The 41229-nt window shown below is 39.5% G+C and carries 36 protein-coding genes, 1 pseudogene, 1 riboswitch and 1 other annotated feature; of the genes and pseudogenes, 8 read left to right on the top strand and 29 right to left on the bottom strand.

What is annotated here, in order from left to right; translation table 11 throughout:
• Positions 1-171: 171 nt before the first annotated feature.
• From accA to dnaE, 5 genes are all read right to left on the bottom strand, one after another.
• On the bottom strand, positions 172-1161 hold the full coding sequence (gene accA, locus MLE14_RS17070; RefSeq protein ID WP_243299624.1) for an acetyl-CoA carboxylase carboxyl transferase subunit alpha: 990 nt from the start codon (positions 1159-1161) through the stop codon (positions 172-174).
• The gene (accD, locus tag MLE14_RS17065; RefSeq protein ID WP_243299623.1) at positions 1146-2024 is read right to left on the bottom strand and encodes an acetyl-CoA carboxylase, carboxyltransferase subunit beta; all 879 of its coding nucleotides are present in this window, start codon (positions 2022-2024) and stop codon (positions 1146-1148) included. Before accD ends, accA begins: the two co-directional genes overlap by 16 nt.
• A gap of 117 nt (positions 2025-2141) precedes the next feature.
• On the bottom strand, positions 2142-2756 hold the full coding sequence (locus MLE14_RS17060; protein ID WP_243299622.1) for a FadR/GntR family transcriptional regulator: 615 nt from the start codon (positions 2754-2756) through the stop codon (positions 2142-2144).
• On the bottom strand, positions 2753-3991 hold the full coding sequence (locus MLE14_RS17055) for an NAD(P)-dependent malic enzyme (RefSeq protein ID WP_243299621.1): 1239 nt from the start codon (positions 3989-3991) through the stop codon (positions 2753-2755). Before MLE14_RS17055 ends, MLE14_RS17060 begins: the two co-directional genes overlap by 4 nt.
• A gap of 115 nt (positions 3992-4106) precedes the next feature.
• Entirely contained in the window at positions 4107-7460 is a 3354-nt protein-coding gene (gene dnaE, locus MLE14_RS17050; RefSeq protein ID WP_243299620.1) for a DNA polymerase III subunit alpha, read from the bottom strand.
• 113 nt (positions 7461-7573) lie between these two features.
• On the opposite strand from dnaE, the gene MLE14_RS17045 reads away from it, so the two are divergent.
• Positions 7574-7912: a YtrH family sporulation protein gene (locus MLE14_RS17045; protein ID WP_243299619.1), complete on the top strand. Its 339-nt coding sequence runs from the start codon at positions 7574-7576 to the stop codon at positions 7910-7912.
• Positions 7909-8409, top strand: coding sequence for a sporulation membrane protein YtrI (gene ytrI, locus MLE14_RS17040; RefSeq protein WP_243299618.1), 501 nt, complete (start codon positions 7909-7911; stop codon positions 8407-8409). Before MLE14_RS17045 ends, ytrI begins: the two co-directional genes overlap by 4 nt.
• A 50-nt stretch (positions 8410-8459) precedes the next feature.
• Here ytrI and MLE14_RS17035 read toward each other — a convergent pair whose 3' ends face one another.
• On the bottom strand, positions 8460-9431 hold the full coding sequence (locus MLE14_RS17035; protein WP_243299617.1) for a DHH family phosphoesterase: 972 nt from the start codon (positions 9429-9431) through the stop codon (positions 8460-8462).
• 131 nt (positions 9432-9562) lie between these two features.
• On the opposite strand from MLE14_RS17035, the gene MLE14_RS17030 reads away from it, so the two are divergent.
• Positions 9563-9868 carry a YtpI family protein gene (locus MLE14_RS17030; protein WP_243299616.1) on the top strand — a complete coding sequence of 102 codons (306 nt, stop codon included), beginning with the start codon at positions 9563-9565 and terminating at the stop codon, positions 9866-9868.
• A gap of 153 nt (positions 9869-10021) precedes the next feature.
• Here the strand turns inward: MLE14_RS17030 and MLE14_RS17025 are convergent, their stop codons facing one another.
• The 3 genes from MLE14_RS17025 to MLE14_RS17015 form a co-directional block, all read right to left on the bottom strand.
• Positions 10022-11326 (bottom strand): CBS domain-containing protein, encoded by a 1305-nt coding sequence (locus MLE14_RS17025; RefSeq protein ID WP_243299625.1) that lies wholly within the window; start codon positions 11324-11326, stop codon positions 10022-10024.
• A 129-nt stretch (positions 11327-11455) separates the two neighbouring features.
• Complete coding sequence (locus tag MLE14_RS17020) at positions 11456-11707, bottom strand: hypothetical protein (protein ID WP_243299615.1); 252 nt, start codon at positions 11705-11707, stop codon at positions 11456-11458.
• A gap of 59 nt (positions 11708-11766) precedes the next feature.
• Entirely contained in the window at positions 11767-12447 is a 681-nt protein-coding gene (locus MLE14_RS17015; protein ID WP_243299614.1) for a metal-dependent hydrolase, read from the bottom strand.
• 156 nt (positions 12448-12603) lie between these two features.
• Here MLE14_RS17015 and MLE14_RS17010 point away from each other — a divergent pair, with 156 nt between their 5' ends.
• A complete protein-coding gene (locus MLE14_RS17010) occupies positions 12604-13698 on the top strand; it encodes a M24 family metallopeptidase (RefSeq protein WP_243299613.1) in 1095 nt (364 codons plus the stop codon).
• 96 nt (positions 13699-13794) lie between these two features.
• On the opposite strand, the gene tenA is transcribed toward MLE14_RS17010, so the two are convergent.
• From tenA to ezrA, 17 genes and pseudogenes are all read right to left on the bottom strand, one after another.
• The gene (tenA, locus tag MLE14_RS17005) at positions 13795-14481 is read right to left on the bottom strand and encodes a thiaminase II (protein ID WP_243299612.1); all 687 of its coding nucleotides are present in this window, start codon (positions 14479-14481) and stop codon (positions 13795-13797) included.
• Between the two features lie 28 nt (positions 14482-14509).
• Positions 14510-15019, bottom strand: coding sequence for an energy coupling factor transporter S component ThiW (gene thiW, locus MLE14_RS17000; protein WP_243299611.1), 510 nt, complete (start codon positions 15017-15019; stop codon positions 14510-14512).
• A gap of 115 nt (positions 15020-15134) precedes the next feature.
• A riboswitch (TPP riboswitch) is annotated at positions 15135-15251 on the bottom strand.
• Positions 15252-15426: 175 nt separating this feature from the next.
• Positions 15427-16539 (bottom strand): alanine dehydrogenase, encoded by a 1113-nt coding sequence (gene ald, locus MLE14_RS16995; protein ID WP_243299610.1) that lies wholly within the window; start codon positions 16537-16539, stop codon positions 15427-15429.
• Between the two features lie 161 nt (positions 16540-16700).
• Complete coding sequence (locus MLE14_RS16990; RefSeq protein WP_243299609.1) at positions 16701-16868, bottom strand: hypothetical protein; 168 nt, start codon at positions 16866-16868, stop codon at positions 16701-16703.
• A gap of 100 nt (positions 16869-16968) precedes the next feature.
• A complete protein-coding gene (locus MLE14_RS16985; RefSeq protein ID WP_243299608.1) occupies positions 16969-17823 on the bottom strand; it encodes an EcsC family protein in 855 nt (284 codons plus the stop codon).
• Between the two features lie 107 nt (positions 17824-17930).
• Positions 17931-19121: an acetate kinase gene (locus MLE14_RS16980; RefSeq protein WP_243299607.1), complete on the bottom strand. Its 1191-nt coding sequence runs from the start codon at positions 19119-19121 to the stop codon at positions 17931-17933.
• A gap of 128 nt (positions 19122-19249) precedes the next feature.
• Positions 19250-20242, bottom strand: a complete 993-nt coding sequence (locus tag MLE14_RS16975; protein WP_243299606.1) for a class I SAM-dependent methyltransferase — start codon at positions 20240-20242, stop codon at positions 19250-19252.
• Positions 20243-20429: 187 nt separating this feature from the next.
• Positions 20430-20930, bottom strand: coding sequence for a thiol peroxidase (gene tpx, locus MLE14_RS16970; protein WP_243299605.1), 501 nt, complete (start codon positions 20928-20930; stop codon positions 20430-20432).
• Positions 20931-21136: 206 nt separating this feature from the next.
• Positions 21137-21586 (bottom strand): GerW family sporulation protein, encoded by a 450-nt coding sequence (gene ytfJ, locus MLE14_RS16965; protein WP_243299604.1) that lies wholly within the window; start codon positions 21584-21586, stop codon positions 21137-21139.
• A gap of 12 nt (positions 21587-21598) precedes the next feature.
• On the bottom strand, positions 21599-22333 hold the full coding sequence (locus MLE14_RS16960) for a DUF2953 domain-containing protein (RefSeq protein ID WP_243299603.1): 735 nt from the start codon (positions 22331-22333) through the stop codon (positions 21599-21601).
• A 61-nt stretch (positions 22334-22394) separates the two neighbouring features.
• Entirely contained in the window at positions 22395-23324 is a 930-nt protein-coding gene (gene rarD / locus MLE14_RS16955; protein WP_243299602.1) for an EamA family transporter RarD, read from the bottom strand.
• A 61-nt stretch (positions 23325-23385) separates the two neighbouring features.
• Entirely contained in the window at positions 23386-25002 is a 1617-nt protein-coding gene (locus MLE14_RS16950; RefSeq protein WP_243299601.1) for an amidohydrolase, read from the bottom strand.
• Positions 25003-25158: 156 nt separating this feature from the next.
• Positions 25159-26760: pseudogene (mbcS, locus tag MLE14_RS16945) on the bottom strand (acyl-CoA synthetase MbcS).
• 190 nt (positions 26761-26950) lie between these two features.
• Positions 26951-27154, bottom strand: a complete 204-nt coding sequence (locus tag MLE14_RS16940) for an alpha/beta-type small acid-soluble spore protein (RefSeq protein WP_097158979.1) — start codon at positions 27152-27154, stop codon at positions 26951-26953.
• 81 nt (positions 27155-27235) lie between these two features.
• Complete coding sequence (gene thiI / locus MLE14_RS16935) at positions 27236-28444, bottom strand: tRNA uracil 4-sulfurtransferase ThiI (protein ID WP_243299600.1); 1209 nt, start codon at positions 28442-28444, stop codon at positions 27236-27238.
• 1 nt (position 28445) lies between these two features.
• Entirely contained in the window at positions 28446-29582 is a 1137-nt protein-coding gene (locus MLE14_RS16930; protein ID WP_243299599.1) for a cysteine desulfurase family protein, read from the bottom strand.
• A 276-nt stretch (positions 29583-29858) separates the two neighbouring features.
• Entirely contained in the window at positions 29859-31550 is a 1692-nt protein-coding gene (gene ezrA, locus MLE14_RS16925; RefSeq protein ID WP_243299598.1) for a septation ring formation regulator EzrA, read from the bottom strand.
• Between the two features lie 170 nt (positions 31551-31720).
• On the opposite strand from ezrA, the gene hisJ reads away from it, so the two are divergent.
• Positions 31721-32521 carry a histidinol-phosphatase HisJ gene (hisJ, locus tag MLE14_RS16920; protein WP_243299597.1) on the top strand — a complete coding sequence of 267 codons (801 nt, stop codon included), beginning with the start codon at positions 31721-31723 and terminating at the stop codon, positions 32519-32521.
• Positions 32522-32544: 23 nt separating this feature from the next.
• Here the strand turns inward: hisJ and refZ are convergent, their stop codons facing one another.
• Positions 32545-33180, bottom strand: coding sequence for a forespore capture DNA-binding protein RefZ (gene refZ, locus MLE14_RS16915; RefSeq protein WP_243299596.1), 636 nt, complete (start codon positions 33178-33180; stop codon positions 32545-32547).
• A 225-nt stretch (positions 33181-33405) separates the two neighbouring features.
• Here refZ and MLE14_RS16910 point away from each other — a divergent pair, with 225 nt between their 5' ends.
• Entirely contained in the window at positions 33406-33888 is a 483-nt protein-coding gene (locus MLE14_RS16910; RefSeq protein WP_243299595.1) for a GAF domain-containing protein, read from the top strand.
• Positions 33889-33934: 46 nt separating this feature from the next.
• On the opposite strand, the gene MLE14_RS22625 is transcribed toward MLE14_RS16910, so the two are convergent.
• Positions 33935-35353, bottom strand: a complete 1419-nt coding sequence (locus tag MLE14_RS22625) for a GGDEF domain-containing protein (protein WP_243299594.1) — start codon at positions 35351-35353, stop codon at positions 33935-33937.
• A 386-nt stretch (positions 35354-35739) separates the two neighbouring features.
• Here MLE14_RS22625 and rpsD point away from each other — a divergent pair, with 386 nt between their 5' ends.
• Positions 35740-36342, top strand: a complete 603-nt coding sequence (rpsD, locus tag MLE14_RS16900) for a 30S ribosomal protein S4 (RefSeq protein ID WP_243299593.1) — start codon at positions 35740-35742, stop codon at positions 36340-36342.
• Positions 36343-36567: 225 nt separating this feature from the next.
• Here the strand turns inward: rpsD and tyrS are convergent, their stop codons facing one another.
• On the bottom strand, positions 36568-37830 hold the full coding sequence (gene tyrS, locus MLE14_RS16895) for a tyrosine--tRNA ligase (RefSeq protein ID WP_243299592.1): 1263 nt from the start codon (positions 37828-37830) through the stop codon (positions 36568-36570).
• Between the two features lie 43 nt (positions 37831-37873).
• Positions 37874-38086 (bottom strand) — a binding site (T-box leader).
• 122 nt (positions 38087-38208) lie between these two features.
• Here tyrS and MLE14_RS16890 point away from each other — a divergent pair.
• Entirely contained in the window at positions 38209-41070 is a 2862-nt protein-coding gene (locus tag MLE14_RS16890) for a transglycosylase domain-containing protein (protein ID WP_243299591.1), read from the top strand.
• The last annotated feature ends 159 nt before the right edge of the window (positions 41071-41229 follow it).

Here is a 41229-nt window from a genome sequence, read left to right as displayed (position 1 = left end):
GATTTTGCCTCCGGCTTCCTTCAGATTCCACCTCACGATGGACACCCTTGCCTTTAGCTAACAGTTCCTACTGCCAAGCCTGTAGTGGACTTTCACCACCAAGTTATAGCCCATGCCGGGCGCACCAAAAAGAGAGGTCTGGTTGCCCAGACCCTAATTGTAAATAAATGTTTATGCTTTGACAGGGGTTTCCTTTAGGATAGGATTTACCGAATGAAATGCACCCATTTTTTTATATTTTCCGTAACGCTGAGCGACTAACTCCTCAGGCGAATATTTATATAATTCACGAATAGATTCCATTAGCACCTTATCAATTTCTTCTGCCTGTTTCTTAATATCGTGATGGGCACCACCGCGAACTTCTGGAATAATTTGATCAATAATGTCTAATTCCTTTACATCAGGTGCGGTAATTTTCATAGATTCAGCAGCTTTTTTGGCAAGCCCCGCATCTTTCCAAAGGATGGATGCGGCTCCTTCAGGAGAAATAACAGAATACCATGAATTCTCCAGCATATGGATATGATTTCCTACACCTATAGCCAAAGCACCGCCGCTTGCACCTTCTCCAATTACAATACAAATAATAGGTGTCTTAAGACCCGCCATCTCGAATAAATTTCTGGCTATTGCTTCACTTTGGCCACGTTCCTCAGCTGCCTTTCCCGGATAAGCGCCTTTTGTGTCAATGAAACTGATGACCGGGCGATTGAATTTTTCAGCCTGCTTCATCAAGCGCAACGCTTTTCGATATCCTTCCGGATGAGGCATACCAAAATTACGGCGAATATTTTCTTTTGTATCTCTGCCTCTTTGTTCGCCAATAATCGTAACAGGCAGACCATGAAACGTTGCAATTCCGCCTACAATCGCTTCATCATCACCGTAGAGCCTGTCTCCATGACACTCAAAAAAATCTTGAAATAATAAAGAGATATAATCCAAAGCCGTCGGACGTTCTGGATGTCTTGCAATTTGCACACGATCCCAGGGACTTAAACGGCTGTATATATCCTCTTCAAGCTTGAGTAATCGGTTTTCAAGCTTGGTAATTTCATCTGACAAGTCCACATCCGATTTTTCTGTAAAAGACTTGAGCTCTTTAATTTTATTTTTCAGTTCTTTAATCGGACGCTCAAATTCTAGTTCTCCAACCATTCAAGCTCCCTCCTTCCGCAATGTATATCTAGAACTTGGGTAAGCTTTTCTTTCATTTCGTGTCTCGGAATAACAGCATCCAACTGCCCGTGTTTTAAGAGAAACTCTGCAGTTTGAAAGTCTTCAGGAAGCTCTTCACGGATTGTTTGTTCTATAATCCTTCGGCCAGCAAAACCAATTAATGCACCCGGTTCTGCAAAATTATAGTCTCCCAATGAAGCAAAGCTAGCCGAAACACCGCCCGTAGTGGGATGAGTCATAACCGAAATAAAGAGCCCTCCATCTTCACTAAATGCTTTTAATGCTGCACTTGTTTTTGCCATTTGCATTAAACTTAAAATTCCTTCTTGCATCCTCGCTCCGCCAGAAGCAGTAAAAATGATAAAAGGAATCTTTTCAGCTCTTGCTCTTTCAATGGCACGGGTGATCTTTTCACCCACTACCGAGCCCATGCTTCCCATACGGAAACGAGAATCCATAATAGCTAAGGAAATAGGATAGCTGGATATAGTTCCTGTTCCTGTTAATACCGCTTCATTAAGGTTGGTCTTGTCTTGATCCTTCTCCAATTTTTCGATATAGCCAGGAAACCCAAGAGGATTTTCTGAGACTAAATCCCGATCATACTCAGTAAAACTATTTTCATCAAGCAGACTCTCAACCCTTTCGAATGCATTCATCGGAAAGTGATAGCCACATTGAATACAGACCTTTTCATTCTTATCAAGTTCTTTTGTAAACATAATTTTTTTACAAGAGGGGCATTTCGTCATAATACCCTCAGGAACGTCATGCTTAGCCGCTTCCGAGGGGATTGTTGCATATTTCCTCTTTTTTTGTTTTGTAAAAATATCTTTTAGCAAGGTGTAACCTCCTTGTTTTAAAGACGACAATACCTTCTCATAATTAGAGCTCGTCCAAATCTCTTATACTTGACTGTACTAAATTAGCTCCAAAAATGTTGGCTTATTTTGTCACCTTTATTTCGACAAATTACGCAATTGATCAAAAGCAGTTAAAGCGGCTTCCTGATCCGATTGGATTATTGCTTGAACGAAGGAATGTATTTGATTTTGATCGATATCATCCTGATGAAAAGATGAAACGTATTCTGATAATATCTTCCATATCTTTTTTAACAGACGATTATCAGTGCCTTCTACAATTTTTACCATAATTTCATTGAAACTTACATTTTCACTTTCTAGCATATGGGAAAGCAGATGTTCCCGCCCTTTCAAAAAGAGAAGCTCAATACAGCTCTTTTCAATCAAAATTTTAGATTCTAATGCATCTTTCCGGACCTTTTGCCCTTGTAAGATAAAAGTTCCTAAGAGCTCTACCAGCCGGTGTTCATGGAAATCTTTAATAAACGTTCCTTCACCCCTGCGAGTTTCGATTAACCCTAATAGTTCTAATGCGCGCAGGGCTTCTCTTACGCTGGAGCGCCCATATCCCAATCGTTCAGAAAGCTCCCGTTCTGAAGGAATGCGGTCTCCAGAGCCAAGGCCATCGTTCGCAATCATATCCCGGAGGCGTTCAACAATTTCAATATATACCTTTGTAGCTGCTTGATTCGTCACAGGCTCGCTCACTCACTTTTCCCAATTAACGAAAGCTGCTCTGTACGAATACGAACTTCTTCCGGGTCCACCTTAATTCGGGCAACTCCTGTTTCCATAGCAGCTTTTGCAACTGCCTGGGCAACTGCTGGTGCGACTCTTTTATCAAATGGAGCAGGAATAACATAATCAGCATTTAGTTCATCTTCGGCAATCAAGTCTGCAATCGCGTGAACAGCAGCAATCTTCATCTCTTCATTAATATGAGTTGCTCTAACATCAAGAGCACCTCTAAAGATTCCAGGGAATGCCAGAACATTGTTCACCTGGTTAGGAAAATCAGAGCGGCCTGTTCCAATAACAGTAGCCCCCGCCAGCTTTGCTTCTTCTGGCATTATCTCTGGGACCGGATTAGCCATTGCAAAAATAATGGGATTTTCATTCATCGTCTCAACCATTTCTCTCGTTAAGGCACCTGCAACAGACACTCCGATAAAAACATCTGCCCCTTTTATTGCATCTTTCAAGGTTCCTTCTTCTCTATTTCGATTCGTGAATTTTGCTACCTCAGCTTTAATGTCATTCATACCAAATGAACGGTTTTCATATATGGCACCTTTTGAATCACACATAATAATATCCCGGACACCAAAATGATAAAGGAGTTTTATGATTGCAATTCCGGCGGCACCTGCTCCATTAGCCACTACTTTAATTTCTGACATTTTTTTATTTACCAGCTTAAGCGCATTGACTAAACCTGCTGCTGTGACAATAGCTGTCCCATGCTGGTCATCATGGAAAATCGGAATATTCGTTTCCTTTTTTAATCTTTCCTCAATTTCAAAACAATTTGGAGCTGCAATATCTTCTAGATTCACTCCTCCAAAGGTAGGTTCCAATAATTTCACAGTCTCGACAATCTTATCTACATCTGTGGTATTCAGACAGATTGGAAAAGCATCAACACCTGCAAAGCTTTTAAACAAAACAGCCTTACCTTCCATAACAGGCAGTGCAGCCTCTGGACCAATATTGCCCAACCCCAATACAGCTGTCCCGTCGGAAACAACAGCAACCATATTTCCTTTCATGGTGTAATCGTAAACCGTTTCAGGCTTGTCATAAATAACTTTACATGGCTCTGCAACACCAGGGGAATAAGCAAGACTTAGATCCTTGGCATTTCGGACGGGAACTTTTGACTTTGATTCTAACTTTCCTTTATGAATACGATGCATATGTAAAGCTTCTTCTCTTAATGTCAACGGTTTTCCACTCCTTCGAATTTAGAAGCTGCCTGTCAAAAAAGATAGCATTAAGACAGTGGTCTGACCACGTGATATTTAAAACAATAAACGATTCTAAACATCTTGTAAAGATTCAACTTTTTAGAATCACCTGTTCTTGTCCAACTAAATCCTTGATTTCCTGCAGGGCTTTTGAATTTGGTGATATCCAATAATCCCGTTTTAAACGAATCGTTTTTTTAGGATTTGAATAGATCAAAATGACAGGTACACTTCCTTTATGCTTTAGTAAAATTGTTTTCAATTCCCATAATTGCTCTTTATCTAATACATGAATAAAGAGGGTGGGAAGCCTGTTTTGAATGGTTTCCCATTCTTCTTTCTTATATAATTCATTCAATATCAATTGCTTCTTTCCTGCTCTTTGGTCAACATTTCCAATGGCTAATAAGATATTCCCTTCTTTCACATGTCCCGAATACTTTTTATAGGTATTCGGAAATAAGACGGCATCCATTTCTCCAGATTCATCACTTACTGTTAAAAATGCCATAACTTCGCCTTTTTTTGTCCGAATGACACGTACACCTGCGATAAATACACCTATTCTCACCTGATGTTCTCCATTTTTCAGTGTGCTTAAAGGCTTAATTCCTAATTTAGTAAGCTCTGCCTGATATGGCGTAACAGGATGGTGTGAAAGAAATAAACCCAGTACTCGTTTTTCATTTTCTAAAATGGCTTCTGCCGGCATTTCTTCCATCACTTGATAATTCGGTTTCAATAATTCTGCCTCTTCATAAAATAAATCCATTTCATCCTCATTTGGTTTTACAAGAGTTACATACTCGTTAGCAGAATCAATCGATGCCAAAAGAGTTGCCCTTGTTTGCTTAAATTCATCGAATGCGCCCGCATAAATCAGACTCTCAACTGTCTTGCGGTTAACTGCCTTTGGTGATACGTATAAGAGGAAGTCGAAGAAATCTTGAATATTTTTTCTTTTTCGGACCTGAAAAATTTCACGTACGGCGGCAACCCCGACACCTTTTATTGCCGAAAGCGGAAATCGCAGACCTTCTTTTTCAACCAGGTAGGTATATCCGCTTTTGTGAAGAGATGGCGGATAAACAGAAAAACCCATCTCTTTTAACTCCGTTACATATTGCTTTGTCTTATCCTCATTTCCGATCACAGAGGTTAATAAAGCAGCCATGAAAGCTAACGGATAATGTGTTTTCAGATAACTAAGCTGATAAGCAATTAAACTATAGGCAACCGCATGGCTTTTATTAAATCCATAATTGGCAAACCGAACAATGAAATCATACACTTGATTAGCTGTTTGTGTATCATATCCCTTTTGCGTTGCACCTTTTACAAAATGTTCCCTTTCCTGATCAAGTACTTCTTTCTTTTTCTTGCCGACCGCCCGTCTTAATAAATCGGCTTCCCCCAGTGAAAAACCTGCCATTTTGGAAGCAACCTGCATGATTTGTTCTTGATAAACTAGGACACCATAGGTTGGCTGCAAAATTTCTGCTACATCCCTATGCCAATATTCAATCGGCTCTTTGCCATGCTTTCGCGCTATAAATGTAGGGATGTTTTCCATTGGCCCTGGCCGGTACAAAGCATTTACAGCAACGATATCTTCAAAACTAGTAGGCTTTAAGCGCTGAAGAACACTTCTCATCCCATCGCTCTCTAACTGGAATATGCCTGACGTTTTCCCGTCGGCCAAGAGCTGAAAGGTCTTCTGATCATTTGGAGGAATTTCCTTTAAACTCAATTCTTTCCCCGTCGATTGCTTAATAGAGTCTAAGATCATTTCTAAAATTGTTAAGTTTCTAAGCCCCAGAAAATCCATTTTTAAAAGACCTAATTCTTCTAAAATCTCCATTGGGTACTGAGTGAGATAGGCTTCTTCAACGCTTCCCTGCAAGGGCACTAAATCTGTAAGAGGGAATTCAGACATCACGACACCTGCAGCATGAGTCGATGTATGTCTTGGCAATCCTTCAATTTTCCTTGCAGTTTGAAACAGCCTTTTATGCTGGGGACTTGCTTCGATCCATTGCCGCAAAGGCTCTGATTGCTCGTAAGCCTCCCGTAAAGAAGATGAATTAGAAATCCACCTCGACAATTGTTCCAGCTCACTGCCGGATAATCCAAAAATTCTCGCTACATCCCGTAATGCAGCCTTAGCAGCAAAGGTACCGAATGTAATAATTTGAGCAACATGTGTTTTTCCATATTTTTTTACGACATAATCAATGACCTGATCGCGTTTATGGTCAGGAAAATCAATATCAATATCAGGCATCGAAACCCTTTCAGGATTAAGAAACCGCTCAAACAATAAACCATGTTCAATCGGGTCAACATCAGTAATGAAAAGGACGTAAGATACAAGTGACCCGGCTGCCGATCCTCTTCCCGGACCTGTTAGAATCTTCTGTTCATGAGCATAACGCATAAAATCCCATACAATTAAAAAATAGTCGCTAAAACCCATCTCTTGAATAATTTTCAATTCATACTGCAAGCGTTCGAGGTATCGCTGGTTCTTATCGATTCCTCTTTTTTCCAGTCCTTCAAGACACAATTCACGCAGAAATGCTTCCGATGTCCGCCCTTCTGGAACAGGATACTTCGGCAACCGGGTTTCTGGTTCTTTGAATTCAATCTGGCATAGAGAAGCAATTCGAACCGAACTTTCCAGGAGCATTGGATAGGCATCGAACAGTTCAACCATTTCTTCCTTAGACTTTAATTCGCGCCCCTCTATCCAGGAAAGATCCTGTCCTTGTTCAGATAACTTAACTCCATCTCTAATCGCAGATAAACAGCGGTATACAAATGCATCCTCACGGTTTCCATAATGCACAGGCTGAAGGCCCACACATTCGATTTGGTTTGCCAGACATTCCTCTACGGCATCTGCATGGATTAGCAAATCATCACTTTTGATGCCAACATAAAACGAAGACGGCTCGAAACACCTCATGATTGCTGTTATGGCTTCATAATCAACGTTCTTGCGCATTTCATCACTAGTCTTTATTGGGAGGTCAGCCAAAATTCCGATGAGCTCCTGATTATATGCTCTTAACCATTTCAGCGGTAAACGTTTTGAGGCTTTAGTTTGAATCGCAGATGAAATTTTGACTAAAGATTGATAGCCTGTAAAATTTTTCGCCAATAAAACAACGGTTCTCGTTTCCTGCTGTTCTTGCTCAATATCGGCTGTAAGCCCAATGATTGGTTTGATACCTTGTTTTAAACATTCTTTATAAAAAGGAAAAACTCCATACATCACATCATGATCAGTTAATGCAATGGCTGAAAAGCCTTTCGCTTTAGCTTCTGACACTAAGCTCTCAATCGACAGCGAACTTTGCAGCAAGCTATAAGCACTTTTTACATAGAGATGGACATAAGACATGAGTTCCACTCCTCTTGTTTTACCCCTACTTTTTTCCATTATATCCTTCCTCTCGGACAATTGAAAACATACCAATTCATAATTAGAGGGCTTGCCCCATAAGATGTAGAGAATAGGAATTCACTCATTTCTTTTCAGACAGGAGTGGTTAAATGCTGCAGGAAACTTTCTTTTTTTCTTTATTTAAAGCATTTTTTATTGCCTTTGGGGTCATTGTTGGAGGTTCAATTTTGGGTGGATTTGCAGCATTTATCACAAATAAACCAATGCTTACTGAAACCTATGAACTCTCGGCCAATTTGCGGATTTGGGCGATTATTGCTGCAATCGGAGGAACATTTGATACCGTATATAGTCTAGAAAAAGGATTGATGGACGGGGATACAAAAGTACTATTCAAACAGTTTCTTTTCATTCTTTCTGCCCTTTGGGGTGCACAAGTCGGCTTTTCATTAATTACCTGGCTTACCCAAGGGGAAATGAAAGGATGAGAATCCCCCCATTTTATCGGATTCCTTCGTGGCAGCGGTTTCTCGGCGGAATGGCGTTAGGCGGGGTCATCAGCTGGATGATATTTCTTTATATGTTCGGAACGATCCAAGAAAAGCAAGCATCCATCATTGAAGAGCAAACAAGCAAAATTGAAAATCTAAATAATAGTTTAAAATACTGGCAGGAGGAATACCAAAAAGTAAACGAAGAACTAGGAAAGGAATTAACGGTGGAAGAGATTCAGATAAAGCTGATCCGCAACAGAAAACTTGATCTTTCTCTCCTTCAGGAACAGAAAATCATAAGCTTACTTGAAGAAGACTTAAACGTGTTAAAGGCCAAAAAACTGGGGACTATATACGACAGTAAAGACCTTTTAAAAAAGGCAATCGAAACCAAGGTATTTCAAGTCGATAATAAAAAATACAAGCTTCATTTAGATGAATTATTTTTATATACCACTCTTTATATCGAAGTAACCATTGATCTGGCCTAAGCGGCAAAGTGTCTGTCTCTCAACATGTGCGGGATCAGACCCCATCGTTTTTAATCGGTGATTTGCTCGGTTTTTGCATGGTCTTTACAGGCGTCAAGCAAATCTTGAAGGACCTGATCAGCAGCCTCCCAGCTATATATTGACGCACCAGCTGCTAATGGATGACCGCCGCCGCCGTATTTTTTGGCAATACTATTGATGACTGGACCCTTTGACCGGAAGCGGACTCTAATTTGATCCTCTTCCTCAATAAAAAATACCCAGGCGACAATTCCGGCAATGTTCCCTAACGAACTAACGAGACTGGAAGCTTCAGCTGGAGTTAAGTTATATTTGTCCAGTGTCTCTTTTGTGATTTGGATGGATGCCGTTCCATAATCCAGCAACTCAAATTCCTGCAAGATAAAACCTTGCAGCTTGACAACATTTAATGGAGTTTCATAGAGCTGATTATAAAGATGAGTTCTGGAAAATTCGTAATGAATCAGCTCGCTTGCAAAGGCAAAAGTCTTTTCTGTTGTACTTGGATAGAGAAATCTTCCTGTATCGCCAACAATCCCTGCATAAAGTAATCTGGCTGCTTCATCTGTCATTTTTAAGCCTTGCTCTTTAGCCGTCAAGTAAAATTCATATATCATCTCACTGACAGAACTGGCCGTTGTATCAACCCACATGATATCTCCGTATGGATCCTCATTTGGATGGTGATCAATTTTGATAAGCAAGTCACCAGTTGAATACCGCTGGTCACTTACTCTTTCGGTATTGGCAGTATCGCATACGATTACGAGTGCATGCTGATAAACATCATCATCAATAACGTCCATTCTCCGCAGAAAATGAAGAGTAGGCTCATCATCCCCTACCGTGTATACTTTTTTTTCCGGGAAGCTAGCTTTTATAATCTCGGCTAATCCACCCTGTGATCCATATGCATCCGGGTCAGGACGCACATGGCGATGTATAATAATAGTTTCGTACTTTTTGATGGCTTCTAAAATTTTGTCAATTTTGTCAATCACGGGTACAACCCCCTTTTCATTTTCACAGCTTGTTCACATTATTTACCGATAAAAATTCGCAATTCGTTGCATTCTCATTTCTGACACATGTAAAATAAAAAGTGCAGTTAAGGTTAGGAGGTTAAAGCAAAATGCCTGTATTGGTCATTTTAATTATTTTTTCATTAGCCTTTTATGTTTATTTTAAGGTGAAACAAGTTCGGAGCCAACGTCCGATTGAGAAAAAATGGATATCTGGTAAAAGCAGTATTTGTCTTGGTGCATTTGTTCTTCTTTTTGGGATCAATCAGGTATTCCTCTATCCAAAAGAGACCGTTACCTATGTGATTGCCGCTATCTTTTTAATCGTTGGTTTGTTATCGGTAATCGGTGGTTATAAAATGTATAAATACTACTTGCCGCTAGTAATAAAAGAATCAGAACAACTTCAAAAGTGAAAATGTCTCCTTATAAGAAGCTTCAGAAACAGAAGCTTCTTTTTTAATGGCTGTTTTCGCATACTTTGTTGTGTTTATTGGAGGAAAACATGTCCGTTCCATTTCGCTCCAGACAGCAACAATCTTTCGTGAACACCCTTTTAAATTCTAAAATTAACGGTCAATAAGCTGACACATGAGGAGGGCCTTACCAACTAAAACTCCTTCATTAAAAACTTCAATATCCACTTTTCCAAACTTTCTTCCTGACTCCAAAACCTTTGGAATAATCGTTAACACACTATCTAGCTGGATTGGCTTTAAAAAATAGAGAGTCATGTTTTCGACAACAAGATCCCCTTTTTTGTTATTTTTTAAAACCCTGTTAGCACTCTCTGTTACTATTGATGTAAATACACCATACGACACAGTACCAAGTGAGTTGGTCATTTGCGGTGTAACTTCAAATTGGTAGACTTCCTGGTCTTTCACCACATGAAACCGGCTTCCAATTAAATCTTCAATGGTTTCTCCAACCTGCGGCTGCCTTTGCGTAACCTGAAGGGCTTTTAAAACATCCTGTCTGCTAATGATCCCGACAAGCTTATGGTAATCATCGACGACAGGGAGCATTTCAATACCTTCCCAAATCATTGTATGCGCAACAGAAGCAACACTGGTTTTTAAATTCGCAGTCATCGGGTGCCTGGTCATAATCTTTTCAATGAAGATTGTTGGATCCTTTCCGATGACATCCTTTGCTGTTACAACCCCAACCACTTTTCTTTGGTCGTCTACCACGGGGAATCGGCTGTGAAGGGATGTTTGATTATTGGCATGCCATTCCGACACCCGGTCTTCTACATGCAGATAATACGTTTCATCTAACGGTGTTAAGATATCTTCTACCGTTAGAATCTCCTTTTTGATTAATTGATCATAGATTGCACGATTAATCATGGATGCAACCGTAAAGGTGTCATAACTGGTTGAAATAACCGGAAGTTCTAATTGATCCGCTAATTTTTTAACACTGTCTTCCGTGTCAAACCCGCCTGTTACGAGAACAGCAGCACCTGCTTTTAAAGCCAATTCGTGAGCTTTTACCCTATTTCCGACAATCAGCAAGTTACCGGCTCCTGTATAGCGCATCATCGCTTCAAGTTTCATTGCCCCTATAACAAACTTCGTCAAGGTTTTATGTAATCCTGCTTTTCCGCCTAGAACTTGTCCATCGACAATATTGACCACTTCCGCAAAGGTCAGTCTTTCAATATTCTCTTTTTTCTTTTTTTCAATCCGGATTGTCCCGACCCGCTCAATCGTACTGACAATTCCCTGATTTTCCGCATCCTTGATTGCCCGATAGGCTGTACCTTCACTTACCTTTAAATCTTTTGCAATTTTCCGGACTGAGATTTTCTCCCCCACCGGAAGATCTGTAATATATTGTAAAATTTGCTCATGCTTTGTTAACAACCGCTTCACCCACTATATTTTCCTTTTGCTTATTATAAAATTTACCAGTAGTTCATTCAATTTGTAAACAGAGGGACGGTTCTTCTGTTTCACTGTATAAAAAAAGAAACTCCCCTGGTATGAGGAGTTTTAAGAATACGACCGGAGTGATTTCTTTTTGTTCATTCTGACTGGACGCTGAATCACTTTTCTAGGCTGTGATTCCTGTTTTGGCGTATAAAGCAGCCCGATTAAGCTGCCGGATAAAACCAACAGAGCAAATGCCACCCAACTAATGGCAAAGACCCCTTCCGGCCCGCTTGCATACACATCAAGCCTCGGGATTGCATAATACATCATCACTCCACATATTAAAAGCTGCAGTATGTAGCGGTTCTTCATTTTCCCTCTCCTCCTTCAGTCTTCTATAATTCTATGCGGACAAGGAGTGGGGTAGAAGCTTATAATTCTATAGAATCTCCAGGATTCATGACCAAGCCATTTTTGTCTTTTAACAATTCTACAAACTCATGCGGATCTTGTTTAATAGGCGGGAATGTATTGTAATGAATTGGAACCACCTGTTTAGCCTGCAACAACTCTGCCGCATAAGCCGCATCTTCAGGTCCCATTGTAAAGTTATCTCCAATAGGCAAGAATGCCAAATCAATTGGATGACGCTCTCCGATTAACTTCATATCTGAAAAGAGTCCGGTATCCCCTGCATGATAGATTGTTCTCCCTTCAATCGTTAAAAGAATTCCTGTCGGCATGCCTAAATATATAATCTGCTGATCTTCTGTAATAATGGCAGACCCATGAAAAGCCTGAGTCAGTTTAACTGTTCCAAATTCAAAATCACACTTCCCGCCGATATGCATTGCGTGAGTGTTAAGTCCTTGCCAGCTTAAATAATTGGCAATTTCATTGTTTGCGATGACAAGCGCATTTTTCTTTTTTGCCAGTTCCACAGTATCGCCAATATGATCTCCATGACCATGTGTAAGTAGTATGAAGTCAGGTGCTTCTTCTTCAACTTTTAAATCCGTCAGGCTATTCCCGTTAATAAATGGGTCGATTAAAATCACTTTTTCATTCACACTAACTTTAACGACTGAGTGTCCATGATACGAAACTTTCATGATTTTTTTCTCCCTTCATTGATTTCTCCTTAATTTCTTTCACCAAAGGACCCTAGTATTCCTGCTATTCTCCACTTTTTCCTATACTGCTCTTAAATAATAGCAGATTTACTTAACTTAAAACTACTGATAATCTTTATAGCAGGAGGGAATCAGATGAATAAAAAAAATGAAGCCTTACAAGCTTGGATGAATGAGTCAAACGTAGATGTATCCATTGTAACCTCAAAGTTTAATGTGTTTTACCTGTCGGGCTTTTATAGTGATCCTCATGAACGTTTACTAGCCTATGTTAGCTTGAAAAACCAGCAGCCAATCCTTATATGCCCTGCTATGGAGGTTCATGATGCGAAAAAAGCTGCACCCCACGCTGAAGTCATCGGTTATTTGGATACGGACGATTCAATGGAATTGTTAAGCAATGAAATTAAAAAAAGAACAAGTCAGGTTGCATGTGTGGCACTGGAAAAGGAACATCTTCATGTACTGAGGTATGAGAGTCTTCTAAAGGCATTTCCTGAGACAAAATGGGTTTCTCTTGAAGACAAATTACAAATGCTTCGCATGGTAAAAGATGAGGACGAAATTCAAAAAATCCAAAAAGCCTGTGAACTCGCAGATTTTGCAGTTGACGTCGGTGTAAAATCACTGCGTGAGGGAATCACAGAAATGGAAGTGATTGCCCAAATTGAATATGAGGTAAAGAAAAAAGGCGTTCGTCAAATGTCCTTTACTACAATGGTGTTAACTGGGGCAAATGCTGCTTCTCCTCACGGCACACCTGGAGCAACCAAGGTTCAAAAAGGCGACTTGGTCTTGTTTGACTTGGGCGTTATTTATGAAGGCTACTGCTCTGATATTACAAGAACCGTTGCCTTTGGTGACATCAGTGACGAACAGGCTAAAATTTATGAAACAGTTAAAAATGCAGAAATGAAAGCAATCCAAGCTGCAAAAATTGGAAAAACCTGTGCTGATCTTGATGCAATTGCCCGCAATTACATAAAAGAAGCTGGCTATGGAGACTATTTTACGCATCGGCTTGGTCATGGATTAGGATTAAGTGTTCATGAATACCCATCCTTAACTGGACAAAATCAATTGCCATTAGTAAAAGGAATGTGCTTCACGATTGAACCTGGCATTTACGTGCCAAATGTCGCAGGTGTTCGAATTGAAGATGATATTATCGTGACCGAACACGAACCACTGGTCCTGACTAAATATCCAAAGGAACTGCTAATTGTGTAAAATTTGAAGACAAATGAAGAAATCGGCGAATTCGCGATTTCTTCATTTTGTCTGCTCAGTCTTCGATCGTTATTTCTATATCCAGTAGCTTCCGTCCTATTTCAATACCTGCTTTCCAGCTGGCCATTCCTCACAAGTGTATGCCATTTCCCAGAAACCAAGCTCCAGTTGGCAGCTTTTTCGAAATGCATCTCTCATTCGATCTTTTACTTCTGGTGATGCGGCTTCTGCAAGCTCATCTAATCGGTTCCGCATATTCATTGTCACTGACTCGACCCTTGGATTTGCATAAAAAGAGATCCAAGGATAAAATGGATGGTCCTCTTGAGGTTCATATTGTTTCATAAGTTCCAACCCAATTTCCCAATACGTCCAAGGACATGGAAGGAGCGCAGCCAAAATCTCTCCGAGTCCGCCTGAATAGGCATGATACATCATATGCTTCACATAATGATCAGCCGTCGGAGGAAGCGGAAAGCCCTGCAACGTTTCGTACTCCACTCCAATTTGCTGACAGAAGTTATGATGCGGGTGAATTTCACTGTTGAGTACAAATTCAATTTGCTGATTAAAATAGGCAATATCCTTTCTCTTGGGTGACTTTGAAATCGCAATCCCGTAAATATGCATAAATGCATTTAAATACTCAAAGTCAGCCTTAATATAATGGGCCAGAGCCTCTTTTGGAACATTCCCTTTTCCGATACCCTGTACAAACGGATGCTGGAAAATCAACTGGAAAAGATCATCATTTTCTTTACGGAGCAGTTCACTAAAAGTCATAAAAAAATCCTCCTTATTGTGTTCAGATCTAGAGTTCTCTCTTAAAAAAACCACTGTTCTGCATTACATTACTTTGCTTTACCTTGGCCAATATGAGCGATGCAATAACGGCACCAGTCAAGCTGCTGATAAGAAAAGGCGGGATAAAGAAAAATACACCAGCCACAGTGCCCATCAAAATCTTTGCAATCGGAACAGCTATAAGAGCCCCGATAATTCCTGTACCGACAACTTCTCCTGCAGCAGCCCATATTTTTTTGCCGAATTTTAGATAAAGCACTCCTGCCAGGAACGCACCAATCATTCCGCCTGGAAAAGCAAGGATTGTACCGAAGCCAAGCAAATTTCGGAGCAGCCCAATCATGAATGCAACTGCTGTTGCTGGTAAAGGGCCAAGAATCACTGCTGCTAGCACATTAACTGCATGCTGGACAGGATAAGCTTTGGCTACGCCTGCAGGGAACCAAAGCAAATGGGAACCAAGCGTTCCAATCGCTACAAATAGTGCCATTAACGCCAATAATCGTGTCCTATTCATATAACCTCCTTCCTGAAGGGGGAGACTGATGGCTTATCACGAAGAGACATCGTAATAAAATACAAAAAGCCAGATCCTCAGTAATGGACCTGGCTTAAGGTTAAAGATTATAAACAAAGCTTAAAGCCTGCTTCCCTCCGCTGGTATTACCCAGATCAGGTCCATAAGAGTCGGAAAGCTTTCTCGCGCTTTCCTCTCAGCCCACGCATTCGGGGCCCCCCTAGCAGTATCTTGATATTCAGTTTGATAAGCTATGATAAGCTTATCAAACTATTTGAATGATGTCAGTATATCTTTTGGATTAATTATCATTTTTGTCTGCTCCAGTATTTCTGCCATTTCAGCAAGAAAAGAGGCTCCCCTAAAATAACGAGGGGACAGCCTCTTTGATAAAAGCTCATTGTTACTTAAAACAATTCTTTCGCATCTTTATAATCTAACCCTAGTGAGTCAGCTACGGCCTGATATGTTACATAGCCATTTAAAGTATTAATTCCTTTAAATAGTGCCTGATTATCTAAACATGCACGCTGATATCCTTTGTTCGCAATTTGAATCGCATACGGTACAGTTACATTCGTAAGTGCAATCGTTGAAGTTCTTGGTACGGCTCCGGGAATATTAGCTACTGCATAATGTACGACACCATGTTTTGTATAGGTCGGGTCATCATGTGTTGTAATGCGGTCAGTTGTTTCGAAAATTCCTCCCTGATCGATTGCAACATCTACAATAACGCTTCCCTCTTTCATAGATCTAACCATTTCTTCAGTAACTAGCCTTGGCGCCTTCGCTCCCGGTATTAAAACAGCTCCAATCACCAAGTCAGCTTCTTTAACCGCCTCAGCAATATTGAAAGGATTGGACATTAGAGTCGTAATACTATTTCCAAAAATATCGTCCAGCTCTCTTAATCGATCTGGGTTGATATCTAAGATAGTCACTTGAGCTCCAAGTCCGACAGCGATTTTTGCAGCATTGGTACCGGCAACCCCGCCGCCAATAATGGCTACTTTACCGCGGGATACTCCTGGAACTCCAGCCAGTAAAATCCCTCTGCCTCCGTTGACTTTTTCTAAAAATTGTGCACCGATTTGCGGAGCCATTCGTCCCGCTACTTCACTCATAGGTGTTAATAATGGCAGGGAACGGTTTGGCAGCTGAACTGTTTCATAGGCAATCCCGATTACTTTATTTTCAACTAGCGCCTTCGTTAATTCTGGTTCAGCAGCTAAATGTAAATACGTAAATAAAATAAGCCCTTCTCTAAAATACACGTATTCACTTGGCAGCGGCTCTTTTACTTTCATCACCATATCATAAGACCAGGCCTCTTCGGCTGTGTTCACAATTCTTGCCCCGGCTTGTACATATTCATCATCTAAAAAGCCTGAACCTGCCCCAGCATTGGTCTCTATGAAAACTTCATGTCCATTCTCCACTAAGTGGAATACACCAGCTGGTGTAAGAGCCACCCGATTTTCATTATTTTTTATTTCTCGAGGAACACCAATACGCATGATTCCATACCCTCCTGTATGTTGTGGAAATATTTTCTGTTATTTGATTTCATCATACCACTTTATTTTAGAAAGGAAAATATAGATTGTCCACTATTTATTGAAAGCCCTTACAAAGGCTTTTCCCCTAACAAAATAGAGGCGATCATTCGATCGGCCTCTTAATATTCAAAGTCTTCTGCCTCGTCATGAGGCTGTTCGTTGTACATATTGGATTGCGCCTTGGGATTATCAATCACGCCAGACGCATAGGCTCCCATTATTTGATCTCTTATTTCATTTACTCCTTCTTCATCGTAATAAAACTTTTCGTTCGGATCCTTTTTCAATGTTATATTCCCCTTTCGAAGGACTATAATTGTAATTTGGCCGAACCAGAGCAGAAAAATGAATAGTAAAAAGCAGTATAACAGGTATGTGTTTCCATTCTTATGGCTTTTCTACTTTATTTTTATGCTGGAGTAAATAGCGATACATGTAATAGTGATGAGCAAAACTTGCAACTCTTTTTGAAAGGCTGTATTGAAATTGTACCCCCATAACTACGCTGAGAAGCGGGAACCTTCCATCCTTTTTTGGCTGAAACAGCTGAATAGCAACTAATTTAATCAATTCATCCATTCCGAATTCAATCCATTCCTTCGAGATGATTTGCTCTTCCCCGTCGTAAAAATAGGACGAATTCTTCTCTTTTTGGAGTAAATCATTTTTTAAAGAAAGCCACGCTTCACCCTGATATCGCTTTGGCAATGTGGCTGCATGGAATACTTTTAAGGAGGTCATTAATTCATAGGGTGAAGATAAATCATATCCATAAATATAAGACATAAGCTGTACAACTCTAATATTGTTAATTAAAGTTACAGGAATACTGATTGAAGAAAAAATCGTTCTCCCTGTGCCTACCAGTCCACCCTGAATGATCGAATAGATTCTATGTTTCGATTGTTCTCGATCAGCAATATAATTTAATTGGGAAAGCGGAAGATTCTTGAGATCTTCAAAGTTTTGGATTTCGTCATTGAAAGCTTTTGCTGTTGAAAGGATTCGTTCCTTTGCTTCATTTTGAATCGATGTTTCATGAAAGAGGGCATATATGTGAAAAATCCATTGATCAATTGATTGTGTAATAGGGTCTTTCCAGTAATCAGGAAGAGCTTCAAAAGCTTGGTTTAACCAGCGTTCATAGGTTCTTTCAAAATCATTCCCTTGATATTCAACTAAATTTTTTTCCCATTGTAACACGTTCTCCCATGCCGTTTGATGAAATTTTGAGTGCTCCAAAACAATCCCTCCACTCAACTCTTTAAAAAAAGTATAGCACAGATGAAGAAGGATTATTTGTTCAAAAAATGGGTCAGCCTCTGTTAGACTGACCCTTTCATTCTTTATTATTTTTGGGTTAACCGCACGACATCTCTAGCTATCATAACTTCTTCATTAGTAGGTATAACTAAAACTTTTACAGGTGAATGAGGATAACTGATAGAAGCTTCCTCACCCCGAACTTTATTAAGAGCAGGATCCCAGTATACTCCCATAAATTCTAATCCTTTTAACACTTTTGCGCGAATCACGTCACTATTTTCACCGATCCCTGCAGTAAAAATAATGGCATCTACACCATTCATACGGGCAGCATAGGATCCTAAATATTTATGAATGCGGTTGGCAAATACCTCAAGCGCTAATTCAGCACGCTCATTTCCTTCCTTCGATGCTTCTTCAATATCTCGAAGATCGCTTGAAAAACCTGAAATACCAAGCATCCCGCTTTTTTTATTTAAGATTTCAATTACTTCATCCGCAGTTTTATTTGTTTTTTCCATGATATAAGGAATTAAAGCGGGGTCAATATTTCCTGAACGGGTTCCCATGGCAACTCCAGCTAAAGGTGTAAATCCCATAGATGTATCGACTGATTTTCCGCCTTCAATGGCCGCAATGCTTGCCCCATTCCCTAAATGGCAGGAAATCAGCCGCAATTGTTCAACCGGACGACCTAATAGCTCAGCTGCTCTTTCGGATACATATTTATGGGACGTCCCATGGAACCCATATTTACGGATTCCATAATTTTTGTAGAATTCGTAAGGCAAACTATATAAATAAGAACTTTCGGGCATAGTCTGGTGAAATGCTGTATCAAATACGGCAACAGCAGGGACATTCGGCAACACATGTTTAAATGCCAAAATCCCAGTTAGATTTGCGGGGTTATGCAAGGGAGCCAATTCGGAAAGCTCATCAATTTGCGCAATGACCTTATCCGTTATAATAGCTGAATCATAGAAGATTTCCCCGCCATGAACAACTCGGTGCCCGACTCCATTGATTTCATCTAAACTCTTTATAATTCCTTGGCCAGTCAGCTGCTCTAACAAAAGAGCCACCGCTTCTGAATGGTCTTTTATATCTAGAACTTTTTTCACCTTTTCCCCGTTTACAGTAATGGTAAAGACAGAATCTTTAAGACCGATTCGCTCGATTAAGCCTTTCGTTATCACAATCTCTTCCGGCATTTGGAAGAGCTGAAATTTTAATGATGAACTGCCAGCATTAACAGCCAGTATTTTTGACATAATTAAACGCTCCTACCTATTGTTTTGCTTTTCTTATGGTGTCCAATCAACCTTAAAACTTTCCTTACTCATTAAAGCAGGGGATATTTTTATTTGCAAGTGGAAAGTTCTGTTTGAGCTTTCCCTTTTTATTTGGCCTCTTCACGTAACCAGATGCGAATTTGAGAAATGATATCCTGAACCGCATTTTTATTTGTCAATTTCGGCATTTGTGCCATAAATACTTTTTTCGGCGGAGCTTCCCCTTCTTTTTTCTTTTTTAGTATAAAAATACTCTTTGCATTTCTCTCATTTTTAAACATTGAAAGAGGCAACTGAATCAGGCCTTGAATAAAAGCATGTTCCTTTAGGAACGCATGAAGTTTTGCAGCATCTTCCCCTTCAAACAAATCGTTAGGGATGACAAAAAATAGAAGCCCCCCCGGCTTGGTATGTTTCAGACTCTGTTCAATGAACAGGTAATGGCTAAAGGCATGGCCTTCTTCGCGGTCAAGCTGGTACTCTTTTGCAAATTCTTTGCGCGGATAATATCCGACTGGCAAATCACTCACAACCACATCGACAGGATCAATGAACAAAGGCTCCAGAGCATCTTGATTATATAATTGAATCGACTGCTCCTGGAGATTGGCTTGCACATAGGCTAATTTAAGTAATACATCATCGACTTCAACACCATATGCCTCTATTGCGTAATCTGATAATTGGTTTTGGATCGTTGCGACTAAATTGCCCGTTCCTACAGCTGGGTCCAGTAAAGTAAATGTTTCAATATGCCCGTTGATTAGAAATTCTCGCAGAAGACCGCTAATTAAGATTCCAATTGAATCAGGTGTCATTTGGTGATGGGGCTGAACATAATCTCTCATCCCTTTTAGGGTTACAAGCTGAAAAGCTCTTCGGATTTCTTCTTTTGAGAGCATTTCAAGCTTAATCGACTGATAAAGCTTTTCCATTCTTTTTTTCGCAACGTCATCCACCGGTTGTAAAATGTCTCCCTGAAATAGATTTTCACCCGTTTCCACTAGAGCTTCCAGGTAGGTTAGCTGACAGGATTGCATTAAGATCTCCGTTGTTTGGTCTAATACATGAAACAGATTTTCTACTTTCGATCCGAGCATGATGGTCCTCCTATTTCTATAAAGAAAACTTGACTAGCGCCAAGCCTTTAAGCACTCCTAATTGCACTTATACTTTATTTTGTTAAACTACGTCGAATCTGCCTCTTTGCTAAACATTTTATGCTTTCTTAAAGTACAATAAAGAACCCCGTTTTGTCAGAAACGAGGTCTTTTCATATATCCTCTTTTATTTTGCTTGCTTTACGGCTTCAATTGCGGCTTCATAATTAGGATGGTTCGTACCTTCACTTACGTACTCCACATATGTAACCTTGTCATTGGAATCTATGACAAATATAGATCGTGCCAATAGTCTTAGCTCTTCCATTAAGACGCCATATGCTTTGCCAAATGATGCATCTCGATGATCAGAGAGGGTTTGCACATTTTCAATCCCGTTCGCACCACACCATCTTTTTTGTGCAAACGGCAGATCCATACTTATCGTTAAAACTTTTACATTTCCTAAATTCGCGGCTTCTTCATTAAATCTTCTGGTTTGCGCATCACAAACACCCGTGTCCAGAGAAGGAACCACACTAATTAATCTTACATTTCCTTTGCTTGAGTCTAGTGTCACTTCCGAGAGGTCATTTGCCAAAACAGTAAAATTAGGTGCCTGATCACCAACTTTTACTGCCTGTCCTACAAGTGTAACTGGATTTCCTTTAAATGTTACTGTAGCCATATCAAAGCCCTCCTATGTATTTTGATAATATCATCATAACCTCGCTGATATTAATTTGTAAAGAAAACACGCTGATTGGCGAACCGTAAGGAGTAGACACATGCGAAGTTGCACTGTTATCGATAGCCATAAGAAAAAAACTCATTTCATTGAAATGAAATGAGCTCTCAAGAAATGACATGATTGCAATCCGCTTTGGTTATTTATTAGATATCAAGGTCATCAACGTTTTGTTTTTTATTATTGCCGCTGTTATTCTGATTATTTTTTGATAGCAATTGCTGCACCTTTTCGACTGCTCCTGGAGCTAAATCCAGTATCTTTTCAAGAAGGTGGGTGTTCTCATCTAAGTGAAGCATTTTCACACCCTGCTGATTGACAATTAAAAATGCAATTGGAGTAATTGATACTCCTCCTCCGCTACCTCCACCAAATGGATGTTTAGCAGATTGTTCTCCGCCTTGATTACCGGATTGTCCATCTACAATAAACTCACTTCCCCCTGCTGCAAACCCGAATCCAACCTTTGAAACCGTTAATATCACACCGCCATCCGGAGTTTCAACAGGATCTCCAATAATCGTATTGACATCGATCATTTCTTTTAAATTTTCCATTGCCGTAGTCATTAAACCTTGGATTGGATGCTCAGACACAGTGGTAGCCTCCTATGATAATAATTTATCTGTTGAACTTTTAGCAGCTTTTGCTGAAGGAGTAGTTTGAAACTTCGGCATTCCTCCACGCCAAAAAGCCAGCATCTTGATTCCTACTAGTAAAGCATGCCCAACCCAAAACTGTATCATACATTGAAATGACATACTTGAAATCATTTGTTGAAATTGTGGAGTAACCATAATATTGGGTTGAACTCTAAGTCTCATATATTTACTGATCAGTCCCAGAATAGTTCCTTTCAAGGACCAAATAATCCCTGTTAAAACACCGGTGTAGCTAGCATCGCCGATACCCACTGAAGTGTGCCAAATTAATTTTTTTATCTGTATTTTTTTGAGAAAATTTGATAGAATCCTGTGAAAATCAACAATATGGACAAGTACTTCTTTTACATTTTTTAAATTTTTAATAATCGTAGCAGGAGTGATTCTCTGTTTCTTCTCCTTTTTTGGTTTTTCTGTTTGCCCTGGTTTTAATTCTTGCTTCAGAACTAAGGCTTTAGAATCCTTATCTATTTTTACTATAGGCACATCAACCGTATAGCGAATGAGTCTGAACCAGGCAAAAAATTTAATCTTTAAATGATCATTGTCATTGCCATGATAAAAGTCAATTTCCACTGTCACTCTTGTGAAAATAAGGAGTAAAAGAATTAGAACGAGAATTCCAACTAGCCTACCCATATCACTGTTTTCACTACCTTTCAGCTTATCAGTATTGTCCAATCGCCCGATTTTTAAACAAAAAAAGGCTGCTGTCCGAATACGTGACAGAGCCTTTTTTAGATTATGCCTGAACCTGTTGTTCTTTTTCCTTAAAACGATTTCGTGCATGCGGTTTTTTCATTTTTGAAAATGTAAATAAGATAAGCGCACTCCATATAAAGGCAAATCCAAGCTGATCGGTTACTGTAAATGGTTCGTGATACAAAAACACTCCAATCAGAAGCATCAGTGATGGTGCAATGTATTGTAAAAAGCCTATAAGATTAAGAGGAATTCGCTGTGTCCCCATTGCAAACCATAAGAGCGGGATTGCCGTTGCTGCTCCGGATCCAATCATTAAAATCGTTGTAGGCACGTCCGCCTGTAAAAAGGAAGATTGTTGTTCTGCAGTAAGCCCGATGACAAAAATAAAGGCAAACGGCAGCATAATGAAAGTTTCAAGCATGAGCCCGACGGATGATTCAAGTTTCACTATCTTCTTTAATAAACCGTAGACTCCAAAACTTAAAGCTAATCCTAATGCTAACCACGGGATATGCCCATAGGAAATCGTCATGACTAACACACCTGCAAGTGCCAAAAATAAAGAAAAAACCTCTAATTTTTTTAATGATTCCTTTAAAAACACAATTCCAAGCAAAACACTCACGAGCGGATTTATATAATAGCCAAGGCTAGTTTGAACTATGTGATCACTGTTAACCGCATAAATATATAAAAGCCAATTAACGGTGATCAGTGCCGATGCCGAAACAAGAACTGCTATTCTTTTTTTATCCTCTGCCAAATAAGTGAGTGTTTCCCTGATTTTTTTAAAGCTTTTTGTTACTGCTAAAAAACCAACCATGAAAATAAAGGACCAGATGATCCGGTGCGCTAGAATCTCATAGGATCCAACATGGTCAAGCCATTTCCAATAAAGAGGGAGAAATCCCCATACCACATAGGAACTGGCTGCATAAATTATCCCTTTCTTTTCCTCTTGATTCACCTTAGTCCCCTCAATTCATTCTATTCTCGAAATTATATAATTATAGGGAGACTCCATTTTTTTAAACTCGAATTGGGCCTTCCTCATTAATATACACAAGCTGTTCATTAATCACGGTTGCCGCCACTTTTGTATCTAGAATCCGCTCATGATTGATTTGAAATAAATCCTGATTCAAAATAGTGAAATCTGCTCGTTTCCCTGATTCGATGGTTCCATACTCTAATTCCTTATTTTCAGCATAGGCAGATCCCTTTGTAAATAAAGAAAGGGCTTCATACATCGACAAACGCTGTTCAGCCATAAATACCTGATGTTGAGTATCGTAAGGTTTGGTACGGGTAACAGCCGCATGTATACCCAGCAAAGGATCTAGCGGCTCTATCGGCGCATCAGAACCTCCAGCAAGCGCAATTCCTTCTTCCAATAAAGACTTCCATGCATAAAGATAATCATATGTTTGAGCCCCAACCCTCTCCAGCACCCACGGAAAATCGGAAGCAACAAATCGAGGCTGTATATCAAAGATAACAGATAATTTCTTGCTTCTTTCAACTAAATCCTTCCGTAAGATTTGGGCATGGATCAAACGATCTCTTTTTCCGGCTGGAGTGGGGGATTTTTCAATCGCTTCAAGTACATATTCAAATGCCAAGTCCCCGATTGCGTGGACTGCGACTGGCAGCTGGTATGACCTTGCCTTTTCCACAAGCTGAAGCAGCTGTTCCTTCGAGTGAATGGCAACTCCATTGGTTGCCGGGTCATCTGCATAAGGCTGACTTAATAATGCAGTACGACCGCCAAGAGCTCCATCGGCAAAAATTTTCATTGCCCCAAAATCGATAAAAGCGTTGCAGCCCAGCTGATCAAACCCATTCTCCTTCCACTCATCAATGACGGTATGATGGACCAAAAGGTGAGCCCGGAAAGGCATGTTATTTTTTAAAATGACGTTTTCAAATGCCCTATAAGTGACCAAGAAATCTCCATAATAACTTAAATCTTCTGTGTGACCGCCTGTTAAACCTAATCTCCACGCACTTTGAATCGCAGTTGTAAGAGCGTTTTCCAAATAAGTATGATCGACTTTTGGCTGGACTTTAAATACTAATTCCTGCGCCTGGTCCTTTAGGTAGCCCGTTAATTCTCCATTCATGTCCCTTTCAATAATTCCTCCAGGAGGATTGGGTGTATCTTTATCAATATTAGCCCTTTTAAGTGCTTCATGATTGACCACAATTGCATGCCGGCATGTTCTTTTTAAAAGGACAGGGTTGTATGGCGCCACTTCACTAAGCTCTTGGCTGGTTGGGATCTCAATTTGATCCCAATTATTTTCATCCCAGCCTTCTCCAACAATCCATTCACCTTGGCTTGCGATTTCCGCTCTCATCCTGACCTGATTTAATAATTCTTGCTTAGAGCGGACGGTCGTTAAATCTAATCGCAGCAGCGATTCCCCGTAACCAATGAGATGCATATGGCTGTCTACCAAACCTGGCAGCATCATAGATCCTCGCAGATCAATTTCATTTTGAATTTCATCTTTATATGTATTCTTTAAATTTGCTATTTTTCCTGTATCTGCAATTTTTCCGTTCTTTGTAAAAACGGCTTCAACTTTTTCACCCTCTTGGCGAAGTGTATAAATAGACCCGCCGTACCAAAGTGTCCCCATCTCTCATTCTCCTTCTATCTACTGTAAATCTATTAGGGCATCCTTGCCTGCCGTGCTTTATCCTACAATTTTAAATGCTCCGAATATGCCTTATCGCAAAAATTTTATACTTTCTTTAATTATAAAAAAATGGGCAGCTATGAGGCTGCCACACCTTTATTTTACAGAACCGGATGAGTTTTGAAAAGCAAGAAGCTCTTTTTGTCTTAGTTCGACTCTTCTGATTTTACCTGAAGTGGTTTTTGGCAAATCAGAAACGTATTCGATTTTTCTTGGATATTTATATGGTGCGGTTAGGGCTTTGACATGTTCCTGCAGCTCTTTCGTTAATTCAGATGTTTCATCAGGAATGTCTCCCTTTAGTACGACAAAGGCTTTGACTACATGTCCGCGAATTTCATCTGGACTGGCAACCACTGCACATTCTTTTACTTTTGGATGTTTCACGAGTGCATCCTCCACCTCAAAAGGACCAATCGTATAACCTGAGCTGATGATCATATCATCTCCGCGGCCCTCAAACCAAAAATAGCCCTCGTCATCCATGCGAGCTTTGTCTCCTGTCACATAATAATCTCCCCTGAATTGCTTCGCTGTTCGTTCCGGATCTTTATAATAATATTTAAACAGTGCCGGAGATTCGATGTGAACGGCGATATCGCCCACTTCACCAGGCAGACACAGATTTCCTTCCTCATTAATAATCGCTACCGAATTGCCTGGAGTCGGTTTCCCCATCGAACCCGGTTTAAGCTTCATACCCTTCATAACGCCTAGCAATAGGGTATTTTCAGTTTGCCCGTATCCGTCTCTGACCTCGATTTTAAAATAATGTTTGAAGGTATCAATAACTTCCCTGTTTAACGGTTCACCTGCTGAGACAGCACTGTGGAGACTGGAAAGTTTATATTTTTCTAGATCATTCACCTTCGCCATTAAACGATACTCAGTTGGAGTACAGCATAAGACGTTAATTTGATACTGATCTAGCAATTGTAAATACTTCTCTGGTTCAAATTTTCCCTGATAAACGAATCCGGTAGCTCCCATTCCCAACACGGACAAAAAGGGACTCCAAATCCATTTTTGCCAGCCTGGACCAGCAGTTGCCCAGACTATATCCCCTTCTTTTACAGCCAGCCATTTTTCAGCTGCTGTCCTTAAATGGGCATATCCCCAACCATGAGTATGAATGACTCCTTTTGGATTACCGGTTGTTCCGGAGGTATAAGATAAAAATGACACATCATCTCTATTGGTGGAAACGGTTTCAAAATAGGTAGGCTCAAGTTTAGCTTGGTCAGAAATATGAACCCAATCTTCGGCAGATTTGCCCACAACAAATTTATGTATAGCAGATATCCCTGCCGCTTTTTCCACTTCAGAAACTAAGCTGTAAGAAGCAATAATGGCCTTCGCATCACCATGAGTAAGACGGTATTCGATATCTTTTGCACGAAGCATTTCTGAAGAAGGGATGACAACTAGCCCAGCTTTTAATGCTGCCACATATCCGATATAGGCTTCAATCGACCTTGGCAGGATAATGAGGACGGCATCTCCCTTTTTTAGTCCGGCATTTTTCATGACATGTGCTCATTGACTTGCCGATTCTATCAGCTCTTTGTAGGTAAGCTGTTCCTTTTCCCCACTCTCTTTTTCTAAAAGCAAGGCAAGCATGTTCCCATCTTGAGTATAACGCTCAATCTCATTCACGATATTATACTGTTCTGGCGCAATTAATTGTTCTCTATCCACGCTTCAATCTCCTCCCCTATTTAAGTTAGTACTATTATACAAAATATTGTTAGTTTTATTAATAGAAAGAAATATCAAAAAAAGATAGAAGTTTGTCAGATTTCTCGCGGCCTTGCCCCTGTTATCTTTCGAATACCAAAAAAGAACGGGCAAACGCGCCCGTTCTTCGTAGCCATTTAAATCTATTTAATTATCTTGAAAATCCGCCTAATTGGCTTTCTGCCATAGATACTAGACGCTTTGTAATTTCACCACCAACAGATCCGTTAGCACGTGAAGTAGTATCAGCGCCAAGTTGTACACCAAATTCTTGAGCAATTTCAATCTTCATTTGATCAAGAGCTTGTTGTACTCCAGGTACAAGAAGTTGATTATTATTATTGTTTCTCGCCATGTTTGTTCACCTCCTTGTACCTATAGATTGCGACAGAACAAGGAGTTTCATTCGATACACCAGATGGTAATTGTTCACAAATCAGAATAGCGAGTTAACCTCTTCATCTGCTGATTTGTCTTCCGGTGTAATAATAAAAGTTTCCGTATTTTGGATAGCTTCTTCGATTAAATCCGTGAAATCTACATAACTTTCATAATGTTCCACTTTTTCCTTTTTCGGTTTGGTTTTTGGCATACTCGGAGTAAAAATCGTACAACAATCTTCATATGGCCGGTTGGAAATGTCGTATGTTCCAATGTCCCGCGCAATGTTCATAATTTCTGTTTTATCCATGGCAAGCAAAGGTCTGAGTACAGGGGTTGATGTTACACTATTAATTGCATACATACTTTCAAGGGTCTGACTCGCGACCTGTCCTAAGCTTTCTCCTGTAATAATGGCAAGCCCCTTAGATTTTTCACGAATTTGGTCCGTTATTTTCAGCATAAATCTTCGGGTGGAAGTCATTGTCACATTTTCGGGAACTTGGGCTTGAATAGTTTCTTGAATTTTTGTAAAAGGTACAATATGCACTTTTATTTTCCCAGACACAGTGCTTAGTACTTTAGCTAAGTCCATTACTTTTTGTTTCGCTCTCTCACTTGTATAGGGAGGACTGTGGAAGTGGACTGCTTCCACTTCCACACCGCGTTTCATAGATAAATATCCTGCTACAGGGCTGTCAATCCCCCCAGAAAGCATCAGCATCGCCTTGCCGCTGGATCCAACTGGCAAACCACCAGCTCCCGGAATCACTGAAACAGAAATATAAACAGCTTCTTTACGGATTTCGACCAGTACATTATGATCGGGCTTATGAACATCAACCTTCAACCCTATTCCGCTTTTTAAAATATGTCCGCCCAACAGATGGTTCATCTCATTTGTATCATGCGGAAATTCTTTATCTGCCCGTTTGGTTGTAATTTTAAATGTTTCGTTTGGGTTTGAATGCTCTCGCAGCAGCTCAAGCACCCCATTTTGAATGGCCTCCACATTTTTAGCTACTTTTAAAACAGGGCTAAAGGACTGAATTCCAAAAATACCTTTTAGGCGCTGAATCACAGCTTTTTCATTGGTACCGTTTAATAAAATATGAGCCCGATCCCGATTAGCCTCGATTTTAATCCCTTCAAAATCTTGAAACGCCCATCCGATATTATGTTTTAACTGACTAATAAAAGCTTTTCGGTTTCTTCCTTTGGTGGATAATTCACCATAGCGAATTAAAATTCTATCGTATTTCATGTTATCTCCTCATTGTCTTGTTTAACATTGCCAAACTTTGTTTAAGAGCCTGAATGAAGATTTTTCCCTCTTCTAAAGTATTATGCCAAGAAAGAGAAATTCTCAGCGCACCGCTAGCAACCTGTTCAGGAACTCCCATTGCTTCTAGTGTTTCACTGTGTGCCTTTTTCTTAGACGAACAAGCACTAGTTGTCGAAACATAAATATCATGACTCTCAAGTGCATGAACCAGGACCTCTCCTTTTAATCCAATAAGTGAAAAATTTAAAATATGAGGAGCCGATCCTTCTCTTGGAGTATGGATGACAACCTGATCGATCTTTTTCAGTTCATCCAACAGGTATTCTTTTAGCTGAACGAGCGGACTTATGTCCTTTTGTAAGGTAAGCCTCAATGCTTTCGCCATGGCTACAAATCCGGCGACATTTTCTGTTCCGCTTCTTAATGTTCCTTCTTGGCTTCCGCCTGATAACAACGGCCATAAAACAGTTCCTTCCCGAACAAATAAAAAGCCTGTCCCTTTTAAACCATTAAATTTATGAGCGGAAAATGAACACAAATCTACATTCCATTTATCTAAAGGCAGCGGTACTTTTCCAACACCTTGAACATGATCCACATGGAATTGAATCTTCGGATATTGTTTTAATAGTCTCCCCGCCTCTTCAATCGGCTGAATTGCTCCGACTTCATTCTGTACATGGATAAGCGAGATTAAAATGGTATCATCTCGAATGGCTTGTTCCAGTGTATCTATTTCAACCAAGCCTTCTTTTGATACCGGTAAATACGTGACATTAAATCCAAGCTCCTCAAGTTGTTTAAATGCTTGTTTCACGGAAGCATGTTCAACACTAGAAGTAATAATATGTTTTCCTCTAGACTGAAGGGCAAGTGCCGTGCCTTTGATTGCTAAATTGTTGCTTTCGGTACCGCCTGATGTAAATACAATTTCTCTCGGTTTCACCCTTATAAGCTGTGCAATTTGTTCTCTGGCGCGGGTCATTAGTTTTTCCGCTTCCGCTCCTAGTCCGTGCAGGGAGGATGGATTTCCGTAATACTCAGTCGCGACAGTCGTAAACGATTGAATAACCTCTTCAAACGGCTTCGTTGTCGCACTATTGTCAAAGTAAATCATATTCCTCACCCTTCTCTCCGATTCAACTGTTAATATTATCATACTCTGCTTTTAAGTTCATCAATCGGTCATTAAAGATAAAGAAAACTTGGCTAGCGCCAAGCCTAATGCGCGGGCGATTGCAAACCCGCACCTATCACGCTCGAAACGCCACATCCTACTGTATCGCTTTACTTATGTTTAATGCCTGTCGTACTTTATTCCTAAACGTCGAATTAACTGTGCTAAATTTTTATACTTTCTAAAAGTGCGAAAAAAAATTGACCTTCAAAAAGGTCAATTTTTTTCATTCATCCAGGCTTCTAATTTTTTTAATGCCCCCGGTTCTGCTTTTTCAATGGCTGATGCCGCTTCCTCTAAGGCTAATGAGTATTCATAGTTCCGAAATGCTTTTTCAGCATTGGATAATTGTTCATAAATCTCTTCGTCTTGCCGTTTATAGCGATTGCCGTATTGAATTATAAATTCAGCAAGCCTTACGTTTTCAATCATTTCTTCCATTTGTTCATATAACTTATCCATTGTCGCTTCTGCTTTGGCCAGATTAGCCTGAACGATGGCTATATTTAATGGCTTTTGCTCCAGACTTTGATAAACATCGGCAATCGCACGATGTGTATCTTCAAGGAAATATTTAAACTCTTCAGGCAGACCAGGCAAATTACTTTTTGAAATGAGACGTTTCACTTCTGTGTTTTTCTTGCGGAGTTCCTGGAGCTTCTCTCTTGCTTCAATTTCATCCTTCCTGAGCATATGCAGCTTTTCAGCAAACATACTTTGTTCACGCATAATATCGTCTAATTCCTCAGAAATTCTTTCAAGCTCATCTTTTAACAATGAATAAGCCATACTATGCTCATTGACTTTTTCCATCAAGCTTTTTAACTGTTTATCGAGAGCCATCAGTTTCTTTTCCACCTGTTTAAAGGAATCTAACTCTGACTCATGTATATGATACGACTGTTTAACCAAATTCGTTTCTCTTTCAATCCTTTTTCCTTCCGAAATAAGCAGGCTTAGACGTTCTGCCGCTTGATCCTTTTGTTTGAGAACAAAACCTCGGGCTACAACTTCTTTTTCCAGCACATCATATAGGACTTCAAGGTTTTCTCTTAGTTCTGGTTCTCCAGCGAGGACCTCGTCAATTTCTGCTTTATAAATGTATTCGGTATAGGTTTCCGCTTGCTTTTTAATGCGTTCTACTTCTTTTTCAATTTGAAGATGTTCCAAATCATAGCCTTGTTCAACCATTTCCCTGTGACCACTCAAAAGCTCAGCCGTCTTTTCAGGCACTTCTTGTGTACAAAAAGCCAGTAGTCTTGGGATATGTTCGAGTTTCGCTTCAAAATTCGCAAGCTGTTCTTTTAAATGCAAGATAATTTCTCTTGCCTCTAGAACATTGCCATTTTCGTTCGCTGACTCAAACGCTTCAAATTGACTAAGAATCTCTTCTAATAGGATTTCGAGCCGTACTTCCGATTTTCCGAATGATAAACGGTTTGTAAGGAGAGTCCTTTTTAAATCACGGTATTTTTCTTTAGCCTCATTTAAATCTTGCTTGTTTTTTTCCTCACTGCCTAATAGATCATGAAGTCCTTCAATAATTCTTTCAATCTGGTTCTCAACAAAAGTAAGTTTTTTTTCAGCCTCAGCCTGAAGTCCTTTTAAAGCTTTGAATTTATATTTTTCCGTGTATTCTTCGGCATCAAATAATAATTCTTCCACTTCAGGAAGGTGATATGTAACGATTTCATCCCATGACTTTCGCCATTTTTCAAACAATTCTTCCGTTTGGCCAGTCATGTTTAATTGTTTCACCTTCGAAAGCTCAGAAGGTACTGGCTTATTCATTAACTCCATTTTCCAGGCTTCTAGCTTATCAAGTTCTTTAAATTTTCTTTTTTTAATTATGTATCCAAATAACGTTATGGCAATTATGAAGACGATGATGCCAATTACGTACTGCATCGTAAGCCCCCTGTTCCAAATGCAAATATATCAGAATTTCTCATTCAAATATCGTGAAGAATCTAATGTTTTTATGATACCATGTAAACGACGATTTTTGTGTATATTTTACAAGGTTTTTCAAAGTTTTTTCAGCAAAGTCGAATTTTGACAATACGGAGGCTTATTCAATGGAAAAACGTGATGCCCATATCCATTCTCCTTTTTGCCCGCATGGGACAAAGGATTCATTTGAAGAATATATAGAACAAGCTATAAAAAAAGGGTTTTCCTCTATTACTTTTACAGAACATGCCCCGCTTCCTTCCAGTTTTAATGATCCTGCTCCGCTTCAAGACAGTGCAATTAAGCTTGAGGATGTAGAGCCATATATAATGGAAATAAAGCGGCTAAAAGAACAATATAAAAATAAAATCACTATTAAAACTGGATTTGAAATTGATTATATTGCCGGTTTTGAAGAAGAAACTGAAGAATTTTTAAACAAATACGGTCCGCATTTGGATGACAGCATTCTTTCTGTCCACTTCCTTCAATGCCAGCATAAATGGATCTGTATCGATTACAGTCCTGATACATTCGCAGAAGCGATTCGTTTAACAGGCGGTATTGATGAAGTTTATCAGCTCTATTTTGATCAGGTTTTAAAATCAATCCAGGCGGAATTAGGTCCATTCAAGCCAAAGAGAATAGGACATATCACTTTAGCGGCAAAGTTCAAAAAAAAATATCCCCCTTTCCAATCTTTCTCTGCTTCCATTATGGAAATTTTGAGAGAGATTAAAGAGAAGGGATATGAATTGGATATGAATACGGCCGGTCTACGTAAACCGCTGTGCCGTGAAATATATCCAAATTTAGACATTTTAAAATTGGCAAAACAATTGGAAATTCCGTTAGTATTCGGATCAGATGCCCATCAGGCGAAAGAGCTTGGAGCTGATTATCCTCTGATTCAGGACTTTATTTAATTCAGATTGATTTTATTGAATTACTAATTGACAATCATGGCTTGCTCTTCCGTTATAAATAAATATTGGTTAAACCATTCAATAATTTCTTTTGCATATCTATTTGCAAAATAAGTATCTTGTGGGTAGATTTGCCAAATTTCAGCCATATATTGTGCATTTAAAAAAGGCATGGTAATCATTGCTTTTAATTGCACGACCATATATTCAACTGGCCGTTTTACAAAAACTCTTTTACGATTGCCAGCATCAAATATGGTTTTCAACAAAAAACGCTCTTTCATCAGATAAGTCGATAATATTTCGCGAACAACTTGGGAATCAATTGAAAGCTCGCGCCATACAAATCTTGTAAGAGATAAGTTTTTGCATTGAAATTTTAAAAGCCGTTTAATCAGCTCGTTTAAAACGGTACGAGGGTCCTTATGTTCAAGCTCTCTAACAGCCTTTTCAATCTCGTTCAGATAGGGCTCAAAAAACATAGCAATGCAATGTTCAAGCAAACCTTGTTTATTATGAAAATAATAAGAAATATGTGCTACATTCACATTTGCCTTTGTTGCTATGTCGCGAAGTGAAGTACCAGCATATCCTTTTGTATGGAATAGATACAAGGCTGAGTCTAATATTTCCGTTTTTTTATGTGTGGCATAGGACATTTTGATCACTCACATTTCTTTAGAATAGTAGAGAAGACAAATGGACACTAGCAGCATTTACACAATAATATAAAAGATAGCCAAGGATTTGAGTAATCCCTTTTATTACATGGTTTCTTTTAAAACTTACAATTTCCTTTAAAAAGTTCTCGACACTTTCTCTTAAAAATATCGATTTTCTGATACAATAGTTAAATATTATACGATGACTTGAGGTGGTTATTGTTGTTTAAAGTCGAACATTACACAAAATCAAAAGAAGAAAACTATGCTTTAGTTATAAAACAGTTAAGTTCATTGCTTGAGGGAGAAACAAATCGGGTGGCAAACTTAAGTAATGCCAGTGCCTTACTTAATCAATTTTTAGATCGGATTAATTGGGTCGGATTCTATTTGTTAGAGGAGAATGGCGAGCTTGTACTGGGGCCATTCCAAGGACTACCCGCGTGTGTCAGGATACCGCTTGGAAAAGGAGTTTGCGGAACAGCAGCAAAGTCAAAGCAAACGATGCGAGTACCTGATGTGCATCAGTTTCCAGGTCACATTGCCTGCGATGCCGCATCCCGCTCCGAAATTGTAGTCCCTATATTAAAAGAGGGGAAAGTTATAGGGGTATTAGACATTGATAGTCCTGAATTGGACCGCTTTGATGAAATTGATGAAAAAATGCTTGAGGAATTTGTGAAAGTTTTAGCCTCTTATATGTAGGTACTACTTAAAAAAGCTGACAAATGTCAGCTTTTTTTAATTTGGTTCATTCATGTCCATATACAATTATTTTGTTTTTTCCAAGGCTTTTCGCTTTATACAGGGCTTGATCCGCCCATGCAAACAAATTCTTATATGAAGAACTATGATCATCGTTCTTCCAATATGATATACCACAAGACACAGTAATAGACGGGTTAGTGACATTAGATACGGTCTCTACTAGACGGCTGGCGACTAATAACCCCGCATCGAGCGCGGTACGAGGGAGATAAATAGCAAGCTCTTCTCCGCCCCATCTTGCACCTATATCATTTTTTCTTATATTTTGGAGAATATGTTGGCCGACTTGGACTAACACATTATCCCCTACTTGGTGTCCATACTGATCATTGACCTCTTTAAAATTATCTATGTCTATGATAATAAAGGTGCCCTCATTATCTTCCCGCATTGATTTTTCAATTTTTTTATTTAAATATCTTCTCGAATAAAGATGGGTAAGAGGGTCGGTCATTACCATTTTTTCTAGTTCTTCCTTAAGCAGTGCATTGGTAATCACAAGGGAGGAATGAAAAATCAGGGTCTCAATATTTTTGAAAATTTCCCATCGACACGCATATTTATTCGGATGAAGCAAAAGGGTATATCCTATTAACTCTTCACCGTCAAGAAAAGGAAACAGCAGAACAGTCTGAAAGGAAGGCTGAATTAAACCTAGTTTAGCCTGCACATCTCCGATAAAAATAGAAGCTGTACTATGTTTAAAATGATCTTCGGCAAATTGATTATAAAAAGAGGCATCTTCAGTTAAAAAATATGACGTGCTTACATTAGACAGTTCAAACGAAAGCTCTTTATTTTTAAAGAAAAACCCGACTTCGGCCGCATTATATGTTTCGATAAAATGTTCTTTTAAAAGCTTTAGACTTTCCGTAAAGCGCAAACTTGTATTGAGCCTTAAAATAAAATCATTTAGCATCTTTAATTCTTTAATTTTTCGCTTTGATTGCGAATACAATTTTATTTTTTCAATTCCTTGGCCAGCTTCATCACATAACAGCCGGAAAATAACTTTTAATTTTTCCGCATCTAAGGATGTATGGATTAGTAAAACTCCGTATATCCCCTGATCACCTTTAATAGGAATCACAATTTCGGTTAGATTATGTTCGATAGTTGTCTGGCTTATTTCTCCCGATGAAAAAACCTCAGAGATTCTTTCTGGTGATTGCTGGTAATTAATTTTATGTATAAGCGGATGATTCGCGGCTCCTTCTTCAGAAGTCCATACTTCAATTATAGTATTGTCCAATTGAAAACGATTGACAGTATCCAATAAAAAGATATAAAGGTCCTGTTCGTTTGAAAAATGGTGGATCATTTTAGTGGACTCGAATAATGGTTTAAACCAATTGGTATCTATATTTAATTCATCCAAACTGTGTTCTGCTATGTCTTTCACGTTTCTCACCTATCAATCTATAATCACGATCAAATCAATTTCTCGATAAAATCAGTGTTCATTGTTATTATCGATTTAATTGCTATTTTCTTTATACTTTAAGACAGTAAAAAATTAGAGAATAAAAGGTACAAGTTTCACTTAATAAATTTTACCATATAAGACATGAGTTGACTTTGTTTATTGTAAAACATATAATGAAATTTGTGTAAAATATTGCAGCCTATGTGGAATACTTTTATGTTTCATTTTATCGCTTAAGATTCTTAAGTCATATCATGTAACCCTCTGCTGCTGGGGCGAAGATATGTAGAAGATAAAATGATCAAAGAGTTTAACACATCTGTCCTTATTTTACCTCAAATTAATAATAAGGAGGAGTTTCCATGGCAAGATATACAGGTCCAAGCTGGAAACTATCACGCCGTCTTGGCATTTCCCTAAGCGGTACTGGTAAAGAACTAGAAAGACGCCCATATGCACCTGGACAACACGGTCCTAACCAACGTAAGAAATTATCAGAGTACGGTCTTCAATTACAAGAGAAGCAAAAGCTTCGTCATATGTACGGAATTAACGAACGTCAATTCCGTAATCTATTTGACAAAGCTGGCAAGCTAGCAGGTAAACACGGTGAAAACTTCATGATTCTATTAGAATCTCGCCTAGATAACCTTGTTTACCGTCTTGGTCTTGCGCGTACTCGCCGCCAAGCTCGTCAGCTAGTAAACCACGGTCACATCTTAGTTGATGGCAGCCGTGTAGATATTCCATCTTACCGTGTGCAACCAGGTCAAACTATTTCTGTTCGTGAAAAATCACGTAACCTTGACATCATTAAAGAAGCAATCGAAGTGAACAACTTTGTTCCTGATTTCTTAACTTTTGATGCTGACAAGCTAGAGGGTACTTTCACTCGTTTACCAGAACGTTCTGAATTGCCAGCTGAAATTAACGAAGCTCTTATCGTTGAGTTCTATTCTCGTTAATAGAAAAAACCTCAAGTCCTTATTCAAAGGATTTGAGGTTTTTTTGATGTTTAACTCTGCATAAGATGTCATTTCATAGCAACGTAAACATCGATCTCGTTATCCTGCTCTTCAGGCTTATATCGCTCATCCCAGACTTCAACATCCTATCCTATCCGATTATAAGCGTTCTCTAGCATGCAGAACCCCACCTTCCAATTGAATAGGAAAATGGGGTGATGATTGTTATCCTTTATGTCTGATAAGAAAATACTTCTTCTTCCCTCTTCTGATGATAGTAAATTTACCTTCAATTTTATCTTCAGCTGTCAGTTCGTAGTCTAATTCAGTGACACGGTCACCATTAATATAGATCGCACCAGATTGAATATCCTCTCTCGCCTGACGCTTCGATGGAGAGATGCCGGCTGCAACCAGTAAATCAACAATCCCATTGTCTTCTCCTGCTTCATAGGAAGGAACATCTCTAAACCCTTGCTCAATTTCATTAGCGGAAAGACCTTTAATATCTCCGCTGAATAGAGCCTCTGTAATTTTCACTGCTTGTTCGAAAGCTTCCTCCCCATGGACAAGCTTAGTCATTTGTTCTGCTAGTGCTTTTTGAGCAGCACGTAGATGCGGTTGTTCTTCGACTTCTTTTTCAAGTACTTCAATCTCTTCTTTAGACAGGAACGTAAAGTATTTTAAGTATTTCACGACATCACGGTCATCAGTATTGATCCAAAATTGGTAGAACTCATATGGAGTTGTCTTTTCCGGATCAAGCCATACTGCTCCGCCTTCTGTTTTGCCAAATTTCGTACCATCCGCTTTGGTCACTAACGGGACAGTTAGCCCAAATGCTTTTGCATTTTCATGTGATTTACGTATTAATTCAAGCCCGGAAGTGATATTTCCCCACTGGTCACTTCCTCCGACCTGCAGTCTGCAGCCTTCATTTTCGTATAGCTTTAAGAAGTCTAACGATTGTAGGATCATGTAACTAAACTCCGTGAAGGAGATACCTGTTTCAATTCTTGATTGAACCGTTTCTTTGGCGAGCATATAATTGAGGCCAAAGTTTTTACCAACATCCCGAAGAAACGTAATAACATCCATTTGTCCAATCCAGTCAAAGTTGTTGGACACCATTGCCGGATTTTCCTGAGCATCGAAATCAAGGAAGCGGGATAGCTGGTCTTTAATTTTGTTGCTCCACTCCTGGACAATTTCGGTAGAATTTAATGTTCTCTCTGCTTTTTTACCGCTCGGGTCACCGATTAACCCAGTTGCACCTCCGACTAATGCAATCGGACGGTGTCCGGCCTGCTGAAAACGTCTTAGAATTAGAATTGGCAGCAGGTGACCGATATGAAGACTGTCAGCTGTCGGATCAAATCCGCAATATAAACGAATAGACTCCTCATTTAATACCTTTTCCAACCCTTCTTCATCTGTCATTTGGTTAATGAGTCCTCTAAATCGCAAATCTTCTAATAACTGATTCATCATTATTCTCCTTTTTTTCCAAAATAAAAAACGCCCCTGCTCATGCAGGGACGGATTATCCGCGGTACCACCCAACTTGAAAGCTACTGCTTTCCGCTCATTGTCGTAACGTGACATACGCCTAGATCACGAGAACCGTGATCATCAGTGCTCCAGACCTGTAATTCGTTCTTTTATATGTACTGATTCTCACCGTCCATCAGCTCTCTAAAAAACAGGGATAAAAGAACTACTGAAAGCCTTTCATAGCATCCATGCAGATTTATGTTATCTCTTTTTTAGCATAACCTTTTCTTACTTGTCAATCCTTGCTTTAATTATCGTCTTTTCCCTCTCATTTTATGCTATAATGGGGTTGATTTTAGAGGGGGAGAAATCATGGACAAAAACGCATGGAAAGAAAAGCTCCTTTCCATTTATCAAATATTTTCAAGTGATAAAACTAAAAAAGGAGCTCGTATTACATACGGGGTAGTCTGGAATATTTTATTAGTCTTTTTAATTGTAATTATTTTAGGCACTGCCTTTGCTGGCGGGGTAGGTGCAGGCTATTTTGCCTCCCTGGTAAAAGACGAGCCCCTGCGCTCTTATGAAAGTATGCAAAAGGATATATACAACTATGAAGAGACTTCAGAAGTCTATTTTGCCAATAACGTGTACTTAGGTAAACTTCGTTCCGATATCGACCGGGAAGAAGTAAAGCTTGAAGATGTTTCAGATCACCTAAAAAACGCCCTGATTGCTACTGAGGATGAATATTTCTGGGAGCACCCTGGTATTGTTCCAAAAGCGATTCTTCGTGCTCTTTATCAAGAGTTCTCTAATTCTGCGTTGCAATCCGGGGGAAGTACCCTAACCCAACAGCTCATAAAGAACCAGATTTTAACCAGTCAGGTATCATTTGACCGGAAAGCAAAAGAAATTCTATTAGCTTTACGTCTTGAAAAGTTTTTTACAAAAGAACAAATCTTAGAAGCCTATTTAAATGTTTCACCATTTGGAAGAAACTCTTCTGGCAGAAATATTGCGGGTGTTCAAACAGCGGCTAAAGGTATATTCGGGGTAGATGCAGCTGGTTTAAGTTTGCCTCAGGCTGCTTTTATTGCAGGACTGCCGCAAAGCCCGTTTGCCTACACGCCTTTCACACAAGATGGAAAAGTAAAGTCAGCTGAGGGGCTGGCACCTGGGATTGAAAGAATGAAAACAGTTCTTACCCGAATGTATGAAGAAGAGTTTATCTCCAAAGAGGAATTTGATCAGGCGATGCAATATGACATAACCAAGGATTTTGCTCCGCCGGAACCAAGTCCGATTGAGGAATATCCTTGGCTAACCTTTGAGGTTGAAAAAAGGGCAACTCAGATTTTAATGGAGATCATTGCCAAAGAAGATGGGTTAACCATGGAAGACCTCAAGGCAAACGACGACCTTTATAATGAATATTATGATTTAGCCTATAAAAATTTAAGACAAAACGGTTATTCCATTCATACAACGATTGACAAAGAAATCTATGACAAAATGCAAGAAGTCGCTAAAAACTTCCCATATTATGGGAACGATAAACCTGAGGAAGATCCGGAAACCGGGGAAATAGTGATGGAGCCGGTTGAAACAGGTGCTGTTTTAATTGAAAATGCAACCGGCAGAATTATTAGCTTTGTTGGCGGGCGTGACCATAGCCGGGAACAAACAAACCATGCAACTGATGCTACCCGCCAAAATGGTTCGACAATGAAACCATTGCTTGTTTACGCCCCAGCTTTTGAGATTGGAACACTGCAGCCGGCTTCTATTATTCCGGATGTCAAGTTAGTTTTAGATGATGGGACCGGAAAGTCTTATGAACCGAAAAACTATAGTAAAGGCTATAATGGTTTAACAACGGCGAGATATGCATTAACAAAATCCTTTAACATTCCTGCCGTTAAAGCCTATGTCGACATCCTCCAATACCGCCCAGCTGATTATTTAAAGAAAATGGGCTTTACTTCCCTTACGGAGGGCGATTACTATAACATAGCAATGGCCTTAGGCGGGATGACTTACGGTGTAACTGTAGAAGAAAATGTAAATGCCTATGCGACCTTTGCTAACGACGGGAAATTTATTGATGCCTATATGATTGAAAAAATTGTGAATAAAGATGGAGAGACCATCTATAAGCATGAAAGCAAGCCAGTGGATGTATTCAGTAGGCAGACAGCCTACTTAACCATTGATATGATGAGAGATGTCATTACTGAAGGAACCGCTGCCGGACTGCCAGGACGCCTGAACTTCCGGGCTGATTGGGCTGGAAAAACAGGAACTTCTCAAGATACAAACGATTCCTGGTTTGTCGCAACCAATCCTAATGTAACGTTTGGAGTTTGGATTGGCTACGATACGCCCAAAACGCTAGAACCTAGCTATAAGAGTCTTTCACCAGGCGTACGGAATATTTATCTATGGGCTGATTTAATGAATGCAGCTTATGAAATCAACCCGGACCTGGTAGCACCAAAAGAGAATTTCGAAATGCCTGGCGGAATTGTGCAGAGATCCTATTGTACAGTCTCGGGAATGCTTCCTTCTGAGCTCTGCGCGGATTCAGGACTTGTGGCAACAGACATTTTTAATGCCAAATTTGTGCCAACTGAAACAGACAATAGCTTAATCGAAGGACGCTATGTAACAATTGGCGATAAACGTTATCTTGCTTTAGAAACAACTCCAGAAGAATTTACACAAGAAGGTTTATTATTGAGCCCAGAGTTCATAGAAAAAATGGGAGGAAAAAACCTGTCAGACCCTAAACAGTTAATTCCTTCAGGTGAAAAATGGTCTAAAATTCTTGTTCCTGATAATGTAATGAAGGAAAATGGAAAAGTTCCGGCGCCTCTTACAATTTCATCATCTGGCCAAACATTAACCTGGAAAGCCCATGGAGAAAATGATGTAGTAGGATATCGGGTTTATCAAAAGAAGGGTGATAATTCAGTTACTGTTGTCGGAAATGTCTTAGCTGGAAAAGATCTATCCTTCCAAGCAGGGAACGGGCAATTCTATGTAATAGCTGTTGATATCGCAGGACAGGAATCGAAGCCTTCGAATCTTATTCAGGTAGGTGAAGCCAAGCCTGATAGCTCCACTGGAGGAGATACGGAAACAACAACTTCGCCTGACCAGAGTGAAAATCCTACCAATGGAAATGGGAATGGTAAAGGCAAAGGTAATGGAAATCAAGATACCCCTTAAAAAAGGAAGAACCACGACTTAAGGTTAGAAGAAAGGCTCTATAATATTTGTTGGGGTTTGAACACAACTTTTTATTCATAAAAAAACACGTAGACATCCAATTCTTTTATACTTGAATTGTCTAGAAACAAGACAAAAGAAATGGAGTTACGTGTATAT

Source organism: Bacillus litorisediminis (assembly GCF_022808645.1).
GTDB lineage: Bacteria > Bacillota > Bacilli > Bacillales > JC228 > Bacillus_BF > Bacillus_BF litorisediminis.
Note: the sequence above shows the minus strand (reverse complement) of the source record. Positions and strands in the feature narration are given on the sequence as shown.

What these genes read in the sequence shown, in the direction of transcription:
- accA (WP_243299624.1), bottom strand. Translation starts at nt 1,161, where the DNA reads ATGGTTGGAGAACTAGAATTTGAGCGTCCGATTAAAGAACTGAAAAAT.
- dnaE (WP_243299620.1), bottom strand. Translation starts at nt 7,460, where the DNA reads ATGGAAAAAAGTAGGGGTAAAACAAGAGGAGTGGAACTCATGTCTTAT.
- MLE14_RS17045 (WP_243299619.1), top strand. Translation starts at nt 7,574, where the DNA reads ATGCTGCAGGAAACTTTCTTTTTTTCTTTATTTAAAGCATTTTTTATT.
- ytrI (WP_243299618.1), top strand. Translation starts at nt 7,909, where the DNA reads ATGAGAATCCCCCCATTTTATCGGATTCCTTCGTGGCAGCGGTTTCTC.
- MLE14_RS17030 (WP_243299616.1), top strand. Translation starts at nt 9,563, where the DNA reads ATGCCTGTATTGGTCATTTTAATTATTTTTTCATTAGCCTTTTATGTT.
- MLE14_RS17020 (WP_243299615.1), bottom strand. Translation starts at nt 11,707, where the DNA reads ATGAAGAACCGCTACATACTGCAGCTTTTAATATGTGGAGTGATGATG.
- MLE14_RS17015 (WP_243299614.1), bottom strand. Translation starts at nt 12,447, where the DNA reads ATGAAAGTTTCGTATCATGGACACTCAGTCGTTAAAGTTAGTGTGAAT.
- MLE14_RS17010 (WP_243299613.1), top strand. Translation starts at nt 12,604, where the DNA reads ATGAATAAAAAAAATGAAGCCTTACAAGCTTGGATGAATGAGTCAAAC.
- tenA (WP_243299612.1), bottom strand. Translation starts at nt 14,481, where the DNA reads ATGACTTTTAGTGAACTGCTCCGTAAAGAAAATGATGATCTTTTCCAG.
- thiW (WP_243299611.1), bottom strand. Translation starts at nt 15,019, where the DNA reads ATGAATAGGACACGATTATTGGCGTTAATGGCACTATTTGTAGCGATT.
- ald (WP_243299610.1), bottom strand. Translation starts at nt 16,539, where the DNA reads ATGCGTATTGGTGTTCCTCGAGAAATAAAAAATAATGAAAATCGGGTG.
- MLE14_RS16980 (WP_243299607.1), bottom strand. Translation starts at nt 19,121, where the DNA reads ATGTCAAAAATACTGGCTGTTAATGCTGGCAGTTCATCATTAAAATTT.
- MLE14_RS16975 (WP_243299606.1), bottom strand. Translation starts at nt 20,242, where the DNA reads ATGCTCGGATCGAAAGTAGAAAATCTGTTTCATGTATTAGACCAAACA.
- tpx (WP_243299605.1), bottom strand. Translation starts at nt 20,930, where the DNA reads ATGGCTACAGTAACATTTAAAGGAAATCCAGTTACACTTGTAGGACAG.
- MLE14_RS16950 (WP_243299601.1), bottom strand. Translation starts at nt 25,002, where the DNA reads ATGGGGACACTTTGGTACGGCGGGTCTATTTATACACTTCGCCAAGAG.
- MLE14_RS16940 (WP_097158979.1), bottom strand. Translation starts at nt 27,154, where the DNA reads ATGGCGAGAAACAATAATAATAATCAACTTCTTGTACCTGGAGTACAA.
- thiI (WP_243299600.1), bottom strand. Translation starts at nt 28,444, where the DNA reads ATGAAATACGATAGAATTTTAATTCGCTATGGTGAATTATCCACCAAA.
- MLE14_RS16930 (WP_243299599.1), bottom strand. Translation starts at nt 29,582, where the DNA reads ATGATTTACTTTGACAATAGTGCGACAACGAAGCCGTTTGAAGAGGTT.
- ezrA (WP_243299598.1), bottom strand. Translation starts at nt 31,550, where the DNA reads ATGCAGTACGTAATTGGCATCATCGTCTTCATAATTGCCATAACGTTA.
- hisJ (WP_243299597.1), top strand. Translation starts at nt 31,721, where the DNA reads ATGGAAAAACGTGATGCCCATATCCATTCTCCTTTTTGCCCGCATGGG.
- refZ (WP_243299596.1), bottom strand. Translation starts at nt 33,180, where the DNA reads ATGTCCTATGCCACACATAAAAAAACGGAAATATTAGACTCAGCCTTG.
- rpsD (WP_243299593.1), top strand. Translation starts at nt 35,740, where the DNA reads ATGGCAAGATATACAGGTCCAAGCTGGAAACTATCACGCCGTCTTGGC.
- tyrS (WP_243299592.1), bottom strand. Translation starts at nt 37,830, where the DNA reads ATGAATCAGTTATTAGAAGATTTGCGATTTAGAGGACTCATTAACCAA.
- MLE14_RS16890 (WP_243299591.1), top strand. Translation starts at nt 38,209, where the DNA reads ATGGACAAAAACGCATGGAAAGAAAAGCTCCTTTCCATTTATCAAATA.